Origin of the sequence: Mucilaginibacter gossypiicola (assembly GCF_900110105.1) — a bacterium.
In the GTDB taxonomy this organism is placed as follows: domain Bacteria; phylum Bacteroidota; class Bacteroidia; order Sphingobacteriales; family Sphingobacteriaceae; genus Mucilaginibacter; species Mucilaginibacter gossypiicola.
The window spans coordinates 115344-173014 of the sequence record NZ_FOCL01000011.1 but is presented as its reverse complement, the minus strand read 5'-3'; the positions used below and the strand labels follow the sequence as shown (position 1 = coordinate 173014).

The following is a 57671-nucleotide window of genomic DNA, read 5'->3' as shown; positions in this document are numbered from 1 at the left end:
CGGTATTAACCCGTACTGCCAACGCTGATAATACTGGTGATCCAAACTCATGGTATGTTGAAAGCGGTACCTATGTTAGGTTAAAATCATTAACATTGGGTTATACTGTACCAAATTCTCAAATCAAGGCTTTGGGCATTAAGAGATTAAGATTTTATCTATTAGCAAACAATTTATTCACTATTACTAAATACTCTGGTTTAGATCCTGAGCTTCAGCCTTCAAACCTCACTAACAATACCAGCTTCGGTATCGACTTTGGTAACTATCCTGCAGGGCAGAAGATGTACAATATCGGTGTTAACGCCTCTTTTTAATGTGTGATAAATTTTTAATATAAAAGTTATGAAAAAAAATCAAATAAAACTGATCATACCAATAGCATCGCTGTTGGTGTGCCTGGTGTATGCATGCCGCAAGGATATGCTTAACAGGCCCATCCTGCAAAGCTTAAGCCCCAATATTGTTGCCAATAAAACTGGTGTTGAAAGCTTGCTTATCGGTACTTATTCACTGTTAGACGGTGTGGGCGGTAATGGCGGCGGTATAAACGCTGCAGGTTCAAACTGGTTGTTTGGTAGCGTTGCCGCAGGTGATGCTTACAAAGGGTCGGAACCATCGGATGGTGGTAACGATGCCTTACCTGTTGGTAACTTTACCTATTCAACTTCTAATGCTTACATTAAATCAAAATACCAGCTTTGCTTCAATGGCGTAAGCCGCGCAAATGACGTTTTACGTACATTGCCATTAGCCAAAGATATCGGCGCTGATGATGTAAAAAGGATTACCGGCGAGGCCCGTTTCTTAAGAGCTTTCTATTACATGGAGCTTAAGAAAATGTACAACATGATCCCTTACATTGATGAAACGCAAGCTGATGCCAATCAGCCAAATGATAAGGATATCTGGCCAAACATCGAAGCTGATTTACAAGCTGGCATTGATAATATCCCAGCCGCACAATCACAAAAAGGCCGTGCTAACAAATGGATTGCTATGGCTTATATGGCAAAAGCAAAAATGTTCCAGCACAAATTTGCTGAAGCTAAAGCGTTATATGATAACCTGATCCCTAACGGTACAAAACCAAGCGGCGACCACTTTGCATTGAACGATAACATGCAGAAGAACTTTAGCCCTCAGGCTGGTCAAAAAAATAGCGTTGAATCGGTATTTGCCGCACAGGCCTCTGTTAACGATAACTCGGGTGGTAATAATGGTAATACCGGCGATGAGTTGAACTTCCCTTACAATAGCGGCCCTGGTGCATGCTGCGGTTGGTTTAACCCTTCACAGTCGTTAGGTAACTCTTACAAAACTGATGCTAATGGCCTACCGTTGTTTACAGACTATAATAAGGATAAAAAAGTAAGTGGTAAAACCGATCCGTATACAGGTACTCTTGACCCTCGTATTGATATCACTATGGGCCGTCCTAACATTCCTTATCTTGACTGGGGCAATCCTCCTGCAAGCTGGATCCGTGACCCTACGGATGGTGTTTTCAACCCACGTAAAAACGTTTATTCATCTGCCGAAAAAGGCACCAACTCAAGTACTGAAAACTACTGGGCTGCTAACGAGGTTACCTCAAACAATGTTAACTTAATGCGTTGGAGCGATGTGTTACTGATGGCTGCAGAAGCCGAAGTTGAAGCCGGAAGTACTGATAAAGCTTTAGAATATGTAAACCTGGTTCGTAACCGTGCTGCAAACCCTATTTGGTGGGTATACAAAAATTCAGTATATGATCCGTCAAAATCTGAGTATACAACAAAGACAACTCCTGCAGATAATTATTTGGTTAAACCTTACCCTGCCGGTGCATTTGCCGATAAAACTTATGCCCGTACTGCTATCCACTTTGAGCGTAAATTGGAATTGGCTATGGAAGGTCAGCGTTTCTTTGACTTACAGCGCTGGGATCAGGGTACAGGTAGCATGGCTGATGAAATCAATGCGTTCTTCGCATATGATATCAACACTAACTCGCAGCTAAACGGTGCTCACTTCACCAAAGGCAGAAACGAGTACTATGCTATTCCTCAAAGCGAAATTGACCTTTCTGGTTCTACAGGAACTTCAAAACTTAAACAAAATCCTGGTTATTAATTAACCATTGATTTTAAATATTTAACTTTAGGTGGAGATGATTATCTCCACCTTTTTTTATAGCTTATTAACCAATAATGAAGTACACCTTTCCCCTAATATGCCTGGTTGCCGTTTTATTTGGTGCTTGTAAAAAAGCTACCCTTTTTGAACAGATCCCTTCTTCACATTCCGGGATCACCTTCAATAATAAAATTGTTGAAAATGATGCCATAAACCCGCTTACCAAGCTTAACCTTTACAACGGAGGTGGCGTAGGCATTGGCGATTTTAATAACGATGGGCTACAGGATATTTACTTTGTTGCCAATACCACATCAAATAAGCTTTACCTTAACAAAGGGGATATGAAGTTTGATGATGTTACGTCAACGGCAGGTGTTGGCGGCAGCGGCGGATGGGGCAGGGGCGTGGCTGTTGTTGATATTAACAACGATGGCCTTATGGATATATATGTGTGCTACACTTTGCTTGATGATTCGGTTAAGCGTACAAACCTGCTTTATGTAAACCAGGGAATAGGTAAAGATGGCATACCACGCTTTAAAGAAATGGCTAAAGAGTACGGCCTTAATGTAAAGCTCCACTCAACCATGGCATCGTTTTTTGATTATGATAACGATGGCGATCTGGATATGTACCTCACTGTTAACGAGGCCGTGGCCGGTGATAATCAAAGCACTTTTAGGCCGATAATTACAAACGGCACCCACCGTAGTACAGGGCAGCTTTATCGTTGCGACTGGGACCCGGTATTAAAACATCCGGTTTATACTAATGTATCCAAACAGGCAGGCATTGGTACCGAAGGTTATGGCCATGCCGCTACTATAGTGGATATTAACCGCGACGGCTGGAAAGATATTTACGTAACTAACGATTTTTTAACCGACAATATTTTATATATCAATAATGGCAACGGAACCTTTACCGATAAGGTACAGGAATATTTTAAACATACTGCATTTAGTTCCATGGGGCAGGATATTGAAGATGTGAATAACGACGGCCTTGCCGATGTTTTTGAGGTTGACATGAACCCCGAGGATAACTACCGGAAAAAGATGTTCATGCCGCCAAATAATTACCAGATATTTCAAAATTTCGACAGGTATAAATACCAGTACCAGTATACCCGTAATACTTTACAACTGAATAACGGCCCGCGCCTTGGGCAAAATGATTCTATTGGCGATCCCTCATTTAGCGATGTGGCGTTTTTAAGTGGTGTTGGGCAAACAGACTGGAGCTGGGGGCCTATGATAACCGATTTTGACAACGACGGCTACCGCGATATTGTGATAACCAATGGCTACCCCCGTGATGTAACCGATCATGATTTTATAACTTTCAGGCAAATGGCCTACTCGGTAGCTTCAACCCAGCAGGTGCTCGACCAGATCCCCGTTGTGAAAATACCTAATTATGCTTTTCGCAATACCAATGGCGTGCAATTTGAAGACGTAACTAAAAGCTGGGGACTTGGCACCCCTTCTTTCTCAAACGGATGTGCCTATGCCGACCTCGATAACGATGGTACCATGGATATGGTTATCAATAATATCGATGATGAGGCATTCATTTACAAAAACACATCCCGCAAAAATGCAATTAACAGTAATAACTACTTACATATACAGTTTCATGGCGGCCCTAAAAACCTGAACGGCCTTGGTGCCTTTGCTGATATCTATTATGGTCATGGCAAACACCAGTACTATGAAAATACGCCTTACCGCGGTTATTTATCAACCATACAGAATATTGCTCACTTTGGTTTAGGTAATGTATCTAACCTTGATTCGGTAGTGGTCCGCTGGGATAATGGCAAAAAACAGGTGCTTACCAACGTTAAAACCAACCAGACGCTCCATGTTAAAATTGGAGATGCAAAGCTTGATTATAGTAATAAGCAACCTTCGGTTGATAACACCGCTTTATTTAAAGATATTACCCGGTCAGCAGGGATCACCTACAAGCATAATGATCAGGATTACATCGACTTTAACGTTCAAAAACTACTTCCGCATAAATTATCAGAATATACACCGGCCGTAGCGGTAGGCGACGTAGATGGCAATGGTTTTGATGATATGGTGGTTGGCGGCACTACCAAATATCCGGCACAGCTGCTATTACAGCAGGCTAATGGCAAGTTTATACAGCGGGATTTGGTGCCTCAGCCTAAAACTATGGCTCCTGTTGGTAACCCTAACGATATGGCGCATATGATATCGCCGGTAAGGGTGAAGGACGAAGGTATGCTGCTTTTTGATGCCGACGGCGATGGCGACCTTGATCTTTATGTTGCCAGCGGCGGCTATGAAAGCGAGCCAGGTTCGTCGAATTACCAGGATAGGATTTATGTTAATGATGGCAAAGGAAACTTTAAACTACAGCCCGATGCCCTGCCAAAAAACTATACCAGCAAACTGTGTGTAAAAGCAGCAGATATAAACCGTGATGGTAAAATGGACCTGTTTGTTTCGGGGCGTGTTGATCCATGGAACTATCCTAAGCCCGTTTCAAGCTTTATTTTGCGTAACGATAGCAAAAATGGTGTTGTTAAGTTTACCGACGTATCTGCATCGGTAGCAAAAGAGTTGAATAACATAGGCCTGGTTTGCGATGCCACGTTTACCGATTTTAATAATGACGGCTGGCCAGATCTGATCCTTACCGGCGAATGGATGCCGATCACGTTCCTTAAAAACGACCACGGCGTATACAAAAATGTAACACAAAGCACCGGTGTTGAAAATAAGCTTGGCTGGTGGAACACCATTGCCTCCGGCGATTTTGACCACGACGGCGATACGGATTACATTGTCGGTAATACAGGCCTTAATACTTTTTATAAAGCAACAGATCAGTACCCTATTTATATTACTGCTAAAGATTTTGACAAGAATGGCAGCTATGATGCCTTCCCTTCTGTTTTCCTGAAAGATCAGCAGGGGCAATTGCAGGAATTTCCCGCTTTCGGTCGTGATGATATCGTGAAGCAGATGATCAGTATGCGTATCAGGTTCCAGAATTACCGCTCGTTTGCCACAGCCACTATGGATTCGGTGATAACGCCAAAAATGCGTGAAGGTGCTATTCGCTTAAAAGTGAACTATCTGCAATCGGTTTATTTACGTAATGATGGCGGAGGTAAGTTTACGGCTATTCCGCTGCCGGTTGAAGCACAAATGTCTGAATTATGCGGCATTACTGTTGATGATTTTGATGGTGATGGCAATCTGGATGTTGCACTGAATGGTAATGACTACGGAACCGAAGTAGCAACCGGCCGTTACGATGCTTTTAATGGTTTACTGCTTAAAGGCGACGGTAAAGGAGGCTTTAAACCACTTAGTATTATGCAATGCGGTATTTATATACCCGGCAATGGTAAGGCCCTGGTTAAGCTAAAAGGGGCCGGCGGTAATTACTTATTGGCGGCTACACAAAACCGTGATGTTATGAAATTATTTGAACTGAAAAGGCCGGTTAAAACGTATAACCTGCAGCCGCTTGATGCGTTTGCAACTATAAAATACAAGAACGGTAAAACTGCTAAACAGGAGTTTTATAATGGCAATTCTTTCTTGTCGCAATCGGGCAGATTCATTAATATTGATGATAACATGGCATCGGTTACCGTAACCGACAGTTATGGCCATCAGCGTAATGTACCAATTAATTAAACTATTATAAATGAGATGCTTTAAGTTATTTATAGCCGTTGCAGGTTGTGCCCTTATTTTAGGCTGCGGAAGTAAGCCCAAAAAGATAAGCCTGATTAAAGACGCCGATGTTATCCATAACAACATTGATCAGCTTACACAGGTTATTATTTATGATGTATTCAGCCCTCCTGTATCAAGTCGTATCTATGGATATACTTCGCTGGCGGCTTATGAAGCTATACGTTATTCGAGCCCGGGTTATAATTCAATTACAGCTCAGTTACGGGGCTTTGGCAAACCTCCCGAACCAAAGGCAGGGGTAAAATATAATTACACACTTGCGGCTACATCTGCATTCTTTGCTGTTGCCCATAAGGTTACCTTTTCTATCGATTCGCTCAAAAAATACGAGGCCAAGGTTTACGCCATGTATAAAGATAATCTGGACGATTCAACCTATGCCCGTTCAATGGCATTTGGCGAAAAGATAGGGAAGTACATATTAAAAAGGGCCGCGGTTGATAATTACCCCCAAACCCGTGGTAAGCCAAGGTTTTTGGGCAATGACAATCCGGGTAACTGGCATCCCACTCCTCCCGATTACCTGGATGGTGTTGAGTTTTGCTGGGGTACTATGCATACTTTTGCTGTTGACACTTCAACCATGTTTCCTTTGCCTCCGCCACCCGCTTTTAGCGAGGATAAAAACAGTGAGTATTTTAAGCAAACAATGGAGGTGTATAACCAAAGCAAAAACATTACGCCAGAGCAAAAAACTATTGCAAAGTTTTGGGACGATAATCCTTTTGTTATTGAGCATAATGGCCACATGATGTTTGCCAATAAAAAGATCACTCCCGGAGGGCACTGGATAGGCATCACCGCAATAGCCTGCAAGCAGACCCATGCTGATGTAGTAAAAACTGCTCAGGCCTATGCGCTTACTTCAATTGCTTTGTTTGATGCTTTTATTTGCGGTTGGCAGGTTAAATATGAAACTAATTATATAAGGCCGGTAACCATCATCAACGATAAAATTGATCACGACTGGCTGCCAATGCTGCAAACGCCGCCATTCCCCGAATACCCAAGTGGGCATAGCGATATCAGCGGTGCATCAGCCGTGGTGCTTACGCATTTATTTGGCGATAACTTTGCCTACCAGGATACCAGTGATCTGCGTTATATAGGTATGCAGCGCCATTTCGACTCATTTTTGAAAGCTGCCGACGAAACTTCAATAAGCAGGTTTTACGGCGGTATCCACTTCCGCAACAGTGTTGATCAGGGTGCCGTACAAGGTAAACAGGTAGGCGAATACATCTGGAAAAAATTAAAACTTAAAAATTAAGGGCTGAGCTATTTTATGAATTTTAAAAAAAGCTTATTAACCATATCATACCTTTTTTCATTTTCTGCAATATTGGCCGGTTTAACGCTTATAAATAGCTGCAAGCGTAAGCCGGCATATCAACCTTACAAATTTACCGGCGATGTTGTAGTCGACGGTAAAAACCTGGTACAATTAAAATGTACCCGCTGCCATTCGTTAGTGCCGGTTGATGCGCTGCCCAAAGATGTGTGGCTTAACCACACACTGGTTAATATGGCTCCGCAACTGCATATTTCAACATATGGGGGCTCGTCGTACTATAAAAACAACCCGTTGGATACCACCGGTGCTACCATTGCCGAGTGGACAGCCATATTAGCGTATTATAAAAAAGCAGCACCCGATACTCTATTACCCGCTAAAAAGCCTATCCCGCTAATAAATGATTGGGCTGGTTTTACACTTAAAAAACCTGCGCCGGTAAGTTACGTTGCTTTTACCACTATGCTGGCCACCAATGCTGCTACAGGGCATATGTACAGTGCCGACGCGGTAGATGAAAAATTGAATACCTGGGATAGTAATTTAAAAATGGACTCGCTGGCAAAACTGCCCTCAGCAGCAGTTGGGGTTAGTTTTGGTAAGGATAGTGTTGGCAACAATGTGGGCTTTTTCTCCTGTATCGGCCGCATGGCGCCAATTGATTTTCCGAATGGCAAGGTAGTTAAGGTGAACCTTGATGCACAGCATGTTAACAACGATCAAACTTATATAGCATCTGATTTGCCCCGCCCAGTAGGTACCGTAACCGGCGATTTTAATAAAGATGGTTTACAGGATGTTGTAGTTTGCGGGCAGGGTAAGTTTAAAGGCGGGGTTTATCTGCTTAAACAAAATAAAGACCATACTTATGAGCAGCAAACTATTTATGATAAGCCGGGTGCTGCACAAGCTTTAGCCGGCGATTTTAATAATGATGGATGGACAGATGTAATGCTGTTAACCGGTAGTGGCGATGAAGGGCTTTGGTTATTGCTGAATAACCAAAAGGGAGGTTTTACCTTGAAGAACCTGCTGCATTTGCCGCCGGTTTATGGTTCAAGCAGCTTTCAACTTGTTGATATGGATCACGACGGCAAGCTTGATCTGGTACTAACCTGCGGCTATAACTACCGCGATTCACGGATCCTGAAACCATATCACGGTTTATATATTTTTACCAACACAGGCGACTGGAACTTTAAACAACGCTGGTTTTACCCAATAAACGGCTGTACAAAAGCCATTGCGGCCGATTTTGATGGTGATGGCGATATTGATATTGCAACGATAGCTTTCTTCGCCGATATGAAAAACACGCCTGCCGAAGAGTTTATTTATTTTGAACAGGATAAGCCTTTTGAATTTAAGCCTCATACTCTGCCAATAAGCCAGCTTGGTCACTGGATGTGCATGGAAATGACCGATCTGAACAAGGATGGTAAACCTGATCTGGTATTAGGTAATTATGCTGATGGTTTTATGTTCCAGGACGGTTTTAAACCTAATTGGGATCAGCACCTGCCGCTGATAGTATTGGAAAATCATACTAAAAAATAAAGCTATACCAAATTGTAAATGAGGAAAGCAGGAGGGGTGAAGGTAAAAAGACGTAATATATTGTTGTTGGTAACAGCACTGGTTGTTGTGATTGTGGTAATAGTATGGAAAAGTTGCGGCGATAACGAACCGACCGACGAAGAGCTTTTGGCCGATGCAAAAAAAACGGCCATCAAACATTGCGGAAGCTGCCATGAACCGCCTGATGCATCTTTACTGGATAGTGCCACCTGGGATAAATATATTTTGCCGGCTATGGGTGCAAAACTGGGTATGCGCCCATTTATGGATCAGTATGTAGCCGGGCCAAGGGCTACGCTGTCCCTTGCCGACTGGACAAAGATTGTTGTTTATTACAGGTACGCCTCGCCTAAAAAGTTAAAAATTCCCAAGCCTGATGCTGTGCTCGATTCGGCTATATTTTCGGTGAAACGGCCTGCGATCGTTGATACAAAATCGGGAGAGGCCATGACCACCATGGTTAAGTTTAATCCTGTTGATCAGCACTTTTACACAGGAGATGCAGGTAATAAGCTTTACCGCTGGAATAGCGACCTTACAGCTACGCTGATCAAAAAGTTTCATTCGCCCATAACCGATGTCGTGTTTTATCAATCGGCAACGGAACCTAACAGTGCCGTAATTACTTGTATTGGGATACTCCCGCCTAATGACGCGCTTAAAGGGTCATTGACACTCATTAATCTCGATAAGAAATCAAACGATACTGTTTTAATGGCCGATAGCCTGCCCCGTCCGGTTAAAAGCGCAGCAGCTGATTTTAACAAAGATGGCCTGATGGATTATGTAAGTTGCGGTTTTGGTCATGACCGGGGCGGCTTGTTCCTGTTGCAGCAGCAGGCTAACCACATCTTTAAAAGAAAGATCATTCGGGCAATTCCCGGCCCTGAAGTAGTTTATACCGGCGATTTTAATGGCGATGGCTGGCCCGATATTGCCTGCCTGTTTGCCCAGGCCGATGAAGGGATCTGGCTGTTTTTAAATGATAAACAGGGAGGTTTTACTACCCAAAATATCATGCATTTCCCTTCTGTTTATGGTTCGAGTAGCTTTCAGTTAGTTGACATTAATCACGACGGCAAACTTGATATTGTTTACACGTGCGGTGATAATAACGATTATTCGCCCATATTTAAACCCTATCATGGGGTTTATATATTTACCAACCAGGGTAATTGGAAATTTAAACAAACCTATTTTTACCACATCAATGGCTGCTCCAAAGCCATAGCTGCTGACTTTGATAAAGATGGTGATTTTGACCTGGCTGTGATGGCTTTCTTTCCCGATTATAAATACCATCCCACCGAAGGGTTCACCTATCATGAACAGGTTAGCCCGGGCAAGTTTAAAGTCCACGAAGTCCCTATTAATTTATTAGGCCGCTGGATTTCGATGGATGCCGGTGATATTGACGGCGATGGCGATACCGATATTGTTTTGGGCAATTTTTCGGTAGGAGCACAGGGGCTCATGAACCAAAAGGACTATAAACCCAATTGGGACATGTACGAGCCTATCATTGTGCTCCAGAATAAAACTATTCGGAAGTAGGATTTCGTGAAAGTTTAATAAAAGTTGTCATTGCGAGGAGCAAATCGGGAGTGAGCCTGGGTGCGACGTGGCAATCGCATGCTATACAGAGCGGCCATGCTTCCGTGCGATTGCCGCGCTACGCTCGCAATGGCATGATTTTTATTTGATAACATTAGTTTTTGCTTTCTTGCGCTCGTTTGTAACAAGCGCTTAACCCGGGTTTGCGTTTTTAACGCAATATTGCCGCTAAACTTTTTATGAGGACGGGGAGATGTGATAGCAAACCGGTAAATTGTTTTACTAAAGCCTCAAAACGTATCATTTGTACAACAAATTGATAAATAAGTACAGCTGTATCTGGCTGTATGTTAAGTAGTTTTACCATACTTATTTATTGATATACTAAATGAACAAAAGTATCCGCTCAGCTTTAAGTGTTATGGCTGCCTGTATTTTGCCCGGTTTTGTATCGGCACAGTCAGGAGTTGTAAAACAAGTTAAATTAAGCAATTTCGATCTGCAATCATCGGCGTTGGTAAGTGCAACAGGCATCGAACTTTCCAGTACACAATACCACTCGCCGGTATATTGGTTCCCTGTAAAAGTACCCTCTACGGTACTTACCGGACTGGTGGCTAATCACATTTATCCCGACCCATATCAGGGCCTTAATAATATGTTGATCCCCGATGCCTCCGACCAGTTTAATAAAGAATATAACCTGGAGCAATACAGCCATTTACCTAACGATCCCAATCCATGGAAAAAGCCATATTGGTACCGCACTACTTTTAAAGTGCCGGCCGCAGATAAAGGCCGCCGTTTCCAATTGATATTTAAGGGCATCAACTACCGGGCGGCCGTATGGCTTAACGGTAAGCAGATTGCCGATAGTACCCAAATGGCCGGTATGTTTGCCGAACATAACCTGGATGTAAGTGATGCTGTTAAGCCTGGTGTTGAAAATGCACTTGCCGTAAAAATTTACCCGCTTGATTACCCGGGCTATCCCGCAAAGGAACAGTTGAAGGCCCTTGGTCCGTTTTACGAAAATGGCGGCCCTACAGGTGATATCGGGAAAAACGTTACCATGCTTTGTTCATCGGGCTGGGACTGGATCCCGCCGGTGCGCGACCGTAATATGGGTATCTGGCAGCCTGTTTTTCTGCGCACAAGTGGTGCGGTAACTATCGGCAGACCAAAACTGGTTACTGATTTGCCAAACCTGCCCGACACAGGTATAGCTAAACTTTCATTAAACTTAACGCTAACCAACAATACCACGGCAACGCATGGCGGTAAGCTAACTGTTAGCATCAAGCCCGAAAACTTTGTTGGTGCGCCTGTACAGTTTAGTCAGCCTGTGGTTGTACCTGGCGGTTCGGAAAAAGGTGTTGAGTTAAATGCCGATAAGATTAGCCAGCTGATCATCCATCAGCCTAAATTATGGTGGCCTAATGGTTATGGTAAAGCAAATCTGTACCGTATTCGCCTGCAATATGCTGAAGGTACTACGATAAGCGATGATACCACTTTTGTATTTGGGATCCGTAAGGTGGCTTCAAAAGCCGAAACTACAGCCAATGGTTTTGTGCGCCGTAAGTTTTATGTAAATGGTAAGGAAGTGCATTTGGTAGGCGGTGCCTGGGTACCGGATATGATGGTAAACCGCGATTCGGCCCGTTATGATTATGAGATGCACCTTTGCCGTAACGCTAACGTAAACCTGGTGCGTATTTGGGGCGGCGGCGTTACCGAGCCGGATGCTTTCTGGAATGCCGCGGATAAATATGGCCAGATGATATGGTCAGACTTTTGGATCACCGGCGATACCCAGGGCGAATTTAAAGGTTCGCCGGATTGGCCGTTAGAAGGTAACGTGTTCATTAAAAACGTAGAAAGTACCATCTATCGCATCCGCAACCACCCAAGCCTATTGGTATGGACAGGTGGTAACGAGGGGCATGCCCGTAAAGAGTTATATGACGTAATGCGCAATGATATCATCACTTTAGATGGAACACGTCCTTTCATCCCAAGCTCATCGGGTTTTGCCAAACTGCCTGCCGGTTGGAAAGGCTCGTGGCCTGATGATATGCCATCAGGCGTTTATAGCGGCGGCCCGTATGATTGGAAAGATCCTAAAGAATATTATAAACTGGCGGATGCAGCTAAAGATTGGGTATTTAAAGACGAAACAGGCTTACCGTCGCAGCCGCCTTATACAACCCTGCCAAAAATCATTCCTAATTTGGTTTGGGATACCAATTTGCCGTTCCCGCTCAACAATTCATGGGGCTACCATGACGCAGCTACAGGGGCAGGCAAGTATGATAAATACTATGAGGAAATGGCAAAAAGGTATGGCAAGCCAAGCAGCATTATTAACTTTTCGGACAAGATGCAGCTTATGAACGCTGTAGGGTACCAGGGCATTTTTGAAGCTGATGGTCATAAACTGAACGAAACCGGTGGCGTAATGCTCTGGAAGTTGAATGCGGCGTTGCCAAGTGTAATATGGCAGATCTACGATTGGTACCTGGAACCTAATGCAGGCTACTACACCATGCAAAATGCTTGCGAACCTATTCATATTCAGTATAATTATGATAATTCGTCAATAGCGATCATCAACCGTACGCACCATGCAACCGGCAGCTTAACTGCAACGGCCGATATTTATGATATTAACAGCAAGCTGATCAAATCGGAAAAAGTTGGCAATGTAGGATTAGCGCAAACTGGGGTTAAGGAAGTGATCCAGCTCAAAGATGCACTTGCCGCTACCAAAGGTGTAAGTTTCGTGGTGCTGAACCTGACTAATGCGACAGGCAAAACGGTATCACATAACGTATACTGGTTATCGGCTACTGATGACTTTACGTCTCTAAACGATATGAAACAAGCACAGGTGCAGGGCAAGGTGATCAAAGCTGAAAAAGGAGTAAGCGAAAACAAATGGACTATGCAGTTTACCAATAATTCCAATCAATTGGCATTCTTTGTCCGCCCGCAATTGATGAAAAATGGTGAGGAAGTGATGCCAAGCTACTGGACAGGCAATTATTTTAGCCTGGCGCCACATGAAAGCATCAGGGTATCGGTAAGTGCCCCGGTAGCCAAATTAGGCACTGTAAAACCAACAGTATTGCTTGAAGGCTGGAATTTGGATAAGCAGGTGATAGCATTGCAATAGATTTCAAATATGTAACAATGAAGGCCGGGCATTTTGCCCGGCTTTTTTTGTTCGTCCCTGTTTCTCGTGTGAGCGATAGCGAAGCATCTTCTTTACCCTGAATATTTGCTTAGAGCACCAAAGAAGATGCTTCGCTGTCGCTACCCATGACATTATTAAAAATGGGTGTCATGCTGAGCCTGTCGAAGCATGGTGGGTAGGCCTCTGCGCGCGACCCTTCGACAGGCTACCCATGACATGACTAAAAAATGGGTGTCATGCTGAGCTTATCGAAGCATAGCGGGCAGGGCCTTTGCGCACGACCCTTCGACAAGCTCAGGGTGACAGCCCTCTTTACTGGATGTCATTTCACCTTCAGAGGCCCTGGATTTAAACACTCAGGGTGACAGGCCATCTTTGCGTAATTTCTCTCACTTGGTGCAAGTCTTGTGTGGTTGATTCTGAATGGGGTGGCTTGTGCCTAACCATTTTTAAAGTTAAATTTTGTTTAAGAATGACCTGCAATACAGGTTCAGCTTTAAAAATCTGCTTATCTTGCCCTACACATTTTGCATATGGAAAATACAGATGTAATTATCATAGGTGGAGGGGCAGCAGGTTTAATGGCCGCCCGTACGCTTGCCAAAGCAGGTAAAAATGTTGTACTGCTTGAAGGGCGTAACCGGCTTGGAGGCCGTATTCATACGCTGGAGCATGGCACATCCCTTGAGCCAGCCGAACTGGGTGCCGAATTTATTCATGGCGATTTACCTGTTACCCAAGGTTTGCTTAACGAGGCGGGCATTAAATACACTCCGGCTTCTGCTTCCATGTGGAGGTATGATGATGGAAAGTTTATAGCAGAAGGGCATGTTATTGAGCATTGGGATGAGTTTCTGGAGCGAATTATGCAACTGAAACAAGACATGAGTATGGAAGCATTTATGCAGCAGGAATTTTCGGGGGAACAGTATGACGGTCTCCGGGAGTCGGTAAGGGCGTACGTGTCGGGCTATGATAATGCCGATCCTAAAAAGGCGAGCGCTTTTTCAATCCGTAAAGAATGGCAGAACGAGCATGAGGATGCTCAATATCGCATAGAAGGTGGTTATTGCATGCTGATCAGCTACCTGGCAAATGAATTTAAACAGGCGGGCGGGCATATCTACCTTAATGCCGTTGTAAAAGATATTGATTGGGGAAAGCACCATGTTACGGTGAGCACGGACATCGGAATAACCTATCAGGCAACGCAATTGCTGATTGCCGTACCGCTTGGCATCTTGCAGGCAGAAGCCGGATTAAAAGGTACATTGAGTTTTGATCCTCCGGTTGACTATTATATAAATGCCTTAAAGTCGCTCGGCTTTGGCGCCGTAATTAAAGTGTTGTTGGAGTTTGACGATGCGTTTTGGTACAATGATGAAACGCGGCAAATGACTGGGGCCGATTTGGAAGACATGGGTTTCCTGTTTTCAAAAGAAGCTATCCCTGTTTGGTGGACTCAGATGCCTGTACATCGCCCGCTGCTTACCGGTTGGCTCGGTGGTCCGCCAGCAGCAGCACGTTTAAATACCACCGACGAAGATGTTCTGATAGAAGCACTTGGCTCCATCTCCAATATTTTTAAGATAGACATCGTGAACCTTAAAGAAAAACTCCTCACCTGGAATGTAATCAACTGGACAGTAGATCCATTCGCACGTGGGTCATATAGTTATGATACCGTTGAAACTGCCGGGGCAAGGAAGATCTTAAGTCATCCAATCAGTGATACCCTGTTTTTCGCTGGCGAATACCTGTATGAAGGTACAGCTATGGGAACTGTTGAAGCAGCACTTACCAGTGGGTTGAGGGCTGCTGAAATGTTATTGGGGTATGAGTAGGACAGCGTTATTTTACTTTTAGTTTAGTTGGGTTCTGTCTGTTATCCCAAAATGTAATTAGGTTAATTAATTTTTGATCTTCTGAAATTTGGTATATGAGTGAAACATTTTCATGTAGTACAGCTTGCCTGATTAAGGTATCGTTTTTATGCTGTTGAAATAGAAAAGGATTATTGCTTATTTTAATGATTACGCCGTCAGTTCTGGAAATGAACGCATTAATTTCTTTTTCTGTCCATTTATATTCCAGATATTCAATTACTTCGAGATAAGTTGATTTGGCCTTGTCTGACCACAAAACCATGAAATTCACGCCTTGTAATTATATCTCGCTTTAATTTCCTGCATTACCACGTCGTGCGGAGTTACCCTGCCATGTTTTATATCTTCTAAGCCCTCGTTAATCGCCTGTTGTAATGCTTCTTCGTTTTTCAATACAGCAATAGCATTCTGAAGTTTATCAACTTCATTAGCATTCAAATCGGGTAATGAATTGATAATGTCTTCTACGGATAATTTGACTTGAACTGTAAGCATAATCAAATTTAACTAATTTATTCGTCTGTATCAATTTATTCCACCTTCCAATAATTCCCGCTCACTATGATCATATCCAGCATTTTGATGGTATTATCGTAATAATCGTAGTCCTTCAGTTTAAAGGCAATTAGGTAATCCCAAACTTTGTTAAGCCATTGCTGATTGCTTTGATCAACCGTTGCTGATACAACGAATGGCGCTATAAAGCTCAGCGCTTCAAAATATCGTCCTTTAATATCATTCCCTTCAAGCGTATACCCCGCCGAAATATTATCAGGGTTGCCATCGGTAGTTTGCCTGATCCATCTGTTTATCGGGGTTACAAAAGCTTTTGCGCGCTTATCGCCATATAGTAAATAATCAGTAGCTATGCGCCATGGAACGCGACATGCATTGTAGTTATAGTAGCTATCATACTTTGATTCCATGTAATTAGCCTGCGCAGGCCTGGCTTGGGCGTTTATACCTCTTATAAAGTCGGGAACCAAGCCGGCATCCGGACTGTAAGTTTTCTGCATATAACTAAATAACCGGTAGTTGTTATCAATAGCTTTTTGCCATTTGCCGGTTTTTGATGCGCCTTCAAATGCTTTAAAGTTGGCAGGCATAAAGTCAGAAGCGCGCATGTCATAATAATCTTCGCTATCTCCATCGCTGCCATCGCTCAGTAAAACAGAATATGTTTTAGGGTTGATTTCATAGCGCATAATAGCCGCCATTGCGTTTTTAGCTTCCTGCAGATAGTTGATATGGCCTTTGCTTCCCCATTGCTTATCAGCTAACAGTAGAGAGTATGCTATATCCATATCACCGTCGGTAGCAGCATCCTTGTCGTGGTTTTTGCAGTTTTTTAGCTGGGCCCAGGCCATTAAATAAGGGGATGCTTTGGCCGGATGAGCTTTATAATAGTTATACAAGCCATCATAAACGGTTTTTGCCTGCTTATCATAACCCGCCATCAGTGCGGTAATCACCATGCCGTAGCCTTGCCCTTCGGATACACACTCTTTACCAGGCTTTTCAAACCAAACGTAAAACTGGTCTTTATCGCAACCTGGTTTTATGTAACGGCGTTTCCACTGGTCGTAGAAAGTAGTTACTTGTTTATCCAGTTGTTGCTGATTTAGGTGGTTAGGCCTAATAGTACCAGCCGTATACCTGCTATGTTGCGGAAACGGCCTTAATGCAACCTGTGCATGAAGGCCGTTCAGGACAAATATCGAAAATAGCATCAGGCTATATCGCACGTAGTTCGGGGTAAGCGGCAACGTCGTCAAATTCATTACACAGCATCTCGGTTTTGCAAAAATGGTTCTTGAGGCAGCTCAAAAAGTTCTGAATTGCCGGCGTATCCTTACAGGTAGCGGCGTACCAGGTACGTTTTGCTATACTATGGTGCAATGGTTTTGTAACAATGTGTTTACCGGGTAGGTATGGCTTCACAATCCAGTCGGCCATAACGCTAATTCCGAGGCCTGCATTTACCATCTCAATAGTAGCATCTGTGTAGTGAATCCGGCTCAATGTTTTGGGCTTTACATGCTGCTCCTGGATGAGGGTTTCGATGATCGGGGTCTCCTGGTAAGAGGGGTCATAAAGGGCCAGAATCAGCTCCTGATCCTGGAAGTCGCAGATGTCAATAACAGCCTTTTTTGCCAGTGGATGATCGGCCGGTAAAATGGCTATCAGGCGGTCTTCAAAAATGGGTTCGTAAACGATTTGTGTGTTCACCATTTGAGTGCGCACAATGCCCAGATCAAGGTCGCCGCGCATCAGGTATTCGAGCGGCCTGCGGCTTGCATCCGAAACTATATTTATGTTAATATCAGGCCATTGGCTCTTAAAATCCTTAATTACGCCGGGCAGCCAGTGGTATGCGGTGTAGCATTGCATACTGATATTGAGCTTGCCGGTTTTGCCATTTTTATAGTTGTTAATATCTTCTTCAAGAGTACGTATTTCGGCCAATATTTTTTCCGAACTTCGTAGGAAACGATAGCCCACTTCGGTAAGCTGAAGCTTCTTTCCCTGGCGATGGAACACCTCAATATCCAGCTCCTTCTCCAGCTCTTTTAACTGGTGGCTCAGGGCCGATTGAGTTAGGTGTAAAGCGCTTGCTGCTTTGGTCAGTGAGCCCTCTTTTGAAATGGTATCAACTAACCTGAAATGATGTAATGCAATATTCATTATTAGTTTTGCTAATGATTTACACAAAATTAATTCATTTTTTTCATGAATCATATAGGTATACATTTGCTGTGTATAAAATACACCTCATGTTAAACACAAATTCAAAAAAATTACTCCTGTTTTTTTTGAGTGTTTCATATGTCTTACACGCGCAAGCTCAGCAAAAAGTCCTTTCCATTAAGGATGCTGAACAAATGGCCCTTGCTAACTATGCTTCCATCAAGTCGAAGGCAAACCAGCTTAACGCCTCTAAGGCATACCTCAAAGAAACAAAAACGGAGTACCTGCCGGACGTAAATTTCTCCGCGCAGCAGGACTACGGCACAGTGAACGGCCAAAACGGACCATCGTATGGTTACCGGGGCCTGTCGGTATCCTCATCGGGGCCAGCTTTGGCCAAACAGAACTGGAACGCCGCTTTTGGCGCTCTGTATTTAACCAACGTTAGCTGGGACTTTTTCGCCTTCGGCAGATCAAAGCAAAGGATCGGCGTACAGAAAACCATCGTATCGCGCGACGAAACTGATCTTGCACAGGAGCAATTTCAGCACCAGGTACGTGTTGCCGCTACTTACTTAAACCTCCTTGCGGCCCAGCAACTTGCCAAAGCACAGCAGGATAACCTTAACCGTGCAATGGACTTACAAAAGGTAGTGGTTGCCCGTGTTAAGAACGGTTTAAACCCGGGAGTGGATTCATCACTGGCCAACGCCGAAGTATCTAATGCTAAGATTGCATTAACCAACTCACAGCAAACTGTGCAAGACCAAAGCAATCAGCTTTCTATTTACTTAGGTATTCCGGCACAGGAGTTTCAGCTGGATAGTGCTTTCATTACCAAGCAGCCAACCAACCTGGAGGCATTGAGCGCTGTTGCTGCTACAGATCACCCTACTTTAAAGTTTTATCAAAACAGGGTGAATGTGAGCGATCAGCAGGCTAAATACCTTCGCACCTTTGCCTTGCCTACCTTTAGTTTGTTTGGTGTTTACCAGGGCAGGGGATCTGGTTTTAAGTCAGACTATGGTGTTGATCAATCAAGTTATACCAGCAGTTACGGCGCAGGTGTTGACCCAACCCGTTATAACTACCTGTTTGGTATTGGCATGGTTTGGAACTTTACCAGCGTTTTCAGGACCCACTACCAGGTTCAATCGCAAAAGTTCACATCAGAGCAATTGAAAAACGACTACGAACTGGTTGATAAACAACTGGAAGCACAGCGCACCCTGGCCGAAACACGCATAGGCAATGCTCTTAAAAATGTAAACGAAGTACCGGTTGAAGTTTCGGCCGCCAACAACGCTTACATTCAAAAATATACACTGTATAAAAACGGACTATCAAACATAGTTGATTTTACACAGGCGCTTTATACCCTTAACCGGGCCGAGGTTGACAAATACATAGCCCTTAACAATGTATGGCAGGCATTGCTGTTCAAATCAGCTGCCACCGGCGATTTTGGGTTATTCATCAATAATTTTTAACAGTTACACACATATACAATGGGAATGATAAAAGGGGCGCTGCAAAAACCAATTACCATATTGGTTATAGTGGCCGGGCTGTTCTTCTTCGGTATAAATGCGGTGCGGACTATCAAGATCGATATATTTCCCGATCTTAACCTGCCGGTTATATATGTATCGCACCCATACGGCGGTTTCACCCCAAACCAAATGGAAGCTTACTTTGGTAAGCAATATGTTAACCTGTTGCTTTTCGTATCGGGCGTAAAAAGTATCGAAACGAAAAATATACAGGGCTTAACGTTAATTAAAGTTACTTTTTACGAGGGCACCAACATGGCCCAGGCCGCGGCGGAGGTCACGAGTTATACCAACCGGGCCCAGGCCAGCTTCCCGCAGGGGTCGCAGCCGCCCTTTATTTTGCGCTTTGATGCCTCAACGCTGCCGGTTGGTCAGCTGGTGTTGAGCAGCGCTACCCGAAGCAATAACGAGTTGCTCGATTATGCTTTGGTTTACGTACGTTCATCATTTACCTCAATTCCGGGCCTTGTTGCTCCGGCACCTTTTGGCGGTAACCAACGTACCATCCTGATCAAAGCCGACCCTAACCTGTTACGCTCGCATAACTTAACCCCCGATCAGGTTGTGGCTGCCCTGCGCGAGAATAACCAGAATACGCCTGCAGGTAACGTGCGTATAGGGGATTATAACTACCTGTCGCCGGCTAATACTACCATTAAGAAGGTTCAGGATTTTGGCGATATTCCGCTATATAAAAACGGTATTCAAACCGTGTTTATGAAAGATGTGGCTACCATTGAAGATGGTGCCGATATCACCAACGGTTACGCGCTTATTAACGGCAAACGTTCGGTTTATCTGCCTATCACCAAATCGGCCACAGCTTCAACATGGGATGTGGTACAAAACCTTAAAAAAGCGCTTCCCCGCTTCCAGGCTTTGTTGCCGGAGGATGTGAAACTGTCGTTTGTGTTTGACCAGTCGGTTTACGTAATCAACGCGGTGAAAAGTTTGGCCGAAGAGGGGGCGATTGGTGCGGTACTGACAGGTTTGATGGTATTGTTGTTTTTGGGCGATAAACGCGGCGCGCTTATCGTGATCCTTACTATCCCTACCTGCGTTATTTCGGCAATTTTCTTCCTGTCGCTGGCGCATCAAACCATCAATATCATGACGCTGAGCGGTCTGTCGCTGGCTATCGGTATTTTGGTGGATGAATCGACGGTAACTATCGAGAATATTCACCAGCACTTTGATATGGGTAAACCTAAGGCTTTAGCTATATGGGATGCCTGTAAGGAGATCGCCTTCCCTAAATTACTGATCCTGTTCTGTATCCTGGCGGTGTTTGCACCAGCCTTTACCATGAACGGTATTCCTGGAGCGTTGTTCCTGCCGCTGGCATTGGCTATCGGTTTCTCTATGATTGTTTCTTACTTCCTGGCGCAAACCTTTGTACCTATCATGGCCAACTGGATCATGATCAACAAACACGAAGATCACAGCCACAAAGATGGTTTTGCCTTAGAAGATGAAGGTGAGCCATGGGAGCAGAAAGAGAAAGCCATGAAGGCTGTGCTTGAACACAAAGGTCATAAAGCAACCAAGTTTGATAAATTCAGGGATAGCTTTATGCGCCTGATGGATCGTATGCTGCCCAAACGTGCGCTGATTGTATCTGTTTATGCTGTAGCTGCAATTGCCCTGGCAGTACTACTGCTCAATACTATTGGTCGCGACGTGTTACCTAAGGTAAACTCCGGCACTTTCCAGGTAAGGTTACGTGCACCGGACGGTACCCGTTTGGAGCGTACCGAGCTTGTTGCAGTTAAAGCACAACGTATTTTAGGTGATATTGTAGGCAAGAAGAATATTGAAATCACATCAACATTTGTTGGTTCGCACCCGTCATCATTCTCAACCAACCCTATATACTTGTTTATGGCGGGTCCGCAGGAGTCTGTTATGCAGGTGAGTTTGAAAGAGGATTATAAGGTTAATCTCGATGATCTGAAAGAAAAATTCAGGTATCAGATGGCCAAACAATTGCCGGAAATTAAATTATCGTTTGAGCCGATTGAATTAACGGACAAGATTCTGAGCCAGGGTTCGCCAACACCTATTGAGGTTGCACTTACCGGTAAAAACAAAAAGCAAAACGTTGAGTACGCGTTTAAGATCATTGAAAAACTAAAAAGCATCAAATACCTGCGCGATGTGCAGATAGGACAGTCGTTTAACTATCCTACTATCGATATCAATATCGACAGGCAGCGTGCGGCACAATTAGGTGTAGGTTTGAACGATATATCACGTTCACTGATAGCGTCAACATCATCATCAAGGTTTACTGAAAAGAATAACTGGATAGATGAGAAATCGAACTTAAGCTACCTTGTGCAGGTGCAGGTTCCGGAATATCAGATGGCCAGCCTGAACGATGTTAAAGAAATCCCGGTACTGGCAAACCAGGCACGCCCGGTACTTGGCGACGTTGCTGACGTTAAAACAGGAACCACTTTTGGTGAAGACGATAACGTAGGTGCTGTACCAACAATTTCTGTTACAGCTAACATCAACAAAAAGGACTTAGGCACAGCCACCCGCGATGTGCAGAAAGCTCTTGATGAATTGGGCACCCCTCCACGCGGCTTAACAGTTGAATTGCATGGTTTGAGCCAAACCTTAATAGCTACGCTTGATAGCTTACAGGGCGGTTTAGTTGTGGCGGTATTGGTGATATTCCTGATGCTGGCAGCTAACTTCCAGTCGTTCAAAATATCATTCGTAGTACTGTCAACGGTACCTGCGGTATTGTTTGGTTCGTTGTTGCTGGTTAAAATGACAGGCGCTACGCTTAACCTGCAATCATATATGGGTATGATCATGTCGGTGGGTGTATCTATATCAAACGCGGTATTGTTGATCACCAACGCCGAAGAGCTTCGCAAGCACAATGGCGATGCGCTGAAAGCAGCACGTGAAGCGGTAGCCTTACGTTTACGCCCTATTTTGATGACCAGTTTGGCGATGGTTGTAGGTATGATCCCTATGGCATCGGGCTTAGGTGAAGGTGGTGATCAAACATCACCATTGGGCCGCGCCGTTATAGGTGGCCTTATTGCTTCTACCTTTGCAGCACTGTTGATATTACCATTGGTTTTTGCCTGGGTACAAGGCAATGCCAGTACCCAATCTGTTTCATTAGACCCTGAAGATAAAGAAAGTAAATTTTATGTCCCTTTGCACCATCATGAATAAGCTAAAAAATAAATCAATATTACTGCTTGCTGTTTTAGCTATGGCAGTAAGCTCCCTGAGCGCCTGCCACTCAGATGATAAAGAGAAAAAGGAGCAGCAGGAAGAGGAACAACAGCAGGATGCTGTTGAAACCCCAACCGTACAATTGGTACCGGTAACTAAAGGCAGGTTAAGCAGCGCCATCACTATTCCCGGCGAGCTGATCCCTTACCAACAGGTTGATCTGTATGCGAAAACCAACAGCTATGTTAAAAAACTTTTGGTTGATATCGGTTCGGAAGTACACCAGGGGCAGCTTTTAGCTGTGCTTGAAGCGCCTGAAATTAACTCGCAATTGGCTGCGGCACAATCACGCATCAAACAATACGAGGCTATTTATTTTGCCAGCAAAGCTACCTACGACAGATTGGTTAGCACAAGTAAAACTCCCGGTACCGTTTCTCAAAACGATTTGGAGCAGGCCGAAGCTAAAAAGAATGCCGATCTGGCTAACGTTGATGCTGCTAAATCTGGCTTGAAAGAAGTATCGGCTAATTTGGCTTACCTGGAGATCCGCGCTCCGTTTGATGGTGTGATCACCAGTCGTAACGTTAACCTGGGTGCCTATGTTGGCCCGGGAGGCAAAACAACTGATCCGTTGTTTACAGTACAGGATCAAAACAGGATGCGTTTAGTGGTATCTGTACCGGAAATTTATACCGGCGCGCTAAGCAACAAAAGCGAAGTTAATTTTACCGTAAGGGCATTACCAAGCGAAAAGTTTACCGCACAGGTAAAACGTATAGCCGGCGCGCTTGACGAAAAGTTACGTGCAGAACGCCTGGAGATGGACGTTTACAATAAAAGCAAAAAACTGATCCCGCATATGTTTGCCGAAGTTAGCGTACCTCTGCCGGCTGGTGACAGCACTTTTGTGGTGCCAAAATCGGCAGTAGCAACTTCAACCGAAAAGGTTTTTGTAATTAAGGTTGTTGATCACAAAGCTGTTTGGGTTGATGTTAAAAAAGGCCTGACCAATGGCGATAGCATCGAGATCTTCGGTGGCGACCTGAAAGCTGATGACAAACTTGTAAAAGCAGCATCAGATGAAATCAGGAACGGATCGACTTTGAAATATTAATAATTGAAAATACGTTGATTTGAATCAACGTTATGGATAGTGCGAAGGGAAAAAACAGAAGCCCGAAAGCTGAAAAGCTTTCGGGCTTCTGTTTTTATAAAAACTATGTCATTGCGAGGAGGAACGACGAAGCAATCTCGTAGCTATGCAGAGCGGCTATGCGTCCGTGCGGTTGCCACGCTATCGCTCGCAATGACATGATTTAAGATGATTTTACGCTATTTTCCGTCCGCCTGCAACTTCTTTATAATCCCGGTCCCCACGGCGTCCGTGCTTTCAGCGGCATTGGATAATACAACCACCGCCAGCTTTTTATCGGCATTAAAAGCTAAAAAGCTGCTGCTGCCGTAAGTGCCTCCATTGTGAAAAATGTATTCAACGCCATCAACCAAAATGATGTGCCAGCCAAGGGCTATTTTGGCATCCTTGCTGTAAGTTATTTGATGGGTGAGTTCAAAGGCCTTTGATAGCTTATCAGCGCCACTGGTCATGTTAGCCTTTGCATATATCAGCAGATCATTTACTGTTGAATGTAGGGCCCCACAAGCGGCAAGAGCGTTAAAATCCCAGGCTACTGTTGCATCACCGTACTGGCTGTATACTTTAGTAAAGTGGGAGAGTTGTAAAGCGCTTAAATGTTGTACCGTATTTTTCATCGCTAACGGACTGCAAATCACTTCCTGCACCATCTGATCAAATGTTTTGCCGCTTACCTGCGATAATATCGTCCCTAATAAACCTACTCCTAAATTGGAATATGCATATTGCTCGCCCGGCTTACTATTGAGTTTGCAGGTTTTCAAATAGCTGTATAATAATCGCTTATTATAACTTTTATAAGGATTAGCCGCACTGGCCGAATCGAACTGAAGGTTTTCTGGGATCCGGGCCAACCCGGATGTATGATTGCTTAAGGTTTGGAGGGTTACTGCGTTTAACGCGGCATTGTTTTTTACCGAATCGGGCAAGTATTTGGTTATCGGGTCGGTTAATTTTACTTTACCCTCATTGGCGTAATAAGCCAGCAAGGTGGCTGTAAATGTTTTGGTGATGGAGCCGATTTCATATAGGGTACTCGCCGTCGGTAATTGTTTGTTGCCCCGGGCTGTTTCACCATAATTATAAATGCTGATCTGGCCGTCTTTAAATACACCTATACTTAAGCCAACCGTGTTTGCTTTTTGAATGTAAGAGCGGGCTATTTCATCCACCTGTTTATCCATCGTATTGAGCAGTTTATTGGATGTGGGAACCTGTGTTGTTTTATCCGCAGTAACATCTTTAAAGGGCTGAAACAGGAAGAGTTCTATCTTATTACCTGCGTCAAGGCTCATAAGTAGTTGTAATGTTACCGACTGAAATACCAGCTTATATGTGCTCACCTTATTATTAACAAAGCTGATTACCGTTGAACCCTTTATTTCATTTAATGGGAATAGTTGTTGTTCGCTAAGGCTGCGGAACTGTCCTGCACTTACCGCATGCCTGAAGTTTTGGCCTGTTAAGGCATAAATGGAGTCGGCCTGTTTGGCGTTGAAGAATTTTTTCACCAGCACAAATACCGAATCGGTTTTAAACTGCTGATGGCTTTGGGCGAAGGTGGCACCCGGGATAAATAAAAGTAGGATAAAACAGAGCCTGAGTTTCATGAAATGCAATTCGTGTTATATTGAAATATCGTTTAGTCTTTAGTCACAAGTTTTAAGTCGAAAGATTGGGTTTGGCTTAAAACTTAATATTAATTGACTTATATATCCTGGTAATCTTTGGCAAAGTAGTTATTGGCCAAAGGATCGGTTAAGCGTATAAAGCGTTTTTCATTGTATTTCCATTTCATACGGAATATGATAACGGCAATACCTGCACCAATTATATAATTATAACCAATAAAAGCAAACATATCGCCGGGTTCGGCCAGGAGGGTATGCAAGTCGGTTTTGCCGCTTAACGTAAACCAGATCATACTGCTTATAATAGATAAAGCTAAACCGGCAATAAATCCACCATCGATAATGCAATAGTTCCAAATACCACGCTTGCGGGCATGTTCCCATTTTTTTACAAAGCTGATATTCTCAATATCTTCTTCGGTGAGGCCTTTGGCTTTGAGCTTTTCGGCCTGGGTTAGTTTGTACTGATAGCGATAATAGCCCTGTATAAACGAAAACGGGAAAAATAAAAGAAAAATAAGGTTGCCATTGTCGTAAATATACAAGGCGACAATAACAGCAAGATAAACCAGCTGGGTTTTATAAGTATGTTTCAGATATGTTTTAAAATCAAATTTCATACCTGAAACATGCTGTTATATGGTTGGTGTTTGACCGGCCAGCAGGTACAGCACTGCCATACGTACGGCAACTCCGTTTTCTACCTGGTCGAGAATGATGGATTGTTTGCTGTCGGCCACATCGCTGGTGATTTCCACGCCGCGGTTGATAGGGCCGGGGTGCATAACGGTGATTTCTTTATCTAATGAATCGAGGATAGTTTTGTTAAGACCGAAAAGCATGGTGTATTCCCTAAGTGAAGGGAAATACTTGATGTCCTGACGTTCCAGCTGAATGCGGAGCATATTGGCTACATCGCACCAATTAAGTGCTTTAATAAGGTTATGTTCAACCTTTACACCCAATGAGCCGATATATTTAGGAATCAACGTAGTTGGTCCGCAAACCATTACTTCCGCTCCCAATTGTTTAAGGCATAAGATGTTTGAAAGCGCCACGCGCGAGTGGAGGATATCACCCACAATCACCACTTTTTTGCCTGCCACGTCGCCATATTTTTCGCGGATTGAAAAAGCGTCAAGCAAAGCCTGGGTAGGGTGTTCATGCGCGCCGTCACCCGCGTTCACGATCTGTGCCTTTACGTGTTTCGACAGGAAGATGCCCGCGCCGGCATAAGGGTGGCGCATTACCACCATATCAACCTTCATAGCCAGGATGTTGTTTACCGTATCAATCAGCGTTTCGCCTTTACTTACCGATGATGATGAAGCTGCAAAGTTGATCACATCGGCCGAAAGTCTCTTTTCGGCCAGCTCAAATGATAAACGGGTACGGGTTGAATTTTCAAAGAAAATATTGGCAATAGTAACATCCCGCAACGACGGCACTTTTTTGATCGGCCGGTTTAAAACAGATTTAAAAGTATCGGCAGTTTCAAATATCAGCTCAATATCTGCCCGGTTCAAATCTTTTATACCCAATAAGTGTCGTGTGCTCAGTCCTGCCATGTCGGTAATGATCCTGTTATATTATTTCTATTTGTTATTAGTCATGTCATTGCGAGGTACGAAGCAATCGCACTGAGGCGGAGCCGCTCTGTATAGCATGCGATTGCCACGCTATCGCTCGCAATGACATATTATATTATTCCTGTGCCTCTGAAACCAGCACTATCTTGTCTTCCCCATCCGTATCTTTCCAGCTTACCACTACTTTTTGCGACGCTATAGAATCCACTTCAATACCTACATAGTCGGCAGATACCGGGATGTGGCGTGAGTAGCGACGGTCGACCAAAGCTAAAAGCTCGATTTTCTCTGGCCTGCCGAATGCCTGCATGGCATCCATCGCTGCGCGGATGGTGCGGCCGGTCCACAGCACATCGTCCATCATGATCACTTTTTTACCTTCAATAATAAAATCAATTTTGGTTTGATTAGGTACCAGCTGCGATTCACGGCGACGAAAATCATCGCGGTAAAAGGTGATATCGAGGTCGCCCTGCAGTATATTTTTATCCGGAAGGATTTTCCTAAGTTCTTCGGCAACGCGTTTGGCTAAATAAATGCCACGCGGCTGGATACCAATTAGTACTGTATTTGAAAAGTCGTTATGATTTTCAATTAACTGGCGACATAAACGTTGTATGGTGATTTGAAACTTTTGTCCGTCGAGCAGTGTTAGATTTTGCATCGTATGGGTGGATTTGGGCAAAAGTAATAATTTGTTTTGAGTTTTGGAGGATGAGTTTTGAAAGTGGGGTTAACAATAATCCTTTTTAAACAGTCGCTCTTCACGGCGTCATTGCGAGTAACCACCAGAGAGACCCTGGAAAAAATCGTGATGACGAGCAAAATATATTTTAGGGATGTTGTGCGGAGGCCGCGTTAGTGATTGCAGTGTAAAGCCCGCAGCGTGTGTAGGGAGTGAGGGCAGGAAAGGCGAGGACTTATAACGGAAAGCCCGGGCCGCAGGCAACGCCCATGTTATAAAATAGATTTTTAAAATATATTTTATAATCAACAACTTACAATTGCGTCATTGCGAGGTACGAAGCAACCCCCTACGTACAGAGTCGCTTTTATGGCCGTCCTGTAAAGTTTGCGATTGCTTCGTACCTCAATGACGGGTGGGAGTTGGGAATGAGGATTACTCTGATAGCTTTTTCAACGCTTCCATCGCCTTTTCCGCATCTTTTTTAGCTACAAAAATGTGGTCATGATAGTAGGCTGCCACCACATTACAGCTGATGTTTTCTTTAGCCAATGCGGTTGCAAATGCTGCAGTAAGCCCGGTTGCTTCCAGTGATGAATGGATGGTTAAAGTGATCCAGGCGGCAACGTAGCTATATTCAAGGCTTAATTTATCCGCGGTTTCCTTTTTGAGGATGACGGTTATAGCTTCCTGTTCTTTAAAAAACGCTATAATGTCATCGGTGTTAATGTTATTTAAAGATGTTGTCGTGCAATAAACATAATCACCTTCATTTAGTACGGGTGTCATGTTTTTGAGCAGGGTCTTGAGATTGGTTTCTCCGGTCATATGACAAAAGTAAATTAAAAACATGCTAACTCGCGCTCGTTTAAAACGAGTGTGCAGCCTGGGTTTGCGTTTGTAACGCAAAGGCGATACAATCGCCAAACCATATTAAGCGCTCGTTACAAACGAGCGCAAGTATAACATGGAATACAAAAAGTTTCACCCAACAAAAAAGCCTCCCGATTTATCGGGAGGCTTGTATAAAGTGTTAAGCTAAAATTATGCTTCTTCTTCAGAGCTATTAGCAGCAGGTGCAGCCTTGCGGGCTTTGTTTTCAGCACCTTCCATTTGCTCTTTTAATTGAGCTAATACGCTAAGATCGCCTAAAGTTGATTTTTCAACAGAATCTTTCACTTTTTTCACCGCGTTAGTAGCAGCTTTTGCTTCTTTTTTGCGGTTTTCAAATTCCTGTACGCGGGCATCAGCGCGGGCTTCTTCCCAGATACGTGAGTGTGAAATAACGATACGTTTGTTTTCTTTGTTAAATTCAATGATTTTGAATTCAGCAGCTTCTTCAGCTTTTAAGCTCTTACCGTCTTCTTTAACCAGGTGTTTGGTTGGCGCAAAGCCTTCAACACCGTAAGGTAAAGCAACGATAGCACCTTTGTCAGTTACTTTGATAACGGTACCTTCGTGGATCGAGTCGATAGTGAAGATAGTTTCAAAAGTATCCCAAGGGTTTTCTTCAAGCTGTTTGTGGCCTAAGCTCAATTTGCGGTTTTCAACATCAAGTTCAAGTACAACCACGTTTAATTTTTCACCAACTTTAGTGAATTCGTTAGGGTGGTTAACTTTTTTAGACCAAGAAAGGTCAGAGATGTGGATCAAACCGTCGATGCCGTCTTCCAGTTCAACAAACACACCAAAGTTGGTCATGTTTTTAACTGTAGCTACGTGCTGAGTACCAACTGCGTACCTTTCAGCAGCGTTTTGCCATGGATCAGGAGTTAATTGTTTAACACCTAATGACATTTTACGCTCTTCGCGGTCTAAAGTCAATACTTGAGCTTCGATCTCGTCACCAACTTTCAGGAATTCCTGAGGGTTGCGCAGGTTTTGTGACCATGACATTTCTGACACGTGGATCAAACCTTCAACACCAGGGATGATTTCAAGGAATGCGCCGTAATCAGCAACGGTAACGATTTTACCTTTAACTTTTGAACCAACCTGAATGTCTTCAGAAAGGCTTTGCCAAGGGTGAGGGGTTAATTGTTTCAAGCCAAGAGCGATACGTTTTTTCTCGTCATCAAAGTCAAGAACAACAACGTTGATCTTTTGATCCAATGCCAGGATTTCACGTGGGTGCTCAATACGGCCCCAAGAAATATCTGTAATGTGCAGTAAGCCGTCAACACCACCAAGGTCAATGAATACACCAAAGTCGGTAATGTTTTTAACGGTACCTTCCAATACCTGACCTTTTTCAAGGCGGGCAACAATTTCAGTTTTTTGATTTTCCAGATCGTCTTCGATAAGCACTTTGTGCGATACCACAACGTTCTTGAATTCGTGGTTGATTTTAACAACTTTGAATTCCATAGTTTTACCTACATACACATCGTAATCCCTGATAGGTTTGATATCGATCTGTGAGCCAGGTAAGAAGGCTTCAACACCCATAATGTCAACAATCAAACCACCTTTAGTACGGCTCTTAACAAAACCGGTGATGATCTCATCATTATCAAGGGCTGAATTAATGCGCTCCCATGATTTTTGAGTTTTTGCACGTTTGCGTGAAAGTACTAACTGACCGTTAGCATCTTCCTGCGACTCAACAAAAACGTCAACTTTGTCACCGATCTTCAGATCAGGAGTGTCACGGAATTCTGATACTGATACTAAACCGTCTGATTTGAAACCTACGTTAAGTACAACATCTTTGTTGTTAACGTTAACAACAGTACCGGTGATGATTTCGCCTTTGGTGATAGAGCTGAAAGTTCCATCATACAATTTCTCAAATTTCTCACGGTCGTCATCGCTGTAGTTACCAAATTTTTTATCGTCAGCATCCCAGTCGAAATCTTCGCTTGGTGTAGCTGCAATTTTTGATTTGATCTCTTCGATAGATATTGAATCAGCTTCTGATTCAATTGTTTCTTTTTCGCCAGCCGCTTTAACTGTACCCAGTTCAGCTTCTTTCGCTTTTAATTCTTTTTCTGCTTCTTGTTTTTTTGCCATTAAATAATTTTTCTCCTTTTCCCAATTTGTTAATTGGGACTGCAAAGGTACGGATATATTTTATTGAAAAAAGAAATTTTTTAATGTTAATTGCTTATATTTTAGGTGCTTTTATAAGTTTTTTGGCAGATTAGGCGGGTAGGGGTTAAAGTTGAACGGGATTTTACGCTGAATAAACCATTTGATAACATGCTTTACGTTGTTATCTGTACTATAAATTAATGAGTTATGATAAACGAATCTTTATTCACCGCCAGTTAATTTAGCGTCTATCTCTTCAAAAATCTGCATAAAATCATTTAGCATTTCTTCGCGGTAGCTGCTCAATATCTCATCCATGATCACCTCTTGCTCAGGTGTGAATGGATTTTTCCAAACGCGCATACAGATCCGTTTTAGTGCATAGGCAATTTGATGGGTTTCGGCATAGGTATGCAGGTACTGGCTTTTTTTAAAACCTTCGTGAAATTTAAAGAAAACGGCAGTATCCTCAAGCCCTGCAAAGGTTAAAAAGCTTCTTATTTTATCGTCCTTGCAGCCATCTAAATGATCGTAAAATTCAGTAACGCTTATTTTACCTGTGGTTAACAGCAGGTTGTCAATAATTAGTTCAAGTGCAATATGTCCTAAAAAAAATGGTTTTACGGGCGAGCCATGCAAGGCTGGCGCCAATAACTTTTTTAGCTCGTGCGAACGGGTAGTGAAAAAGGTAGACGAGTGAAAATACCGGTCTACATCAAGGTGTTTGTTCCATCCGGCTATGATCGAATTAACCTCGTTATCAGTGTGGTGCAATTTTTCGGGATGAAGGATGATGTTTTTATCTGCATTTTTCAACAGGTCGGGCAGTACTGTTCCCAGCACGTGGTAGCAGTTGGTAGTATCCCTGTCGAAATAAAAATGCGATAAAAAATTCATAAGCCTTGCCTTGCAAAATACCCGGTTTTGCTCAAGATACAAAATATAAGTAATTATTTGAAACAGATTTTACCTGTAGTTAACCTGTATCATGTTGATAAAGACTGCCTGCCCAGCCAATTATTCTTTTATATTTGCACCTTTTTGAAACAGAACTTGATATGAACTTTGTTGAAGAATTACGCTGGCGCGGCATGCTGCATACCGAAATGCCCGGAACCGAGGATATGTTAAATAAAGGTATGGCTTCGGGATATATCGGGTTTGACCCAACTGCCGATTCATTGCACGTTGGTCACCTTACCCAAATCATGACCCTGATCCACTTTCAGCGTGCGGGCCATAAACCTTATGCACTGGTTGGTGGTGCTACCGGCATGGTGGGCGATCCGTCGGGCAAATCGGCCGAGCGTAATTTATTATCAGAGGATGTGCTGCAGCATAACCTGGAGGCGGTAAAAAAACAGCTTACCCGTTTCCTCGATTTTAATACCGGCGCCAACAGTGCCGAAATGGTGAACAATTACGATTGGTTCAAAAACTTTACTTTTCTTGATTTTATCCGCGATGTTGGTAAACACATCACGGTTAATTATATGATGGCCAAAGATTCGGTGAAAAAACGTTTGGAAGGCGACACTGGTATGTCGTTTACCGAGTTTACTTACCAGTTGGTACAAGGCTACGATTTTTACTACCTGTGGAAGCACCATAACTGCTCATTACAAATGGGCGGCAGCGATCAATGGGGTAATATTGTTACCGGTACTGAGCTAATCCGCCGTAAAGACAGCGGTGAGGCTTTTGCCCTAACTACCAACCTGATCAAGAAAGCCGATGGTACAAAATTTGGAAAAACCGAAAGCGGAGCAGTTTGGCTTGATGCTGAGCGTACTTCGCCTTACCAGTTTTACCAGTTTTGGTTAAACACTACAGATGTTGACGCTAAATCATACATCCGCATTTTTACTTTGCTTGATCGTGAAGTTATTGAAGCAATGGAGGTTGAGCATGATGCCGCACCACACACGCGTGTATTGCAAAAAGCATTGGCTAAGGATATCACCATCCGTGTGCATGGCGAAGCTGAATACGAAAAGGCAATAAAATCTTCGGAGTTTTTATTTGGTAATATAGGTATTGAATTTTTGAGCGAACTGAATGAAACTGAGGTTTTGGGTTTGTTTGCCGGCGTACCTAACTACACTATAGCGTTAAGCGAATTAGAACAGGGCATTAATGCTGCCGATCTGTTGGCTGCGAAAACGGCTGTTTTTGCATCAAAAGGCGAAGCTAAAAAGATGATACAAGGTGGCGGTGTCGCTATCAACAAAGTTAAGATAGGTACTGCTGATGATGTTTATAATACCGAAGCTTTAATTGGCGGCAAATTCATCGTAGCTCAAAAAGGCAAGAAGAATTACTTTTTGATAGTTGCGGAGTAACACTTGATTAAACTTACGAAGTTTTTAAAACTTCGTAAGTTTTGGATTGGCTCGAGATATAAAAATGACCTAATGACAAAAGGGGCGACGAATGTACATCCGTCGCCCCTTTTGTTATGACTCAATGACCAATTACAAGTCGCTCAGCAAATCCAGTTTCTTGGCGTTATATTCTTCCTGTGAGATAAGGCCGTTATCAAACAAGGTTTTTAGTTTCTTTAATTTTTCGGTTAGCTCATCTGGTTTAGCAGCTGGGGTTGGTGCCGGCGCAGGTGTTTCCTGTACAACCGGAGCAGGTGCTGGTGGAGCAACCGGAGCGGTAACCACGGGAGCTGTGTAACCATTTGTTTGACTTGAAAACGGTTGCGGCGAAGCTGGCGGCACAAAAGCACGGGCAGGCGAGTTCTCCAGTTGGATAGAGCCCGATTCGGCACGTTTTTGCTCAAGCTCACGCTGGCGGCGGGCTTCGCGTTCAACTTCCTTACGTTCCTGGGCATACTGGTATAGTTTACGGCCCTGAACTTTAGGCAGGTAATCAACGGCCATTTCGGCTCCGCCCGTAGTCCTCACGCTGAATACAGCACCAATGATCTCCTCTTTGGTATGTACGTCAACAATATCTTTCCAAACAAAATCAACAAACTTGATGGATAAACCCAGGTTGGCCGGGGTAAAAAACAATACACGTTTGTTGGTTATAGCTATACAGTCGGGAAAAAGGTTAACCAGCGGTTTTTTCTGAACGGCTATGTAAATAATTTCCTCGCCGGTTGACAGCAAATCAACAAGACGTGAATAAACCTTTTCAACTGCTTTAGGATCCTGTTCCTCTGTTAAAAATTTCTCAATCATGTTTTTAGCATTTATGATGCGCGCAAAAATAATAATTATAACGGTCAAAGAGTCAACAATCAGAAGTTAAGAATCAAGAAAAAATCTTATTCAGCAATTTTCCTGGCTCTTAATTCCTGACTTCCTGGTTCTCAACAAATATTAGGCTATCAGTAAATTACACCCGCGAATGTCCGACTGGTCAAAGCGTCCTAATACTTCAAATGAGCCATCGGCGTAAATCCTGCCTAAATCCTGTGTGGCAATAAAGGCGCAGGAGTTTACATTAGCCAGGTCAATAACGCTGATACCACCTGTCTTATTAGTTTGTAACGTGCTCAACGGGTCGTTAGTATCGCGGATGATGATCTTCATCCAAGGCGGGCAATTAAAAATGCCATCACCTTTGGAGTAAGCTTGAGACAGGAGCTCGGTCATCCCATATTCAGAGTGGATGTGGTTTACACCAAAGCCTTTACCTAAAATATCATGCAATTCCTCGCGGATCATCTCTTTTCTGCGGCCTTTCATGCCGCCGGTTTCCATTATAACAAGCTCAGGAAAGTTAACCTGATAGTTTTCAATAAAATCAAGCAGGCCGAAAGTTACCCCTATTAAAAGCGTAGGCTTTCCGACCGCCTGTTGCTTTTTAAGCTGATGAAACAGCTCATCATGGTTGTATAAAAAGAAGCCGCTATCAGGATTATTTGATTGTTTTATAAGGTCATCAACCATGTAAATGAGCGATGAACCTTCGCGTTCAAGGTAGGAGGGGAGCAGGGCTAAAACGGTGTAATCCCTGCTATCGCCATAAAAAAGCTCGAATGCCTTACGGAAACTATCCTCGTACCAGGATGTGTCTGTTACCCTATGGCTGCTGGTGATCATGCCGGTTGTACCCGAACTGGTGAAGGTAACCTCAACAGGTTCATCAGTACTCAATATGGTATGCGATTTAAAAAACTCAATAGGTAAAAACGGGATCTGCTGGTAAGATGTTACTGACGCCGGGGCAATTTTCAGCCCCTCAATAAACTGCCTGTAAACCGGGTTATGCTTTGCCTGGTAATTAAAAACCTGCAAGGCGGTTGCGTTAAATTGCTCGTCGGTACTGATAGAAAATACCTGCTGTTTACCGGGTCTGTTCATTTGGGGCAAAGATAAGGAAAACCAAGATTTGAACCATGATTTGCTTGATTATAGGATTTACATGATAGCAAGATTGAACCGTAATTTACTTGATTGGAGGATTTGCTTGATATCATGTAATCTTTAAATCCTATAAATCAGGGTTCAAAATCCCGGTTCAGATAAACACCGCAAGTTTCGGGTTGAAGTGCTTCGTTCGCCGCCCGACCTTTGATCTATAAAAACACCATAATCATGAACACATTTAAAATTGTACCCCTGTCCAAATCATTCGCGCAAAAAATAAGGACTACCATGACCGACGACTTTGGAGGCGAAGTGGTTGAACAGTTGGCCACCGGGCTTGGGCCCTGCCGGGTTTCGCTTAAACCCTTCGAACGTAATGTCGATAAGCGCCTTTTATTGAAACATTCGCCGTTTGAAATTGAAAATGCATATAACCAACCGGGGCCGGTATTCATCAATGCTGTAGATGTAGAAGAATATAGCGATATCTATCGTTTCCCGCCCGAAATCAAGGCTAATAAAAAGAGCTTCCCGCTGTCGCTGATTGGTTATAACAAGGCACAGCAAATGGTTTTAACCCGGCTTGTTGGTGAGGCAGATGTGGATGAACTGATAGCCGAAATATTTGCCGAAAATGCTCATGTTGAATATTTACATGCCAGAAATGCTCAGGCATGCTGTTTTATATGCAAAATTGAGCGTGTTTGACTTTGAGATTACATAAAATTAAAAAACAAGTACGTGTTTTGGGGGTTAGTTTAGTATAGAAGCAGATAACAATTAATCATATTAACCATCCATCCCCATGAAAACATTAAAATTTTTGAGACTCCCGGTTTTGTTAGGTCTCTTTTTTGTAATGATATCGGCAAAGCCTGCCGATGACGACAGCAAGCAAACGGAGCGCATCCATAATGCGTCAAATGTGCTGAAAGAGTTTGCCAAGATGAAGGAAAGCATCCCTCATCAGTTATTGGAAGAATACGAAGGTATAGTGATCATTCCTAAAATGATCAACGCCGGTTTTGGTATTGGCGGTAAACGCGGGAAAGGCGTAGCCATGGTAAAATTAGGTAATGGCAAATGGAGCGACCCTGTATTTGTTACCTTAACAGGCGGTAGCTTTGGTTTACAGATTGGCGTGCAATCGGTGGATCTGGTATTGGTGTTCCGCAACAAAGGCGTGCTAACCAAAGTTAAAAACGGAGATTTTACTATCGGCGGCGATATTTCGGCAGCGGCAGGCCCGGTTGGCCGCAGTTCAACAGCAAGTACCGACTATAAGCTGCAGGCCGAGGTTTATTCTTACTCGCGCAGTAAAGGTTTATTTGCGGGTATAAGCATTAACGGTTCAAACCTTGGTATCGATAAAGATTCAAACGCTGCTTATTACGGTGCAAAAGCAACCTCGCAGGATATTTTTGCCCAGGCAACCAGTACAACCGAAGCGGTTAAGACGTTAAAAGAAACATTGGCTTCATTTTAATAAAAACGCATCTGTAACAAAAATGCCCGTGCTTTTTAGCCGGGCATTTTTTGTTTTAATGCTTTTGAAATGCCCGCTTGAGCAATAAGCCCGAAAGCGCCGACATCCCGCCAACCAGGCCTCCTAAAACACCTGTCACTACCAGTATATAAGCCCAGCCGGGCAAGTGAAACAAATGGGCTATTCTGGTAGCCATGATGTGATCATTGGGTACGCTTTTAAAAAGTGCTAATACTATCCACACAATTAAAACGGCTACAAATGCCTGCCAAAAAGAACTTTTTGCTGTAGTGCCTATAAAAAGTGCCGTTAAAAAAGAGATGACAGCAACTATCCACCAGGGTAAAAAATATCCGCTGGCAAATGAAAGTATAAGTATGATGAGGAATAACATATTGCTATTATTTACCGGTTAATGTATAAGTTGATTTAATACGGGGCGACTGCTCACTGGCCGATTGCATAAAAAGCAATTCTTTCAGTTGTCCTTCATTCCAGGTTTTGAACATATCGTTGTAAAAGAAACTGCCGGGGTTGCCTGATTCACCGCCGGGGAAAATACCGTAGCCTTTTACCTTTGGCCCCATTTGTACTACCATACGCCACGATGGGCCATGGTTATCATTTAAAGCGTTAACGGTTGACCCTGTGCCTCCCGATTCAAAATTGCCTGAGCCAAAGGCCGGCTGGCGCGACAAACTGGCTATCTCCATTTTTTTATATTTGCCCCACTGCCAGTTTGCCCCAGGTTTTCCGCATCGGCTGGTAATTTCTTTAACTGCAGCTGCAAAAGCTTTATTAACTATATCTGAGGCTGTTTCCTTTGCCGGTGTGCGGATATCATCAAACCATTTGGAATCGGGTTCTTTCAGCAACAATCGCTCGGTACGATCCATTGACGGGAAGTTGCTTTGCAGGTTTTTATCTGCAAAATCATCGGCCCATATGGCATTGTAGAGCTGCGACCACCAATCGCCAAATACGGTGGCGCCTATTGAATTGGCCGAAACGTTTTTGTCCCACTTGATGACCTCATGGTATGCAAAAAGTTGCGCGGCATCAAGTTTGGCCGGATCAATGTATTTGAGCATAGTTGGTAAAATATCCTGCGCACGGATGCTGTACACATCGGTTTGCAGGATGCGCATACTATCTACGGTGGCTTTGGTCATAACCGATAGTCTGTCGTTAATACGTTTGCCGCGCTCATAGGATGCAAAAGACCAATCTATATAATATGGATAAGTAGGATCTGTTGATGATTGATTAGCTGAGCTTACAAAGCCGCGCGGTGGATTTTTAACGGTTGGGTCCTGTTCAAATGGTATCCAGCCATGCCAGTCATCGGCAGGATCAGTGCCGTCTAAAATAAATTTGCCCTGGTCTTTATATTTAAGCGGATATTTACCATTGGGAGTAATGGCTATATCATCTTTACTGGCAAAAACAAAATTTGAAGCAGGGGCACTGAAAAAGGTAAGTGCTTTGCGATAGTCATCGTAATTTTTACCGGTATTTAACAGGTACATAGCCATTAACTCATTCGACGGTTCGTGTGCTATCCACCGAAGGGAATGCCCAACAGGTACAAAGTCCGCACCATCGGATTTTTGGGCGTCGGTTTGATAAACAACAGGGCCGTGATGAGTATAAACAACCGTATCATAAACAGCTTTTTCACCGAGCACATCAATTTTTTCTACGCGGCGTGTGGTTTTATTCCATTGGTTATTATACCAATACTCATCCATTTTTGCGTCTTTGAATTTTTCCTGGTACCAGTCCAATACATCGGCATCAACATTGGTAATGCCCCAGCTGATATTGTTGTTAAAACCTAAAATTACACAGGGAGCCCCCGGTAATGATACCCCATAAACATTTATACCCGGTGCAGAAAGCTGTATTTGATACCAGATAGAAGGTAAAGTAAGGTTAAGGTGCGGATCATTAGCCAAAATAGGATAGCCGCTTGCTGTTTTACTGCCCGCTACTGCCCAGTTATTGCTACCTATACCTTCAACACGGGGCTTGGTATTGGCACTGTCGGTCATACTGGCTAAAAAATGTGTGGACGGTTTGGGAATAGGAAGAGGTTTAAAATAATCCCATTTTGTTCCTATCGGGATAATTGGATCCTCGTGCATAGGATAATCCGGGAAGAGATCATTGGTGGTAGCCGGTCCAAATTTCCGTAGAATGTTGGTCATGGCAAATTCGTTTGAGCCGCCGGCCAATGTTTCAGACATCAGCTTAAGTAAAAATGCGCAATTGATAGGCTTCCAGTCTTCAGGGGCATAGTTAAGCAGCTTAAACTCTATAGGGTAATCCCTGGGGCTTAGCTGGTGAATGTAACTGTTAATACCATCGGTATAAGCCAGGATCATATCCCTGATTACAGGGTCGGCCATCATTGCTTTTATTGTTTTCTCGGCACCGTAAACCATGCCCATTCGGCGGTGATAGCGGTCAATATCCAATACTTTGGGGCCAATAACTTCGGCCAACCTGCCCGCAGCCTGGCGGGTTTGGATATCCAGTTGCCATAGCCGATCGGTGGCGGTCATGTAGCCCTGAGCAAAGTACAGGTCGTGCTTATTGTTGGCAAAAATGTGCGGGATGTGGTTTTCATCAAACTTAATGGTAACCTTGCCCTGCAGGCCTTTAAGTTTAAGATCGAGCGTTGGCAAAATGTTTTTACTTTCTGCGTTTTGCCAAAAACCATCGGCCGGACTCAAAAATTTCCCCAATGGCGGCACAACGCCGAATTTGGTTTGCAATGCCCAAATGAGCAGTAATGTAAAAAATATGGATATGAATGCTTTTGTAAACTTCATTGTTGATGATATGCCCCTAAAGTTAACTATTTAGGCTGCATATTCAAGCTTTGGCTTACGCTTATGGTAATGTTTTTTAGGCTTGGGGGTTTGAAGCGAATCTGGTTTGGATTGTTTCTTTTCCCTGCGGAAATCCCAGGGAGGGGTAGGGTTGGCATCCTGCCATAAGCCAAGCTTGTTTTCGCGGGCTTGTTGTTCCAGGGCTGCCAGTTCAGTACTTTTGGAGTAGGCTTTGTATTGCCATGCGTACCCGTTTTTTACCAACGCATAATTTACATTAGTGCCATCGGTAAGTATTACTTGTGCCACGGTACGGCCATAGCGGTCATGCACATTACCAATTAGTTTTACATCTTTACCAAAGCACAGATCTGATGTGAATTTTTTAGCTGCCTGTCCAAAGGCCTGTGATTTTTCGGGACAGTCAATTTCGGCAAGCCTTACGGTAAGCTGCTGATTATCGCTGGTAAGCAAACCTAAGGTATCCCCGTCTTTTACTTTAACAACTTTATAAACATCGGCATCGGGTTGTTTGGTATTGTTGGGGTTACATCCCCATAAAATCAAAAGAATAAACAGGAGGGCAGAGTACCTTTTTAGCATGGGGTAAAAATGCAGATTTTTTTTCTGAACCCGGATTAAACGGATTAAGTGATTTATTGGATTTGTTAGATTGAGGGATTTTCAGATTGGATAAGAAAAATCCCATAAATCCGAAAAATCCCCCAAATCCCGGTTCTATTTCCCATGCAAACTCAGCGCATTGCCGTCCGGATCTTTTACTGTCGCAAACCTGCCCCATGGTGTTTTTTCGGCATCGGCCACTTCAAGGCCTTTTGCTCTCAGCTCTTCTATTTCTTTGTCGAGGTCATCGGTTTTAATTACAAAACCGCGTACGCTGCCTGCAGGCATTTCGGGGAACCAGTTTACCAGTGTGATGGAAACCGGTGAGCCGGGAAACGACATCTGGATCCAGGTTTGTTTGTCAAAATTGGCTTCAACCATAATTTCGAAACCTAAATTAAGGTAAAAGGATTTGGCTGCCTGTTGATCAGTTACAGGGATAGAAATAATTTCGATAGCTTTCATTTGCTTGGCGTTGATGGTTTATATCGGGTAGGTTTAACCCGCATTGAATGTCGAACTTATCTTTGAAAAATCACAACAATTAAAAATATTTTTTGCATCGATACTGTATCATTTTTCGTAATTGAACCCGATCTTTAAAGTATAATCAGCCTGTTTTTATTTAAGAAAAAAATGCCTGCCATCGACCAAAACTTTTACTCCGATCTGAAAGTGAACACCATACCGCTTGGTGAACTTTTTATTAAAGAGGAGTTGTTTGACAACGTACCTGCCGACTGGCATATCATCATTACCGACATTAAAGGAAGTACCTTTGCCGTAAGCAGCGGACAGCACGAAAATCTGAATTTTGTTGCTACCGGCAGCATTGTGTCTGTACTCAATATAGCTTTTAAACATCATATAACGGTGCCGTTCTTTTTTGGGGGCGATGGTGCAACGTTTATTGTGCCCGCACCCATTGTTGATACCGTGATGCAGGCACTTGTTTTATATAAGGATAATACACGTAAAAACTTCGACCTTGAATTGCGAACCGGTATTGTGCCTGTTAAACAAGTTTATGACGAAGGATATAAGCTCTGTATCAGTAAATATTGCACAACCGGCAATTTTACCATTCCGGTTGTTTTAGGTAATGGCTTAAGCTATGCCGAAAAGATGATAAAAGGCCGTGAGGATGAGCCCTTTGATTATATGGCGCAGGAGGGTGAGCTTGACCTTACCGGTATGCAATGCCGCTGGGACAAAATTCCACCGCCTCAAAATGCAGATGAAGTGGTATCGCTATTGGTGGTTGCCCGGGAGGAGAATAAACAGGCCGAAGTTTTCAAAAAAGTGATCTGTTATATCGATGAAATTTATGGCGGTCCGGAAAAGCGGCAGCCGATATCAGTCCCGAAGCTGAAACTTAAATCAACTTTCGACAGGCTGGGCCGGGAAATGAAAGTAAAGCTGGGTAAAATTAAGGTGATGGAGCTGCTTAAAGAATGGATGGTGATGCTTTACGGCTATATCTATTTCAATACTAAGGAGGGGAAACATTACTTGAACCGCCTGGTTGAAATGTCGGATACACTGGTTATCGATGGTAAGATCAATACGGTAATATCCGGCACATCGGCACAACGGAAAAAACTGCAGGAGGTATTAACCAAACTTGAAAAAGATGGCGAACTGTACTTTGGTTTTCATGTAAGCCGCGAATCGGTGATGTCATGCTATGTGCGCGACCTGGAGGATGGGCATATCCATTTTGTGGACGGATCGGAAGGCGGATATACCAAAGCGGCTGGTTTTATCAAAAATAAGCTGGCCACGGTATAAAAAAAATGCCGCTGTTTTTAAACAGCGGCAAAAGACCTTGGATAGTTTTATGGTATTTAACTGTAATGTTTGTAAAGCAGGTATACAATTGCGGCAATTATTGCAACGCCGATAACGATATAAACAGGCTGCGATTTTTTGCTGCCCGAACCGTCAACTTTAACGTTACCGGTACGCTTGAGCACGCCCCAACCGCTTAGCTCACCTTTTAATGCTTTTCGCAGTGATTTAAACAGTACGTAGTACATCAGCTGCCTCCACATAAAACGTTGCGGAATAATGTAGACGAGCTTCTTGTAGTCCTCTTTTTCCATGCGGAAAGCAATGATACCTACAATGAAATCAACCACCACAAAGGCTACATAATAAAGCAGCATCTTCTCCGGTTTTTCGCCAAACAGGGCGAATAGCATCATCAAATCTGCCAGGGGAGAGAATAGCGGTAATATGATCTGGAAAATCAGGATGTTGGGCATCCCCACCATTCCGAAAAACTTGTACTTTTTGTTAAACAGTGCGTCGCGGTTTTTCCAAAAGCTCTGCATTACGCCAAAGCTCCAGCGGAAGCGTTGTTTAAGCAGCATGTTTATTGTTTCAGGCGCTTCGGTATAAGCAACGGCTTCGGCACAGTTACGTACCACGTAGCCTTGTTTCAGAATGCGCATAGTAAGGTCACAATCCTCGGCAAGGGTATCATATGTAAAGCCGCCCGCTCGGAAAATTGCCGATTTACGGAATGCCCCGATGGCTCCTGGTACAACCGTAATGCTATTGATAAGGTCAAATGCACGGCGGTCCATGTTTTGGGCGGTGATATACTCTATCGACTGCCAGCGGGTAATGATATTGGTTTCGTTACCAACTTTAACCGTTCCGGCCACTGCGCCTATTTCCTCATCGGTAAAGTACGTCATGAGTTGGTATACTGCATCGGTTTTGAGTTGGGTATCAGCATCAATACAAACCACAAAATCATTTTGTGCATGGGTGATACCAAAGTTTAATGCAGATGCCTTACCGCCGTTTGGTTTGGTTAGGATCTTGATAAGCGGATTGCCTTTATAGGCAGCTTCTACAACCTCAAAGGTTTTATCTTTTGATCCGTCATCAACAAAAATAATCTCGAACGAAGGATAATCTGTTTTAAGCAAGCTTTGTATTGTTGCTACTGCATTCACCTCCTCGTTATAAGCTGGAACGATGATGCTCACCGGTGGCATTACGTCAGTATCACGATTGAGCTTTTTAGATTTTTGATCTACGCTTCGCTGCCTCACTGCTAAAATGCCGATTAGCACAATACGGCCAATAGCCAGGAATATGGCAGACAGGAATACATAGATCAGGGCCCAGTTGATATAGTAATAACCATGAACAAAAACGTCATAAGCCGGGCCGAAAATGCCTGTGCTTGGGTCATTTTTAATCGGCGGCATCAGGTCGTCCTTAGTTTTACCAAGTACATCGGCAATGGTAGTAAACTGGTAACCGTGCGATTTGAAGTAGTGGATAATTTCGGGAAGGGCCTTAACAGTTTCTTCGCGGGTATCGCCACCGGCATCATGCAGCAATATCATCGATCCGTTATCTTTTTGCCTTATGGTGCGGGCAATAATACTATCGGCAGTTACGCCGGGCTGCCAGTCCCATGGGTCGATAGATTCGCCAATAGTGATGTAGCTTTGACGGCGGCTTTCAGCAACCGGGATAACCTCGGCAAGGGTTTGCGGCTCGGCATCGGCGTTAAATGGCGGGCGGAACAAAATGGTGCTTCGGCCGGTTACCGATTCGATAAGTTTACGGGTAGAGTTAAGCTCCAGGATTACCCTTTTTAAACTGATGGTCGAAATATCGGGGTGAAAGAAGGTGTGATTGCCTATTTCATAGCCTTCCTCATATTCACGGCGCAGCAGCTGCATGTTCTTTTCGGCCATAGAGCCAACTACAAAGAATGCGGCAGGTACTTTTTCGGCTTTAAGAATATCTAAAATACGCGGTGTAAAATCAGGATCGGGACCGTCATCAAAAGTTAACACCACTTTTTTAGGGGCATAACCATACCTGCGGATCACGTATTTGGTTGGAAGCTTGATGTAATGCTGATCAAGAATGGTAAACGTGGAAGTATCCATTTTTACGTTGATCTCACCAGTGGTAGGCGTTGTGATGAGGTCAAGTACCTCGCCATCCCCATCATAATCAACATTTACACGGTTGTTCAAACCTACCGAGGTGAGTTTGCGCATGTCGATACCGGTTTTTCTCAAAGAATCTATCGACAGGTTTTTCTGGAAAAATGTCCACAAACGTGGGTCTTCGGCACCTAAACGCCATAAGGCCACACCACCGGTAGCCCAGTCATCAGCCATGCGGATAACGTTAAAATTAGTTGCCGCATCAGTAAAATAAACAGTATGGTCAAGGCTGTCCTTGTCCATATAGGTATAGTGCAGGTTGGCCGAATTAGGGTCGAAGGTGATCTTGCTTTTTTGTTCGTCGGCGGTACTGATAGCCTGTTGGTAGCCCATTGTTTTACCAACGCTGTTTTCACGCCAGTCATAGGCCCCGCCTGCAAATGTTAAAATTATCTTCTCCGACGGGACTTTTGAACATACATCATCCAGTATCTGTTCAACCCAGCGCTGGTTTGACAGATCACCGGCATTTGTGGCTTCATAATGCTCATCAATAGCCATGATGAACAGGAAGTCATTTACGTGTTGCAGCTTGGTAATATCAAAAGTTTCATCTTCCGGTACTATGTTTTGCGTAACCAGGAAACCTTTTGCATGCAGGGTTTCATAAAGCTCTTTTTGAAAAGTGATGTAGTTTTTGCTGTTCCGATCTTTGAGCTCATCAAAATCAACATTGATACCCTTTAGCTTGTTTTTAGTTAGTGAGTTAACTATGCTGTTAATGAAGTTGCTACGGAGTGCCTTGTTGTTAACAATACGTTCTACATCCTTAGTGTCGTAGCCGCCATGGGCATTGTCATAGTTTACATAATTTGACAATGATACAATAATTGGCTTATTGTATTTTTTATTAAGGTTCATTAACCCGGTATCAAGCTTTGTTATTACGGTATCGGTGTTTGGGGCTATAAAAAAACCTTCGCTTACCACCATATCCAGGTGGCTAATGTTCACTACCAGTGAGTTGTAGGCTTGTGGTTCCCACGCACGGTAAAAAGCGGCGTTGATACGGTCTTTATTATTGGGCTGTTTAAGTTGATGCAGTTTTTTTGCACGTTCAAGGGCCTCTATTTCAGATTTTTGAATTTTGAACGATTTGAATTTTGTTGACTGTTTTAACTTCTCAAGCTCCTCTTTGGTCATTTTTTTGGGAGCAGGATTAAGATTGGGAAGCTCGGGGTAATATGTTGAACGGATAGTTACAATTACGGCTATAATACCAATAACCAATGCAGCCAGTAGTATACGGCTTAACCATTTAAAACGGTTCCACCTACCGGGATTATCAGCCTGAAAAACTTGCTTGCTTGATGACATTAAGAGAAATTACTTTACTAAAAGTATTGGTTAGTTATGAAGATTGTATGAAATGGGAATTTAGCATTATTTGGCGGTTTTTCCAGGCTCAATACCTGAAAAATCAACACCACATTTGCAATTGCCACCACAGCTTTTTTTGGTAGTGAGCGCTCTGTACATCATACGGCCGATGTAGAAAACAGCGCCTGCAAAAAGTATCGCGATAATGATGATCTGCATATTCATAAAGACAAAATTAAGCATTATTTAATATATACGTACAGACAGGGTAATTAGTACAAAGTTTAACGGGGCATAAAAGCAATTGTGCCGCCAACCCAGTTAAAATCCTTGTTATAACGTACTCCTATCATTTTTCCGCGGCTTAACCGTGCAAGGTTAATGGCAAGCGTTGGCTTTTCATCCCCATCGGGCCAAAGGTAAAGCAGCCTGATTTCGGCCTTTACGCCGCCTTCCGGCGATTGTACAACAGGTTCGTAATTTACCTTTTGCTGTAAGATCCAATTCTCCGGATCTGTAATGGCCTCTAAGTCCTCTTTACTAATATCAATAATTACACCCTGACCTGCAAAAGAGAACAACGGTTTAAGTACATAGTTTTCCAAATCGGCGGGAATTTGCTCTAACTGGTGCAAAAACTGTGTTTTGGGGATATAGTCACCGGTTAAAAAAGGCATGGTGAATTTGCTGATCCGGTAAAACCAATTTGGATGTGTGATCCATTCAACTTCAAGGGGCTGCCTGATATCGGCAACTTTGGTGAAAACCTCCGGATCGCCGGCTATTTCATCAAATATCAAACGGTTGTAAATGCGTTTGATCAGCTTCTTTTCATCGCCGGCCATGTAATAAAGCTTTTTACCATCCTGGATCAGATCGCTTAACGATACCACCGGCGTGCCGATATACTTTTGGGTAAGATAAAAATCGACTGCCGTTTTTTGTTCCGGGGCATTTACATCCATCAGCACAACTTCATCGGACAGGTAGGGGCCAAGAATTGTTTTTTTAAGGAGATCGAGATAACTCTCTTTATTTAACCCGTCAAAAAAGATAGTTTCATCGCCAGGGAGATCATACACTTCCTGGTAAGTATCGCCTAAATGTACCTGGAAACCATAAAGTGAGGGGAAGCCCTGCAATTCGATCAGTTTGGGTACGATATTTCCCTGCTCATCTTTACAGATGCCAAAATCAAGGGCAATAAAATGGGGATGATCATTTTCATTCGCCACCCGCCAAAAATCGGGAATGGCGCGTTCGGTAAGCTCTTTAAAATCGGGTCTCAGGATAGTATCAACTATATCATTACCGGCAGCTATAAGCTTATCACGAAAATCGGCAGTCAAAAAAACAGGTGTTTCTGCTACCCGGAAGGGAACAGGTTCTCTTAAACCGTTATTGAGCTTATCAAGAAATTGGCTGTATTTCTCGTCGTTAAATTTTTCGTTAAATGTTTTTCTGGCTGATGGATTCATGTTCAATTCATATTAACGATGTCATTGCGAGGAGGAACGACGAAGCAATCGCACGGAAGCATTACCGCCCTGTATAGTATGCGGTTGCCGCGCTGCGCTCGCAATGACATAGTGTTATAGTCATACCACACCCAATACACTTTCTACCGCCATATCCAAAAAGTTAGGGATCAGCGTATGCTGGGTATGTGTTATTTTATCCGGATCGTCGAGGCGTTCCAGCATCTCTTTATATTTAACCTCGCCATGCTCACTGATCACCTCTTGCTTTTTTTCTTCGCGAAGCAACATCCCTTTCATGCCCCCTGCATCGGCTTCGGGATGAAATTGTGTGGCGAAGAAATAATCGTTATACCTGATGGCCGTCATCGCCCTTGGTAAATCAACATGCGGGCGTTCTTTTTCAATTGCCACCAGTTGCATGCCTAATTCTTTAAAACGTTTTTCATCGGGATTGATCACCTGCCAGCTGCGCGAATCAACAGCGAAAAAAGGCTCGACCAAACCGTCAAATAATGGCTCACTCAAACCCAGTTCAGTCTTATTTACGGGTAGCACACCAAACGAGGGCGACCGGCGCATATTGATATCGCCCAGTTTGTAATAACGGCACATTAATTGAAACGAGTGGCACACGAAGAACACATGTTTTTTATTACTGTTGTTAGACAGATTATGATCTTCCAGCTTGTTAACCAGGTTGAAATATTTCTTTTCCCACTCTGTACCCTCGGTTTCCAATGGATTGCCGGGACCTCCGCTTGATATATAAATATCAAAATTGAGATCAGCCATTTCGCATTTGCGGCGTACATCAAAGATCTGATAACTTAAATTCAGATCATGTTTAGTTCGGTATCGCTTCAAAATATCCTGGAAGCCGCGCATACCCTCGTTCGCTATCCCGTCATACAAATCAAGTATGGCCACTTTTATTTCCGGTTTCTCAGTCATCTGCTATATCTATCTATTATTATCCTTGCTTTAGGATTCCGTATTTACCAAATAAAAAACAATTGTCATTTCGACGAGCCGGTTGGGATTGTGTGTTGGCTGTGAGGAGAAATCTTATACCTCTTGTTCATGATATGGCGTATAAGATTCCTCTTTCGCTCCGCCGCTCAATCCTCCCTTGCTCTTTCAAAATGACATTTTTGTATATGAAAGAGCTCGGCCGGCTCCTACAACCCTTTCAATGTTTGCGATGTGATATAATCCACCACGTCGGCAAAGTTATTATTTTGATTATAAATGGCCAGTTGCCTGTCGGCGCCGGTACCATGCTCCAGTATATTATGCACGTATTGCAGGTCATCGCGTGAGCCAAGCTCATCAACCACATCGTCAACAAAATCAAGTAACTCCAATATTAACGAGCGGGTGTTTACCTCCATTTCCTTACCAAAGTCAATCATTTTACCGTCGATACCATAACGGGCTGCGCGCCATTTATTTTCGTTGATGAGTGCCCGTGAATAGTTAATGAATTTCATGTTTTGCGCTCTGAGCTTATACAGCTTGGCACACAAAGCCTGAAATAAAGCGGTAAACGCAATGGTTTCATCAACCAGCATTGGGCAGTCGCAAATGCGAAACTCGATAGTTTCAAAGAAGGGGTGTACACGGATATCCCACCAGATCTTTTTTGCGTTATCAATACAATTGGTTTTTACCAGCAGTTTAATGTAGCGGTCGTACTCCTCAATACTGCTGAAATAATCGGGGATGCCGGTACGCGGAAATTTGTCAAAAACTTTGGTGCGGAAGGATTTGAAACCTGTATTTCGCCCTTCCCAAAACGGCGAATTGGTTGAAAGTGCATACACGTGTGGCAAAAAGTACCGTACCTGGTTGGCGATATGAATGGCCATATCCCGCGATTGGATGCCTACATGTACATGCAAGCCGAAAATTAGGTTTGAGCGGGCCGCTTCCTGCATCTCATCCACAATTTCGAAATACCTGGGGTTATCAGTAATTAACTGGTGTTGCCAGTGCGAAAAGGGATGTGTGCCCGCGGCACCAATCCGTAAGCCAATGTCTCCGGCCAGTTGCGCCACTGTAGTACGAAGCTTGCTTACTTCTTTACGGGCTTCTTCAGTATTGCGGCAAATATGTGTGCCCACCTCAACTACGGCCTGGTGCATTTCGGCCTTTACCTGGTCTTCGTGGATTTTTTGAGCTGCATCCACTATTCTTTGCTCATGCGATTTTAACTCCCGCGACACGGGATCGATCACCATAAATTCTTCTTCAACACCTAAGGTAAACTCGTTCATAATTGGTTGGGTTTATTAATAAAAAACGTCATGCTGAACTTGTTTCGGCACCCCACTTGCAAGGTATAAACCATGCAAATTTAATTTAGCAGGTGAGGTGCCGAAACAAGTTCGGAATGACTTAATATTATTTCTTAGCAGCCTTTTTAGGTTTAGGCGCTGCTTTTTCTTTTACCGCGGTCGTTTTTACAACAGGTTCTTTTACCGCGGCTGCTTTTGCTATTGGCTCCTTCACAGCGGCGGCGGCTTTTGCAACCGGCGCTTTAACTGTTTTAGCTTTCTTCACTTTCCCTTCTGCTTCAATAGCATGGTCAACCACGGCTACTGTGACATCGGCTTTAACAGTTTTTTTAACAGCCGCAACAAGCGGGGTTTTTGCGGCCGATGTTTTTACAAACTCGCCCCAGGTAAGGTTGTCCAGGCCATCTTTTTGACCTTTGGCCCGTTCAATAGCATAATCGGCGGCAGTTTCAACCACCCAGTCAAAGTTTTCCTGGCCTACGCTGGTAACTTCGGCATCGGGGGCAGGGTTGCAGAAATCAATAGCATAAGGAATACCATCGCGAACGGCAAACTCCACTGTGTTAAAATCGTACCCTAAGTATTGGTTTAGTTTTATTACATAGTCCTTAACAGTGTCCAATAGTTTTTTAGAAGCCGGAGCCTTACCGTGTTCATAACGTAGATGGTGCGGGTTACGTGGCTCATACTGCATAATGCGTACATGCTTACCGCCAATGCAGTAGCAGCGGAAGTAATCGTCAAAAACAATCTCTTCCTGCAGCATCATTACATGTTGTTTGGTTTTATCGTACTTGCTAAAAAAATCTTTCTCATTTTCTACTTTATAAACCTCTTTCCAGCCGCCGCCGTCAAAAGGTTTCATATAGGCAGGGAAACCAACATAATTAAAAATGCCGTTCCAATCTAACGGGTAAGCCAAATTTCGGAACGATTTGTTAATAGTATCGTCGGGAAGTTCTTTTGATGGCAGGATCACGGTTTTAGGTACCGGAACCCCGATTTTTACAGCAAGTGCGTTGTTGAAAAACTTTTCGTCAGCGCTCCACCAAAATGGGTTGTTAATTACGGCCGTTCCGCAAATTGCTGCATTTTTTAGGGCTGCACGATAGTAAGGCACATCCTGCGAAATACGGTCGATGATCACAGCATAGTCAAGCGGTTCGGCTTGCATTACCTTATCAAGTCTTACAAACTCGGCACTGATGCCTTTTTCTGCCTTTTGGTTTACACGATCAACAAATGCTTGTGGAAATGAATCTTCCTGTCCGAATAAGATACCGATTTTTTTCATGATAGTAGGTGTTTATATGTTTGTTTTTCTTTGGGTTTCAGTGTTATATCTTGCCTCCTATTTTTCCTGCTTCTTAAATTCTTTTCTCTTGCTTCCTGACTCTTGATTTCCTGATTCTTAATCCCTGTCTTTTATTCTCTTGTTTCTTGACTCTTGATTTCTTGTTTCTATTTAATTTCTTGCTTCTACTTAATCGTTGATAAATAATGCGGGAACATTTCGCGCCAGATTGGCCAGTCGTGATTGGCAAACGGGCGGATATCCAGCCAGTGTTTTATATTTTTTTGTTTTAAAATGCTTGAAAGTTGGATGTTATACCCTTTACATATATCGTACTCGGATGTGCCGAGAATGATGTTCATTTGCCAAAGGTCATGATAGTTGTTACCCGGCAAAAAGTCGACCGGGTTATTGTAAAAGATATTATCATCATAATAACCATCGGTAAACATTTTAATATTAAACGCTCCGCCCATAGTAAATAAATGCCTTACTTTTTCGGGGTGTTTAAAAGCGAAGTTAGCCGCATGATATCCGCCAAAGCTGCATCCCGCAACAGCTACTTTGCCAACCCCTGTTTCATGCATAGCCCAGGGGATAAGCTCGTTCACCAGCATCCGATCATATCCGGCGTAAGTTTTGGCCCTATCGGCCGGGTGGATATTTTTGTTATACCAGCTACGGTCATCAATAGTATCAGGACAGTAGATCTTCACTAAGCCGTTGTCAACAAACCACTTTACGCTCTCGATCAGTCCGAAATCTTTGTTTTGATAATAGCGGCCTTTGGTAGTAGGGAAAACGATTACGGGGTAACCACGGTCGCCGAAAACCAGCATTTCGAGGTCGGTGTTGGTGTTGGGGGAGTGCCAGCGGTGAAACTTCTCGGTCAAAGCAGTGTAGTTTTTATAATGATTGTAAGTTAAGAGGTTTGTTTGAAAAAGGCAACAGCCTGATAATATTAATCCTTAGCTCCCAAAAAGTAAAAAGTATAGCTTATTTTTGCGCCCTTAATTTTAATTTAGAAAGAGATGTACCCGGGCTGGCTTGATACTGAAATGACGATAACCGAACAAGATATAAATATAACCTCTGCACTGCTTGCGCGAGATGTGACTTTAACCATCCTGAAACCGGAAGATAGCGATATTGCCGAGCCCCTCAACCTGTTACTGCTTAACGACGGGCAGGAACTTGAAAACCTGGGATTAAAAACAACACTCGAAACGTTATATAATACCAATCGCCTTAAACCTATATTGATTGTGGCTATCCATGCCAGTGATGACCGCCTGAACGAATATGGCATTGCCGGTAAACCCGATTTTAAAGGTAGGGGCGCTAAAGCTGATATCTATACACGATTTATAAAAGAAGAATTGTTGCCTCAATTAGAACAATTGACAGGCTTTAGCGAGTTTGAAACAACAGCGTTCGCAGGCTTTTCGCTTGGCGGTTTATCTGCTTTTGACATTGTTTGGAACAGCCCTTTGCTGTTTGATAAGGCAGGTGTTTTTTCCGGCTCATTTTGGTGGCGGGGAAAAGACCTTGCTAAAGGTTATACCGATGCAGACAGACTGATGCACGAGGTAATCAGGGAAACTAAAGCTAAACCTGCCATCAGTGCCTGGCTGCAAACCGGTACCAAAGATGAAACCAGCGACCGGAATAAGAACGGTATTATCGATGCTATTGATGATACCATCGACCTGATTAAAGAAATGGAGGCGAAAGGGTTTAAACGTCCGGAAGAAATTCAATATGTTGAAGTAGTAGGAGGTACCCATGATACCGCTACCTGGGGCCGCGCAATGGGTAAGTTTTTGGTTTGGGCTTTTGGGAGATAAGTTGAAGCAGCTTGTCTTTTGATACTTTGATTACATTAATTATCAACTATAACTTGTAAACGCTTTATAATCTCATATATTAAGCGTACCTTTGCGCCAAATTTTAGGGAGCATTTTCATGCAAAAAATAAGAAATATCGCAATCATTGCGCACGTTGACCACGGTAAAACTACTTTGGTTGATAAAATTCTGCACAGCTGTGCCATTTTCAGGGACAATGAGCAAACCGGAGAGCTGATCCTCGACAACAACGACCTTGAACGTGAGCGTGGTATCACCATCGTTTCAAAAAACGTATCTGTAAGGTATAAAGATGTTAAGATCAACATTATTGATACCCCTGGTCACGCCGATTTTGGTGGCGAGGTTGAGCGTGTATTGAAAATGGCCGATGGTGTATTATTACTTTGCGACGCTTTTGAAGGTGCTATGCCTCAAACTCGTTTCGTAACTCAAAAAGCTTTGGCTTTAGGCCTTAAGCCAATTGTGGTTGTAAATAAAGTTGATAAAGAGAACTGTCGCCCTGAAGAAGTTTACGAACAAATTTTTGAATTATTCTTCAACCTTGAAGCTACCGAAGAGCAGCTGGATTTCCCGGTTATCTACGGTTCATCAAAACAAGGCTGGATGAGTACAGATTATAAAAAGCCAACGGAAGATATCTTCCCGTTGATGGATGCCATATTGGAAAACATTCCACCGGCTCCTATTGCTGAAGGTACACTGCAAATGCAGATCACTTCGTTAGATTATTCTTCTTTCGTAGGTCGTATCGCTATCGGCAGGGTTGCCCGTGGTACTATCAAAGAAAACCAGCCGGTATCATTGGTAAAACGCGATGGCACTATCCAAAAATCAAGGATCAAAGAACTTTATACTTTTGAAGGTTTAGGTAAAGTACGTGCTACTGAAGTTAGCTCGGGTGATATCTGCGCCGTAGTAGGTATTGAAGGCTTTGATATTGGCGATACCATTGCCGATTTTGAAAATCCTGAACAACTGGAAGTAATTAAAATTGATGAGCCAACAATGAACATGTTGTTCACCATCAATACTTCACCTTTCTTTGGTAAAGAAGGTAAATTTGTTACTTCACGTCACCTGCGCGACCGTTTATACAAAGAGATGGAAAAAAACCTGGCGCTTAAGGTTGTTGAAACCGAATCGCCTGATTCATATTTAGTGTATGGCCGTGGTATCCTTCACTTGTCGGTATTGATCGAAACTATGCGTCGTGAAGGTTACGAATTGCAGGTTGGTCAGCCACAGGTTATCGTTAAAGAAATCAATGGCGTTAAATGTGAGCCGGTTGAAACCCTTATTGTTGACGTACCAGGCGATGTTGCCGGTAAAGTAATTGAGCTGGTAACCCAACGTAAAGGCGATTTGTTGATCATGGAGCCTAAAGGCGATCTGCAACACCTTGAGTTTGATATCCCTGCACGCGGTATCATCGGTTTACGTAACAACGTATTAACTGCAACAGGCGGCGAGGCTATCATGGCACACCGTTTCAAAGCATACGAACCATGGAAAGGTCAGATCCCGGGCCGCTTAAATGGTGTATTGGTATCAATGGATACAGGTAAAACTACTGCTTTCGCAATTGATAAATTACAGGATCGTGGCAGGTTCCACGTTGATCCGGGAGTTGATATTTACGAAGGCCAGGTTTTAGGCGAGCACATCCGCGATAACGATTTGGTTATTAACTTAACTAAAGGCAAGCAGTTAACCAACATGCGTGCATCAGGTAGCGATACCAACGTACGTATTGCTCCGGCTATCAAATTCTCTTTAGAGGAATCAATGGAGTATATCCAGGCCGATGAGTATATCGAGGTTACACCGCAAAGCATCCGTTTACGTAAGATCTATCTTAACGAGAACGAACGTAAGATCAACGCTAAGAAATTTACCAGCCAATAATATTTGGTAAATAAGTATATGAAGCCCTCCGGTTAGCCGGAGGGCTTTTTTGTTTGTATAATATTATCAATAGCAGGCAGGAGGCACCTACGGAGCCAAATACAGCTTTTACATTCTGCTATAAACACGTCACTCCTATGGAGTGTAAAACAATTATGAAGAATTACCCCGGAGGGGTATCGTGTTTATAGAAGAAAGCAAACCAATTTTTCGGCTCCGTAGGTGCCTCCTGTTGCAAAAGCGATGCTCCCCCAAGATTGCCATATTTAGATTTCCGTTGAAATTACTAACTTTAATTATGGAACATTACGATAGCCGGATTGATGCCTACATTGAAAAATCTCCCGATTTTGCAAGGCCAATTTTAAATTATCTGAGGGCTGTGGTGCATGAGGCCTCGCCCATGATAACCGAAACCATGAAATGGAGCATGCCATTTTTTGATTATAAAGGTGTGGTTTGTAATATGGCTGCTTTCAAGCAGCATTGTTCATTTGGGTTTTGGAAAGCATCGTTATTGGAAGATCCGCAGAAGATACTGAGCCTGGCCGATCAGGCTGCAGGCAGTTTTGGCCGGTTAACCAGCATTGATGACCTGCCGCCGAAGGAAGTACTAATCGAGTTTATACGGCAGGCGATGGCTTTAAATGAAGATAATAAACCAAGACCTGCCTCATTGAAGAAAACACCCGCCCAGCGCGACGAGCTGGTAGTACCAGATTACTTTGTTAAGTTTTTAGAAGCCCACCCGCAGGCCTGGCTTAACCTGAACCAGTTTAGCTACTCCCAAAAAAAGGAATATATAGAGTGGATCACCGAGGCCAAAACCGAAGCTACCCGCCTTAAACGCATGGAGACCGCCGCCGAATGGCTTACCGAAGGTAAATCAAGGCATTGGAAGTATAAATAAAGCAGAAGTGCTTATTTTGCTTTATCCAACCTTGTAGGCTTCTCATTCGGGAAGCTGAAAAGCATATACATTTTATCGCCCTCTGTATGGAAGGTGATATCGGCGCGTTCGTTCTCATACATAAAGAACGAGTCTTTAGCATACGGCTTAAATTCAATAGGAACCTCATCGTTTTGCGCAAAGAACAGTTTATCGCCGGTTAACAATATTTTGAATTTGTTTTTAGCATCTTCCCTTATCTGATAATTCCCGGTGTATTGTCCCAGTTGTTTTGCCGGTATGCTGATAGCCTTATGCTGTTTGCAATAGGCAAATTTTATAGCGTTTTGCATTACTTGTGCCAGGGCCGCCCCGTGCCCTGCATTTGGGGTAATAGCAGTAGCAATATCCAACCCTTTACAGTGCTGGTTTTCCATGTAAGTCTTAAACTCCTGAATGTTTTTGCTCGTTAACTGTTCAAACGAGCCAACGCCCAGGAACACTTTACTGTTAAGATCATGGTTATTGGCAAAATATTTTTTGGCTGTAGGGATTAGTTCACTGCCGCTATTTCCCGGCGCACCTATAAAAATCATATTAAACAGGTTGGGATGTTCAAACAACACCATGGTAGTGAACATGCCACCAAACGAATAGCCGTATAAGGCTTTATTATCGATTACACGGTATTTGCTTTGCACAAACGGTATTACCTCCTGTTCAATAAATGAAATGAATTTTGGCCCGCCGGTAGCAGGATTCAGGTCACGGCTGCGCTGGTTGGGGCGGTTACCGTAGCCGATACCGACAATAAGTGCCTCGGTGGTTTCATAGTCCTGCCTGAGCATGTTAAAACAGTTCATGGCAACGGTCATGTTCCAGTCGCCGTCGGTCATATATAGTACCGGATATTTAGTTTTAGTGGTATCGTAACCCGGAGGGAAATGCACATATATGGTATAATCCTCGCCAATAACTTTTGAATTGTAATCCCACTGTACCATGTCTTTATCAGTAAATGTAGTGGGGGAGGTGCTTTTAACCTGGGCGACTACAATGTTTGCAAAAAAGATAGAAGCAAAAAGGATTGCGCTGAGTTTTAAGTTTTTTTTAAACATGGCGGTATGATCATATAAATTAAGATAGCGTTAATTTACAAAAGGTTACAGCGCCGATGAAATAAATACGGATGCCGGTCTAAGTTTAACGATAGCGTAACTTCGACCAGACTATAGTAAATAATGACCGTGAGCATACAGATCTCATCCATCTATCTTTTGTCATTTGTACGTTTGTGCCTTACCTTTATTTAATTAAATATAAAGCCTTATGAATACAGAAAAAGCCATTTTAGCAGGCGGTTGCTTTTGGGGGGTAGAAGAATTAATCAGGCATTATCCTGGTGTTATTTCCACCGTAGTGGGATACACAGGCGGTGACGTGCCTAATGCAACTTATCGAAATCATGGAACACATGCCGAAGGCATTGCAGTTGAATTTGATCCCGCTAAATTGTCTTATCGCAAGCTCCTCGAATATTTCTTTCAGATCCATGACCCTACTACCCGAAACAGGCAGGGAAATGATATCGGTACTTCTTATCGTTCGGCTATTTTTTATTTGAATGAAAGCCAGCGCGAGGAAGCAAACACGCTTATCGCAGAAATGGAGGCTTCGGGTATTTGGCCCGGGAAAATTGTTACGGAAGTAGTACCGGCAACTGATTTTTGGAACGCCGAAGCTGAACACCAGGATTATCTTCAAAAAAATCCATATGGCTACACTTGCCACTTTGAAAGGCCTGATTGGAAATTGAGCTGATAAAATAAAAAAACGTTAAAGCCTGATACTGGTCGAAATTTAGCGATAGCGTGACTTTGACCAGTATTTGATGAAATAAATAATAAAAAGCGTCATTGCGAGGTACGAAGCAATCCCCAATAAGCAGGTCCGCCCTGTATAGTTTGGGATTGCTTCGTACCTCGCAATGACGCTTTGTTTTGGCCTGAATTATGGAAATCTAAAAATCCAGTGGCCCTAACCTTTTCATGTTTTTCATGATAAGGTATTGCCTGTGCTTTAAATACTTGGTAGGGTTAGTAGCCGACCACTTTAGCGGGCTCGGGAAAATAACAGCAATAGCAGCTGCTTCCTGGCGGGTTAAATCCGACGCTGATTTATGGAAATAGGCCTGCGAGGCAGCTTCAACACCATAGATACCATCGCCCATTTCAATTTCGTTTAGATAGACCTCCATAATGCGTTTTTTACTCCAGAAGGTTTCTATCAACACGGTGAAATATGCTTCAATGCCTTTGCGAAGTATAGAGCGGCCTTCCCATAGGAAAACGTTTTTGGCTACTTGCTGTGATATAGTGCTACCGCCAATCAGTTTTTTGCTGTGCGAGTTTTTTTCAATAGCTTTTTCAATA

At 43.3% G+C, this 57671-nt stretch carries 44 protein-coding genes (2 of these 44 cut by a window edge); 19 read left to right on the top strand and 25 right to left on the bottom strand.

Annotated elements, in window-relative coordinates; all coding sequences use genetic code 11:
* The 8 genes from BMX50_RS27720 to BMX50_RS27685 form a co-directional block, all read left to right on the top strand.
* Positions 1-317: the 3' portion of a SusC/RagA family TonB-linked outer membrane protein gene (locus tag BMX50_RS27720; RefSeq protein WP_091218273.1), read on the top strand. Its footprint begins 2935 nt before the window's first position; 317 of the gene's 3252 nt are visible here — the last part of the coding sequence; the start codon falls outside the window, past its left edge; its stop codon occupies positions 315-317.
* Positions 318-345: 28 nt separating this feature from the next.
* Positions 346-2115, top strand: a complete 1770-nt coding sequence (locus BMX50_RS27715) for a RagB/SusD family nutrient uptake outer membrane protein (protein WP_091218270.1) — start codon at positions 346-348, stop codon at positions 2113-2115.
* A 77-nt stretch (positions 2116-2192) separates the two neighbouring features.
* Positions 2193-5807, top strand: a complete 3615-nt coding sequence (locus BMX50_RS27710; RefSeq protein ID WP_091218266.1) for a VCBS repeat-containing protein — start codon at positions 2193-2195, stop codon at positions 5805-5807.
* A gap of 10 nt (positions 5808-5817) precedes the next feature.
* On the top strand, positions 5818-7140 hold the full coding sequence (locus BMX50_RS27705) for a vanadium-dependent haloperoxidase (protein WP_091218263.1): 1323 nt from the start codon (positions 5818-5820) through the stop codon (positions 7138-7140).
* 15 nt (positions 7141-7155) lie between these two features.
* On the top strand, positions 7156-8721 hold the full coding sequence (locus BMX50_RS27700) for an FG-GAP repeat domain-containing protein (protein WP_091218258.1): 1566 nt from the start codon (positions 7156-7158) through the stop codon (positions 8719-8721).
* 18 nt (positions 8722-8739) lie between these two features.
* Positions 8740-10296: an FG-GAP repeat domain-containing protein gene (locus BMX50_RS27695; protein WP_091218254.1), complete on the top strand. Its 1557-nt coding sequence runs from the start codon at positions 8740-8742 to the stop codon at positions 10294-10296.
* 388 nt (positions 10297-10684) lie between these two features.
* Positions 10685-13474 carry a glycoside hydrolase family 2 protein gene (locus tag BMX50_RS27690; RefSeq protein WP_091218250.1) on the top strand — a complete coding sequence of 930 codons (2790 nt, stop codon included), beginning with the start codon at positions 10685-10687 and terminating at the stop codon, positions 13472-13474.
* A 554-nt stretch (positions 13475-14028) separates the two neighbouring features.
* Positions 14029-15339 (top strand): flavin monoamine oxidase family protein, encoded by a 1311-nt coding sequence (locus BMX50_RS27685; protein WP_091218246.1) that lies wholly within the window; start codon positions 14029-14031, stop codon positions 15337-15339.
* Between the two features lie 309 nt (positions 15340-15648).
* Here the strand turns inward: BMX50_RS27685 and BMX50_RS27675 are convergent, their stop codons facing one another.
* Genes BMX50_RS27675 through BMX50_RS27665 form a run of 3 tightly spaced genes read right to left on the bottom strand, consistent with a single transcriptional unit; the run spans position 15649 to position 18066 of the window.
* Entirely contained in the window at positions 15649-15876 is a 228-nt protein-coding gene (locus tag BMX50_RS27675; RefSeq protein WP_091218239.1) for a hypothetical protein, read from the bottom strand.
* Between the two features lie 35 nt (positions 15877-15911).
* Positions 15912-17162, bottom strand: a complete 1251-nt coding sequence (locus BMX50_RS27670; RefSeq protein ID WP_091218236.1) for a family 8 glycosyl hydrolase — start codon at positions 17160-17162, stop codon at positions 15912-15914.
* Positions 17116-18066, bottom strand: a complete 951-nt coding sequence (locus tag BMX50_RS27665) for a LysR family transcriptional regulator (protein WP_167668127.1) — start codon at positions 18064-18066, stop codon at positions 17116-17118. The genes BMX50_RS27670 and BMX50_RS27665 overlap by 47 nt, the downstream gene beginning before the upstream one ends.
* Before the next feature lie 89 nt (positions 18067-18155).
* Between BMX50_RS27665 and BMX50_RS27660 the strand changes: the two genes are divergently transcribed.
* From BMX50_RS27660 to BMX50_RS27650, 3 genes are read left to right on the top strand one after another with little or no spacing between them, the layout of a single operon-like run.
* Positions 18156-19559, top strand: a complete 1404-nt coding sequence (locus tag BMX50_RS27660; RefSeq protein ID WP_091218356.1) for a TolC family protein — start codon at positions 18156-18158, stop codon at positions 19557-19559.
* 18 nt (positions 19560-19577) lie between these two features.
* Entirely contained in the window at positions 19578-22823 is a 3246-nt protein-coding gene (locus BMX50_RS27655) for an efflux RND transporter permease subunit (RefSeq protein WP_091218227.1), read from the top strand.
* Positions 22816-23943, top strand: a complete 1128-nt coding sequence (locus BMX50_RS27650) for an efflux RND transporter periplasmic adaptor subunit (RefSeq protein ID WP_208864815.1) — start codon at positions 22816-22818, stop codon at positions 23941-23943. The genes BMX50_RS27655 and BMX50_RS27650 overlap by 8 nt, the downstream gene beginning before the upstream one ends.
* A 218-nt stretch (positions 23944-24161) precedes the next feature.
* On the opposite strand, the gene BMX50_RS27645 is transcribed toward BMX50_RS27650, so the two are convergent.
* The 7 genes from BMX50_RS27645 to BMX50_RS27615 all read right to left on the bottom strand — a co-directional run bounded on the left by BMX50_RS27645 (position 24162) and on the right by BMX50_RS27615 (position 31817).
* Entirely contained in the window at positions 24162-25592 is a 1431-nt protein-coding gene (locus BMX50_RS27645) for a serine hydrolase domain-containing protein (RefSeq protein WP_091218218.1), read from the bottom strand.
* A gap of 98 nt (positions 25593-25690) precedes the next feature.
* On the bottom strand, positions 25691-26233 hold the full coding sequence (locus BMX50_RS27640; RefSeq protein ID WP_091218213.1) for a hypothetical protein: 543 nt from the start codon (positions 26231-26233) through the stop codon (positions 25691-25693).
* 15 nt (positions 26234-26248) lie between these two features.
* Positions 26249-27181, bottom strand: coding sequence for an aspartate carbamoyltransferase catalytic subunit (locus tag BMX50_RS27635; RefSeq protein ID WP_091163068.1), 933 nt, complete (start codon positions 27179-27181; stop codon positions 26249-26251).
* Positions 27182-27317: 136 nt separating this feature from the next.
* Positions 27318-27866: a bifunctional pyr operon transcriptional regulator/uracil phosphoribosyltransferase PyrR gene (gene pyrR / locus BMX50_RS27630; protein WP_091218210.1), complete on the bottom strand. Its 549-nt coding sequence runs from the start codon at positions 27864-27866 to the stop codon at positions 27318-27320.
* Between the two features lie 456 nt (positions 27867-28322).
* Positions 28323-28715: an ACT domain-containing protein gene (locus BMX50_RS27625; protein WP_091218207.1), complete on the bottom strand. Its 393-nt coding sequence runs from the start codon at positions 28713-28715 to the stop codon at positions 28323-28325.
* 216 nt (positions 28716-28931) lie between these two features.
* Entirely contained in the window at positions 28932-30899 is a 1968-nt protein-coding gene (gene rpsA / locus BMX50_RS27620; RefSeq protein ID WP_091218204.1) for a 30S ribosomal protein S1, read from the bottom strand.
* A gap of 243 nt (positions 30900-31142) precedes the next feature.
* A complete protein-coding gene (locus BMX50_RS27615) occupies positions 31143-31817 on the bottom strand; it encodes a hypothetical protein (protein WP_091218202.1) in 675 nt (224 codons plus the stop codon).
* 161 nt (positions 31818-31978) lie between these two features.
* On the opposite strand from BMX50_RS27615, the gene tyrS reads away from it, so the two are divergent.
* Positions 31979-33262, top strand: coding sequence for a tyrosine--tRNA ligase (gene tyrS / locus BMX50_RS27610; RefSeq protein WP_091218199.1), 1284 nt, complete (start codon positions 31979-31981; stop codon positions 33260-33262).
* Between the two features lie 132 nt (positions 33263-33394).
* Here tyrS and BMX50_RS27605 read toward each other — a convergent pair whose 3' ends face one another.
* Complete coding sequence (locus BMX50_RS27605) at positions 33395-34114, bottom strand: PH domain-containing protein (RefSeq protein ID WP_091218352.1); 720 nt, start codon at positions 34112-34114, stop codon at positions 33395-33397.
* A 141-nt stretch (positions 34115-34255) separates the two neighbouring features.
* The gene (locus tag BMX50_RS27600; protein WP_091218196.1) at positions 34256-35242 is read right to left on the bottom strand and encodes a LuxE/PaaK family acyltransferase; all 987 of its coding nucleotides are present in this window, start codon (positions 35240-35242) and stop codon (positions 34256-34258) included.
* Positions 35243-35476: 234 nt separating this feature from the next.
* Here BMX50_RS27600 and BMX50_RS27595 point away from each other — a divergent pair, with 234 nt between their 5' ends.
* Positions 35477-35956, top strand: a complete 480-nt coding sequence (locus BMX50_RS27595; RefSeq protein ID WP_091218193.1) for a DUF1203 domain-containing protein — start codon at positions 35477-35479, stop codon at positions 35954-35956.
* A 97-nt stretch (positions 35957-36053) separates the two neighbouring features.
* The gene (locus tag BMX50_RS27590) at positions 36054-36734 is read left to right on the top strand and encodes a lipid-binding SYLF domain-containing protein (RefSeq protein ID WP_208864814.1); all 681 of its coding nucleotides are present in this window, start codon (positions 36054-36056) and stop codon (positions 36732-36734) included.
* Between the two features lie 55 nt (positions 36735-36789).
* Here the strand turns inward: BMX50_RS27590 and BMX50_RS27585 are convergent, their stop codons facing one another.
* The 4 genes from BMX50_RS27585 to BMX50_RS27570 all read right to left on the bottom strand — a co-directional run bounded on the left by BMX50_RS27585 (position 36790) and on the right by BMX50_RS27570 (position 40660).
* Positions 36790-37128 carry a hypothetical protein gene (locus BMX50_RS27585; protein ID WP_091218186.1) on the bottom strand — a complete coding sequence of 113 codons (339 nt, stop codon included), beginning with the start codon at positions 37126-37128 and terminating at the stop codon, positions 36790-36792.
* A 7-nt stretch (positions 37129-37135) separates the two neighbouring features.
* Positions 37136-39571: a penicillin acylase family protein gene (locus tag BMX50_RS27580; RefSeq protein ID WP_091218182.1), complete on the bottom strand. Its 2436-nt coding sequence runs from the start codon at positions 39569-39571 to the stop codon at positions 37136-37138.
* A gap of 30 nt (positions 39572-39601) precedes the next feature.
* On the bottom strand, positions 39602-40174 hold the full coding sequence (locus BMX50_RS27575) for a thermonuclease family protein (protein WP_091218178.1): 573 nt from the start codon (positions 40172-40174) through the stop codon (positions 39602-39604).
* Between the two features lie 135 nt (positions 40175-40309).
* Positions 40310-40660: a glyoxalase superfamily protein gene (locus BMX50_RS27570; protein WP_091218175.1), complete on the bottom strand. Its 351-nt coding sequence runs from the start codon at positions 40658-40660 to the stop codon at positions 40310-40312.
* 171 nt (positions 40661-40831) lie between these two features.
* Between BMX50_RS27570 and BMX50_RS27565 the strand changes: the two genes are divergently transcribed.
* Positions 40832-41986, top strand: coding sequence for a DUF3095 domain-containing protein (locus BMX50_RS27565; RefSeq protein ID WP_091218171.1), 1155 nt, complete (start codon positions 40832-40834; stop codon positions 41984-41986).
* A gap of 56 nt (positions 41987-42042) precedes the next feature.
* Here BMX50_RS27565 and BMX50_RS27560 read toward each other — a convergent pair whose 3' ends face one another.
* The 7 genes from BMX50_RS27560 to BMX50_RS27530 all read right to left on the bottom strand — a co-directional run bounded on the left by BMX50_RS27560 (position 42043) and on the right by BMX50_RS27530 (position 51466).
* Entirely contained in the window at positions 42043-45498 is a 3456-nt protein-coding gene (locus tag BMX50_RS27560; protein WP_091218166.1) for a trifunctional glycoside hydrolase family 18/polysaccharide deacetylase/glycosyltransferase family 2 protein, read from the bottom strand.
* A 66-nt stretch (positions 45499-45564) separates the two neighbouring features.
* Positions 45565-45744: a FeoB-associated Cys-rich membrane protein gene (locus BMX50_RS27555; protein WP_244281117.1), complete on the bottom strand. Its 180-nt coding sequence runs from the start codon at positions 45742-45744 to the stop codon at positions 45565-45567.
* A gap of 41 nt (positions 45745-45785) precedes the next feature.
* Positions 45786-46979 (bottom strand): ATP-grasp domain-containing protein, encoded by a 1194-nt coding sequence (locus BMX50_RS27550; protein WP_091218160.1) that lies wholly within the window; start codon positions 46977-46979, stop codon positions 45786-45788.
* Between the two features lie 120 nt (positions 46980-47099).
* The gene (locus BMX50_RS27545) at positions 47100-47933 is read right to left on the bottom strand and encodes a type 1 glutamine amidotransferase (RefSeq protein ID WP_091218157.1); all 834 of its coding nucleotides are present in this window, start codon (positions 47931-47933) and stop codon (positions 47100-47102) included.
* A 227-nt stretch (positions 47934-48160) separates the two neighbouring features.
* On the bottom strand, positions 48161-49258 hold the full coding sequence (locus BMX50_RS27540) for a carboxylate-amine ligase (protein ID WP_091218154.1): 1098 nt from the start codon (positions 49256-49258) through the stop codon (positions 48161-48163).
* Between the two features lie 127 nt (positions 49259-49385).
* Positions 49386-50573 carry an ATP-grasp domain-containing protein gene (locus BMX50_RS27535; RefSeq protein ID WP_244281116.1) on the bottom strand — a complete coding sequence of 396 codons (1188 nt, stop codon included), beginning with the start codon at positions 50571-50573 and terminating at the stop codon, positions 49386-49388.
* A gap of 185 nt (positions 50574-50758) precedes the next feature.
* Positions 50759-51466 (bottom strand): esterase family protein, encoded by a 708-nt coding sequence (locus BMX50_RS27530; protein WP_091218150.1) that lies wholly within the window; start codon positions 51464-51466, stop codon positions 50759-50761.
* A gap of 138 nt (positions 51467-51604) precedes the next feature.
* Between BMX50_RS27530 and BMX50_RS27525 the strand changes: the two genes are divergently transcribed.
* The 3 genes from BMX50_RS27525 (at position 51605) to BMX50_RS27515 (ending at position 55260) form a co-directional block, all read left to right on the top strand.
* Complete coding sequence (locus BMX50_RS27525) at positions 51605-52420, top strand: alpha/beta hydrolase (RefSeq protein WP_091218145.1); 816 nt, start codon at positions 51605-51607, stop codon at positions 52418-52420.
* 118 nt (positions 52421-52538) lie between these two features.
* Complete coding sequence (gene typA, locus BMX50_RS27520) at positions 52539-54350, top strand: translational GTPase TypA (protein WP_091218142.1); 1812 nt, start codon at positions 52539-52541, stop codon at positions 54348-54350.
* Between the two features lie 298 nt (positions 54351-54648).
* Positions 54649-55260 (top strand): YdeI/OmpD-associated family protein, encoded by a 612-nt coding sequence (locus BMX50_RS27515; RefSeq protein ID WP_091218139.1) that lies wholly within the window; start codon positions 54649-54651, stop codon positions 55258-55260.
* 11 nt (positions 55261-55271) lie between these two features.
* Here BMX50_RS27515 and BMX50_RS27510 read toward each other — a convergent pair whose 3' ends face one another.
* Positions 55272-56357, bottom strand: a complete 1086-nt coding sequence (locus BMX50_RS27510; RefSeq protein ID WP_091218135.1) for an alpha/beta hydrolase-fold protein — start codon at positions 56355-56357, stop codon at positions 55272-55274.
* Between the two features lie 211 nt (positions 56358-56568).
* On the opposite strand from BMX50_RS27510, the gene msrA reads away from it, so the two are divergent.
* Complete coding sequence (msrA, locus tag BMX50_RS27505; protein WP_091218131.1) at positions 56569-57060, top strand: peptide-methionine (S)-S-oxide reductase MsrA; 492 nt, start codon at positions 56569-56571, stop codon at positions 57058-57060.
* Positions 57061-57259: 199 nt separating this feature from the next.
* Here the strand turns inward: msrA and mtgA are convergent, their stop codons facing one another.
* Positions 57260-57671: the 3' portion of a monofunctional biosynthetic peptidoglycan transglycosylase gene (mtgA, locus tag BMX50_RS27500; protein ID WP_394332328.1), read on the bottom strand. The gene runs 257 nt beyond the window's last position; 412 of the gene's 669 nt are visible here — the last part of the coding sequence; its start codon lies off the right edge, out of view; it ends in the stop codon at positions 57260-57262.

What these genes read in the sequence shown, in the direction of transcription:
- pyrR (WP_091218210.1), bottom strand. Translation starts at nt 27,866, where the DNA reads ATGCAAAATCTAACACTGCTCGACGGACAAAAGTTTCAAATCACCATA.
- BMX50_RS27550 (WP_091218160.1), bottom strand. Translation starts at nt 46,979, where the DNA reads ATGAATCCATCAGCCAGAAAAACATTTAACGAAAAATTTAACGACGAG.
- BMX50_RS27685 (WP_091218246.1), top strand. Translation starts at nt 14,029, where the DNA reads ATGGAAAATACAGATGTAATTATCATAGGTGGAGGGGCAGCAGGTTTA.
- BMX50_RS27690 (WP_091218250.1), top strand. Translation starts at nt 10,685, where the DNA reads ATGAACAAAAGTATCCGCTCAGCTTTAAGTGTTATGGCTGCCTGTATT.
- BMX50_RS27535 (WP_244281116.1), bottom strand. Translation starts at nt 50,573, where the DNA reads ATGAAAAAAATCGGTATCTTATTCGGACAGGAAGATTCATTTCCACAA.
- BMX50_RS27705 (WP_091218263.1), top strand. Translation starts at nt 5,818, where the DNA reads ATGAGATGCTTTAAGTTATTTATAGCCGTTGCAGGTTGTGCCCTTATT.
- BMX50_RS27545 (WP_091218157.1), bottom strand. Translation starts at nt 47,933, where the DNA reads ATGACTGAGAAACCGGAAATAAAAGTGGCCATACTTGATTTGTATGAC.
- BMX50_RS27615 (WP_091218202.1), bottom strand. Translation starts at nt 31,817, where the DNA reads ATGAATTTTTTATCGCATTTTTATTTCGACAGGGATACTACCAACTGC.
- rpsA (WP_091218204.1), bottom strand. Translation starts at nt 30,899, where the DNA reads ATGGCAAAAAAACAAGAAGCAGAAAAAGAATTAAAAGCGAAAGAAGCT.
- BMX50_RS27595 (WP_091218193.1), top strand. Translation starts at nt 35,477, where the DNA reads ATGAACACATTTAAAATTGTACCCCTGTCCAAATCATTCGCGCAAAAA.
- BMX50_RS27580 (WP_091218182.1), bottom strand. Translation starts at nt 39,571, where the DNA reads ATGAAGTTTACAAAAGCATTCATATCCATATTTTTTACATTACTGCTC.
- BMX50_RS27585 (WP_091218186.1), bottom strand. Translation starts at nt 37,128, where the DNA reads ATGTTATTCCTCATCATACTTATACTTTCATTTGCCAGCGGATATTTT.
- tyrS (WP_091218199.1), top strand. Translation starts at nt 31,979, where the DNA reads ATGAACTTTGTTGAAGAATTACGCTGGCGCGGCATGCTGCATACCGAA.
- BMX50_RS27650 (WP_208864815.1), top strand. Translation starts at nt 22,816, where the DNA reads ATGAATAAGCTAAAAAATAAATCAATATTACTGCTTGCTGTTTTAGCT.
- BMX50_RS27715 (WP_091218270.1), top strand. Translation starts at nt 346, where the DNA reads ATGAAAAAAAATCAAATAAAACTGATCATACCAATAGCATCGCTGTTG.
- BMX50_RS27590 (WP_208864814.1), top strand. Translation starts at nt 36,054, where the DNA reads ATGAAAACATTAAAATTTTTGAGACTCCCGGTTTTGTTAGGTCTCTTT.
- BMX50_RS27710 (WP_091218266.1), top strand. Translation starts at nt 2,193, where the DNA reads ATGAAGTACACCTTTCCCCTAATATGCCTGGTTGCCGTTTTATTTGGT.
- msrA (WP_091218131.1), top strand. Translation starts at nt 56,569, where the DNA reads ATGAATACAGAAAAAGCCATTTTAGCAGGCGGTTGCTTTTGGGGGGTA.
- BMX50_RS27565 (WP_091218171.1), top strand. Translation starts at nt 40,832, where the DNA reads ATGCCTGCCATCGACCAAAACTTTTACTCCGATCTGAAAGTGAACACC.
- BMX50_RS27560 (WP_091218166.1), bottom strand. Translation starts at nt 45,498, where the DNA reads ATGTCATCAAGCAAGCAAGTTTTTCAGGCTGATAATCCCGGTAGGTGG.
- BMX50_RS27510 (WP_091218135.1), bottom strand. Translation starts at nt 56,357, where the DNA reads ATGTTTAAAAAAAACTTAAAACTCAGCGCAATCCTTTTTGCTTCTATC.
- BMX50_RS27625 (WP_091218207.1), bottom strand. Translation starts at nt 28,715, where the DNA reads ATGACCGGAGAAACCAATCTCAAGACCCTGCTCAAAAACATGACACCC.
- BMX50_RS27700 (WP_091218258.1), top strand. Translation starts at nt 7,156, where the DNA reads ATGAATTTTAAAAAAAGCTTATTAACCATATCATACCTTTTTTCATTT.
- typA (WP_091218142.1), top strand. Translation starts at nt 52,539, where the DNA reads ATGCAAAAAATAAGAAATATCGCAATCATTGCGCACGTTGACCACGGT.
- BMX50_RS27655 (WP_091218227.1), top strand. Translation starts at nt 19,578, where the DNA reads ATGGGAATGATAAAAGGGGCGCTGCAAAAACCAATTACCATATTGGTT.
- BMX50_RS27665 (WP_167668127.1), bottom strand. Translation starts at nt 18,066, where the DNA reads ATGAATATTGCATTACATCATTTCAGGTTAGTTGATACCATTTCAAAA.
- BMX50_RS27525 (WP_091218145.1), top strand. Translation starts at nt 51,605, where the DNA reads ATGTACCCGGGCTGGCTTGATACTGAAATGACGATAACCGAACAAGAT.
- BMX50_RS27640 (WP_091218213.1), bottom strand. Translation starts at nt 26,233, where the DNA reads ATGAAATTTGATTTTAAAACATATCTGAAACATACTTATAAAACCCAG.
- BMX50_RS27600 (WP_091218196.1), bottom strand. Translation starts at nt 35,242, where the DNA reads ATGAACAGACCCGGTAAACAGCAGGTATTTTCTATCAGTACCGACGAG.
- BMX50_RS27670 (WP_091218236.1), bottom strand. Translation starts at nt 17,162, where the DNA reads ATGAATTTGACGACGTTGCCGCTTACCCCGAACTACGTGCGATATAGC.
- BMX50_RS27675 (WP_091218239.1), bottom strand. Translation starts at nt 15,876, where the DNA reads ATGCTTACAGTTCAAGTCAAATTATCCGTAGAAGACATTATCAATTCA.
- BMX50_RS27660 (WP_091218356.1), top strand. Translation starts at nt 18,156, where the DNA reads ATGTTAAACACAAATTCAAAAAAATTACTCCTGTTTTTTTTGAGTGTT.
- BMX50_RS27695 (WP_091218254.1), top strand. Translation starts at nt 8,740, where the DNA reads ATGAGGAAAGCAGGAGGGGTGAAGGTAAAAAGACGTAATATATTGTTG.
- BMX50_RS27540 (WP_091218154.1), bottom strand. Translation starts at nt 49,258, where the DNA reads ATGAACGAGTTTACCTTAGGTGTTGAAGAAGAATTTATGGTGATCGAT.
- BMX50_RS27555 (WP_244281117.1), bottom strand. Translation starts at nt 45,744, where the DNA reads ATGCTTAATTTTGTCTTTATGAATATGCAGATCATCATTATCGCGATA.
- BMX50_RS27515 (WP_091218139.1), top strand. Translation starts at nt 54,649, where the DNA reads ATGGAACATTACGATAGCCGGATTGATGCCTACATTGAAAAATCTCCC.
- BMX50_RS27570 (WP_091218175.1), bottom strand. Translation starts at nt 40,660, where the DNA reads ATGAAAGCTATCGAAATTATTTCTATCCCTGTAACTGATCAACAGGCA.
- BMX50_RS27575 (WP_091218178.1), bottom strand. Translation starts at nt 40,174, where the DNA reads ATGCTAAAAAGGTACTCTGCCCTCCTGTTTATTCTTTTGATTTTATGG.
- BMX50_RS27605 (WP_091218352.1), bottom strand. Translation starts at nt 34,114, where the DNA reads ATGATTGAGAAATTTTTAACAGAGGAACAGGATCCTAAAGCAGTTGAA.
- BMX50_RS27645 (WP_091218218.1), bottom strand. Translation starts at nt 25,592, where the DNA reads ATGAAACTCAGGCTCTGTTTTATCCTACTTTTATTTATCCCGGGTGCC.
- BMX50_RS27635 (WP_091163068.1), bottom strand. Translation starts at nt 27,181, where the DNA reads ATGGCAGGACTGAGCACACGACACTTATTGGGTATAAAAGATTTGAAC.